This window comes from Streptomyces sp. NPDC096079 (assembly GCF_040303145.1).
Lineage (GTDB): Bacteria > Actinomycetota > Actinomycetes > Streptomycetales > Streptomycetaceae > Streptomyces.
Genome location: NZ_JBEOST010000015.1, coordinates 1 through 57,671, shown reverse-complemented (window position 1 = coordinate 57,671; position 57,671 = coordinate 1). Strand labels below are relative to the sequence as shown.

The window sequence follows — 57,671 nt, the reverse complement described above, 5'->3', positions numbered from 1 at the left end:
GCAGCCGCACCGCCGCTTCGGCGAGCTGCGCCGACTGGTCCCGGGCATCACGGAGAAGGTCCTCGCGTCCCACCTCCGCGAACTGGAGGCGGACGGCGTCGTCGACCGCGTCTCGTACGACGAGGTCCCGCCCCGCGTCGAGTACGCCCTGACGGAGGACGGCCTCCGCCTCAACGAGGCCCTGGAGCCCCTGGCGGCCTGGGGCAGGGTGCGGCAGAGGGCCTCCTAGGAGGCTCCGGTCCGGCCCGCGCCCCACCGGGTGGCGCTAGCCCCTGAGGTCCTCCAGCTGGTCCAGGAACCAGCGCTGCGGGGGGAGTGCCGTGGCGGCGGTCGCCAGGCGCTTCGTGCGGTCCGTGCGCTCCGCCGGGGGCATGGTCAGGGCCGTGTGGAGGGCCTCAGCGGTCTCCGTCACGTCGAAGGGGTTCACCGTGAGGGCGTCCTCGTGGAGTTCCTCGTACGCCCCCGCCTCCCGGGACAGGACCAGGGCGCAGCCGTTCTCCGAGACGACCGGTATCTCCTTGGCCACCAGGTTCATGCCGTCCCGCACCGGGTTCACCAGGGCCACGTCCGCCAGGCGGTAGGCGGCGAGGGAGCGGGGGAAGTCGTCCTCGACCGAGACCAGGACCGGCTGCCAGTCCGCCGTGCCGAACTCGGTGTTGATCTCCGCCGCCAGATCGGAGACGGCCGCGGTGTACGCGCGGTACGACTCCAGGTCCTGGCGCGAGGGGTAGGCCGAGGCCAGGTGGACCACCCGGTCGTGCCATTCCGGGCGGTTCGTGAGGAGTTCGCGGTAGGCCCGGAGACCGCGCAGGATGTTCTTCGAGAGCTCGGTGCGGTCCACGCGGACGATCGTCCGGCGGTCGCCGATCTCGCCGCGCAGTGCCGCCAGGCGGTCGTCCACCTCCGGTCGGTACGCCAGTGCCCGCAGCTCCTCGCCGTCCACGCCCAGGGGGTACGTCGCCACCCGGGTCCGTCCCAGGTCGCCCGCGCAGGCCTCGAACGCCTCGGCCCAGGCGCGCGTGTGGAAGCCGAGGCGGTCCGCGCCGAGCATCCCCCGGAGCAGCTCCTCGCGGACGTCCGCCGGGAGCATCCCCAGGTACCCGGGTGAGGCCCAGGGGGTGTGCGTGAAGTGGGCGATGCGCAGGTCGGGGCGGAGCTCCCGCAGCCGGCCCGGGACGAGGGCCAGGTGGTAGTCCTGGACCAGGACCGCCGCGCCCGGTGCCGCCTCCGCGGCCAGGCTGTCCGCGAAGGCGTGGTTGTACGCGCGGTACGACTCCCAGCGGCGGCGGAACTCCGCGTCGAAGACCGGCTCGCGCGGGACGTCGTACAGATGGTGGTGGAGGAACCACAGCACCGAGTTCGCGATGCCGTTGTACGCGTCGGTGTAGGTCGCCGGGTCGATGTCCAGCATCCGCACGCCCGGCTCGGCCGTCCCGCGTCTCACCGCCTCGCGGTCGCCGTCGCCGAGCGCGGCGCACACCCAGAGGCTCTCCCGGGCGTCGATGGTGCTCAGGGCCGACGCCAGGCCGCCGCCGCCCTTGCGGGCTTCGAGCGAGCCGTCCTCGCCGAGCGCGTACGAGACCGGGCCCCGGTTGGATGCCACGAGCACAGTAGCCATGTGGCGAACCTAGCCCGTCTCGTAAACGCTCAAACGTACGTATACGAGACGGGCTGATCCGGCCACGGGCGGTCACCGCAGGTCAGTCGCGCCGGCCGCGCATCGCCGCCTTCGCCACCAGGCCCGTCGCCGCCAGCGCCACCGCGAGGGCGCCCAGCAGCCAGAGGCGCTCGCCGCTGCTTCCGGTCTCCGCCATGGAGCCGGGGCCCGCGCCCGCGCCGGTGTGGTGGCCGCCCTGGGGGCCCGGGGCCGGGGGTGCCGGGGAGGACGGGCTCACCGGGACCGTGCGGGGCGCGCCGGCTTCCCCGGAGGAGGGTTCCGGTCGCGCCGGGGCCGGTGCGGGCTCCGCCGGGGTGGGCGTGGGGGGCGGGGTCGGCTCCGGGGCCTCCAGCGTCGGGGCCTCCAGCTTCGGGGCCGTCGTGCAGGACGGGTCCGCGCTGCCGTCTCCGCAGGTGGAGCGCGGGGTCTCCACCTCCACGCCGGCGCGGAGCCTTCCGTCGCCCGTCGCCGGGTCCTTGATCGTCACCGAGTAGGTGACGGTCGCCGTCTTCCCGGCCGGGATGGTCCCGACGTACCCGATCCTCCGCTTCTCGTACGAGACCGTGCCCAGGTCGGTGCGCACGTCCCCGTTGTAGTCGGCGTCGTCCAGGTTCGCCGTCAGGTCGTCGCCGAACCGGGCGTTCGGGTAGTCGGTCCCGCTGACGTTCCTCGCGGTGATCGTGTACGTGAGGGTGTCGCCCGGCTTCACCGTGTGCGGGCTCGCCGTCTTGGTGACCTCCAGGTCCGGGACCGGTACGGAGAAGGCGAGCGCGGACGGCACGTAGGTGTCGCCGCTGGTGGAGAAGGTCAGGTCGGCCGAGCCGGCGCCGGGCGGGACGGCGCCGGCCGGGACGTCGAAGGCCTTGGCGTCGATGCCCAGGCTGTCGGTGAGCTTCGGGGAGAGCGCGCCGTCGGCCTCGCCGACGAAGAAGCCGTCCGTGGTGCCGGTGGGGGGCGCGGTGACGTTCCTGCCGTCCACGAGGAACCTGTCGCCCGGCGTGTTCCGGTCGCCCTCGTACGCGGTCACGCTCGCGCGGACCGTCCCGGGGCTCCGGTGGAAGCCGTCCACGGTGATCGTGGTGGCCGGCGAGGTGGAACGCTGGAGGACGTGGCCGCCGTAGACGCGGACGTTCCGCCGCTCGGGGGCCTTCACCGGGTCCGGGCCCGGGAACGCGTGGACGACCGTGAGGGACCAGCCCGCCACGCAGCCCTTGCCGTCGGCCGCCCAGAGGTTGCCGACCGCCACCCGCGCGTCCGTCCCCGAGACGCCCGCGAAGGCGGCGGTCACGTCGGACTCGCCCGTGTAGTAGTGCGGGCCGCCGGTGTCGGCCGGGTCCGCGACCATGCTGTCGATCGAGACCGGGGTCGCCGCCCCCGCCCCCACCGTGATCACGGGGGCCGTCGTCGTCGGGTCGCCGGGGGAGCGCCCGACGTCCGCGCCGGAGATGTCGCAGCGCTTCAGCCGGGCACCGCCCGGGCCCTTGTACGTGCCGTCGTTGCCGCCCCAGAAGAGGCGGGCGTACGCGACCCGGGCGCCCGCGGGGATCCTCACGTGGCCGGTGCTGGAGCCGAAGGCGTCGCTCCCGGTGCCGGCCGCGTCGATCCGCCGCATCACGAAGGTGTTGTTGTCGTCCGCGCCCCGGCCGGACGCCGCCGTCGCGCAGCGCGCCGCCGGCTCGGCCGGGGCGGTGGGGCAGCCCATGACCGTGTTGCCGATCGTGGTGAAGTCGCCGTACAGCGACGCGGCGTACCGCTCGCCGAAGGGCTCGACCACGTCCGCGGCGACCGGGACGGCCGCCGTGAACGCGATCGAGCCCGCGGTGAGCCCGATGACCGCGAGCAGTCTGCTCAGGTGGTGTCGTCTGAAGCGCATAAAAGGGCAATTTATGCAAAACGGATCATCGTGGGGGTTACGCCACGCGGCGCCGCGCGTACTCCGTGATCTCGGCCATCGGCGGCCGCTCCTCGGTGTCCACCGCGTACGTCCGCGGCTCGAAGCCCTTCTCGCCCCGCTCGAACTGCGTCAGCCTCGGCCGCACCAGATGGCCCCGCGAGAGCCGCAGCTGCGCCGTCCGGTAGATCGCCGCCGCCATCCGGCCCAGCGCCTGCCCGTCCTGGTGCCGGTGCTTGCGCACCCCCACGTCCACCTGCGCGAGCGCGTCCAGGCCCACCGTGTGCAGGGCGTCGACGAGCAGGCCCAGCTCCACGCCGTACCCGACGGGGAACGGCAGCCGTTCGAGCAGCGAGCGGCGCGCGGCGTACTCGCCGCCCAGCGGCTGCACGAAGCCCGCCAGCTGCGGCCAGTGGAGGTTGAGCAGCGGGCGCGCCACCAGCTCCGTGACCCGGCCGCCCTGGCCCGGGGTGTCTCCGAACGGGCGGTCGTACATCGCTTTGACGAAGTCCACGTCCGGGTCCGTGAGCAGCGGGCCCACGATCCCCGTCACGAAGTCCGCCGAGAAGTCCCGCAGGTCCGCGTCCACGAAGCACACGACGTCCCCGCCCGTCACCATCAGCGACCGCCAGAGCACCTCGCCCTTGCCGGGCACGGCCGGTATCCGGGGGAGTATCGCGTCCCGCGCGACCACCCGCGCCCCGGCCGCCGCCGCCACCTCCGCCGTGCGGTCCGTGGAGCCCGAGTCGATCACCACCAGCTCGTCGACGAGCGGCACCGCCTCCGTCATCAGCTCGCGGCGGATCACGGCGACGATGTCCCCGACCGTGGCCTCCTCGTTCAGCGCGGGCAGGACGACGCTGACCTTCGTGTTCCGCTTCGCGGCGAGGATCCGCTCCAGCGGCCGGTCCGCCACGGACCAGGACCGCCGGTCCAGCCAGCGCTCCACCTCTTCCAGCACGTGATCTCCATCTCGCGGTTCGGACGGCCGGTTCAAGGTTCCGGGCCTTCGGTTACAGTCTTGAACAACGCGGATGCCCGATGCACGTCGGGGTGCCGACCGCGTCGGAGCGCAGGAACGAAAGTCCACCACGCTTCACAATCGAATACCGCTCATCCAGAGGGGCAGAGGGAAACGGCCCGTTGAAGCCCCGGCAACCCTCCAGTCGGTTCGTCTCGTCCTCCAGCGAGGTCCCCGGCTAGGGAAGGTGCCAAATCCGTCTCATGGCGAAAAATTCGTCATGGGAAAGATGAGGAGAAAGGGCCTCGCCTCCATGGCTGTTCAGACCGTCGCACCCACCACCGTCGACCTCGGTCCCGCGTCCGGACTTTCCTGTCGCGAATGCGGTGAAATCTTCCCGCTCGGACCGATCTTCGCCTGTGAGCTCTGTTTCGGACCGCTCGAAGTCGCGTACGACCTTCCCACCGGCGACCCCGAGGCGCTGCGGAAGCAGATCGAGGCCGGCCCCGCCAACATCTGGCGCTACGCCCCGCTGCTGCCCGTCCCCGCCGACGTCGCGGACAAGCCGAACCTGAACCCCGGCTGGACCCAGCTCGTCCAGGCCGACAACCTCGCCGCCGCGATCGGCGTCGCCCCCGGCAAGCTCTTCGTCAAGGACGACTCCGGCAACCCGACCCACTCCTTCAAGGACCGGGTCGTCGCCCAGGCGCTCGAAGCCGCCCGCGCCTTCGGCTTCACCACCCTCTCCTGCTCCTCCACCGGCAACCTGGCCGGCGCCGTCGGCGCCGCCGCCGCCCGCGCCGGCTTCCGCTCCTGCGTGTTCATCCCGCACGACCTGGAGCAGGGCAAGGTCGTCATGGCCGGTGTCTACGGCGGTGACCTCGTCGCCATCGAGGGCAACTACGACGACGTCAACCGCTTCTGCTCGGAGCTCATCGGCGACCCGCTCGGCGAGGGCTGGGGCTTCGTGAACGTCAACCTCCGCCCGTACTACGGCGAGGGCTCCAAGACGCTCGCGTACGAGATCTGCGAGCAGCTCGGCTGGGTCATCCCCGACCAGCTCGTCATCCCGATCGCCTCCGGCTCCCAGCTCACCAAGATCGACAAGGGTCTGCAGGAGCTCATCAAGCTGGGGCTCGTCGAGGACAAGCCGTACAAGATCTTCGGCGCCCAGGCCGAGGGCTGCTCCCCGGTCTCCGCCGCCTTCAAGGCCGGCCACGACGTCGTCCGCCCGCAGAAGCCGAACACCATCGCCAAGTCCCTGGCGATCGGCAACCCGGCCGACGGCCCGTACGTCCTCGACATCGCCCGTCGCACCGGCGGCGCCGTGGAGGACGTGAACGACGAGCAGGTCGTCGAGGCCATCAAGATCCTCGCCCGCACCGAGGGCATCTTCGCGGAGACCGCGGGCGGCGTGACCGTCGGCGTCACCAAGAAGCTCGTCGAGGCCGGTCTGATCGACCCGGACCTCACCACCGTCGTCCTCAACACGGGCGACGGGCTCAAGACCCTGGACGCGGTGGCCGACACCTCTCAGGCGACCGTCACCATCCGCCCGAGCCTGGACGCGTTCCGCGACGCCGGCCTGGCCGTCTGAGTCCGTCCGCTTCCCCGGCCCCCCGAAAGGTTTCCGAAGACATGGCCGTGAACGTCCGCATCCCCACCATCCTCCGCACCTACACGGGCGGGCAGTCCGAGGTCCAGGCCGAGGGTGCGACCCTCGCCGAGGTCATCGCGGACCTGGAGAAGAACCACACGGGCATCGCCGCCCGCGTCCTGGACGACCAGGGCAAGCTGCGCCGCTTCGTCAACGTCTACGTCAACGACGACGACGTGCGCTTCGAGCAGGGCCTGGAGACGGCCACCCCGGCCGGCGCGGGCGTCTCGATCATCCCCGCCGTGGCCGGCGGCTGCTGACCCCGCTTTACCCGTCGGTACGAATTGCCCCTTCCGCGCGATAAGCGGAAGGGGCAATTCTGCATGGTTGAGCGCGGTAGAGTTGGGGAAGTCCCCTCCGCTGCGCATGCCGGACGCATATGAGAATGCGTCCCCGCACGACAAGAAGCAGCCAAAGTGCCCGCGTGTTGTGTACGTTCTGCGCGTTTTGCCGGGCCCGACTTGCCCCGTAATTCCGGGGATTCTCCCCAATTCCCCTTTCCGGGGCGCCCAGAATTCTCGGTCGAATGACCTGTTGCAGAGGGCAGTTGGGCAGATACATTCAGCGGCGGTCGACGCGTTCCGGCGCAGGGTCTGACCCGGGTCCGCGAGGTGCGGTCCCGCGCAAGGGCCAGTAATAGGGGAGTTAGGCATGGCTCAGGGCACCGTCAAGTGGTTCAACGCGGAGAAGGGCTACGGCTTCATCGCGGTAGACGGTGGTGCGGATGTTTTCGTCCACTACAGCGCGATCCAGATGGATGGCTACCGCAGCCTCGAAGAGGGCCAGCGGGTCGAGTTCGAGATCTCGCAGGGCCAGAAGGGTCCGCAGGCGGACATGGTCAAGCTCGCCGTCTGAGCGCGGCGCGATCGGCCACCGACGCAACGCCGTCGAGGGGTCCGCATCCCTGAGGGGATGCGGACCCCTCGCGCGTTCCCGAACCTCGCGGGAGAGGTGCCCGATCCACGAGAGTCGCTTGCACTCGCATGGGTCGAGTGCTAATCATTGGCGTTAGCACTCGGAAGGTGAGAGTGCTTACGAGGATCGGGCAGACGAGGTCCGCGGCCAGGTGGGGCAAGGAACCATCGGGTACGCAGGCCGTCCGTCGCGGGCGTCGGCGCGGTCCTGGAGCGTTATCCACCCCATGTCCGGGAGGACCACTTCACATGGCCAAGATCATCGCGTTCGACGAGGAGGCCCGGCGCGGTCTCGAGCGCGGCATGAACCAGCTCGCTGACGCCGTCAAGGTCACCCTCGGCCCCAAGGGCCGCAACGTCGTCCTCGAGAAGAAGTGGGGCGCCCCCACGATCACCAACGATGGTGTCTCCATCGCCAAGGAGATCGAGCTCGAGGACCCGTACGAGAAGATCGGCGCCGAGCTGGTCAAGGAAGTCGCCAAGAAGACGGACGACGTCGCCGGCGACGGCACGACCACCGCCACCGTCCTCGCCCAGGCGCTCGTCCGCGAGGGCCTGCGCAACGTGGCCGCCGGTGCCAACCCGATGGCCCTCAAGCGCGGCATCGAGAAGGCCGTCGAGGCCGTCTCCGGCGCCCTGCTCGAGCAGGCGAAGGATGTCGAGACCAAGGAGCAGATCGCTTCCACGGCCTCCATCTCCGCCGCCGACACCCAGATCGGCGAGCTCATCGCCGAGGCGATGGACAAGGTCGGCAAGGAAGGCGTCATCACCGTCGAGGAGTCCCAGACCTTCGGTCTGGAGCTGGAGCTCACCGAGGGCATGCGCTTCGACAAGGGCTACATCTCGGCGTACTTCGCCACCGACATGGAGCGCATGGAGGCGTCGCTCGACGACCCCTACCTCCTGATCGTCAACTCCAAGATCTCCTCCGTGAAGGACCTCCTTCCGCTCCTGGAGAAGGTCATGCAGTCGGGCAAGCCGCTGCTGATCATCGCCGAGGACGTCGAGGGCGAGGCCCTGTCGACCCTGGTCGTCAACAAGATCCGCGGCACCTTCAAGTCCGTCGCGGTCAAGGCCCCGGGCTTCGGCGACCGCCGCAAGGCCATGCTGAACGACATCGCCATCCTCACGGGCGGCACGGTCATCTCCGAGGAGGTCGGCCTCAAGCTCGAGAACGCGGGCCTCGACCTGCTCGGCCGCGCCCGCAAGGTCGTCATCACCAAGGACGAGACCACCATCGTCGACGGTGCCGGTGACAGCGAGCAGGTCGCCGGTCGCGTGAACCAGATCCGCGCCGAGATCGAGAACTCCGACTCGGACTACGACCGCGAGAAGCTCCAGGAGCGCCTCGCGAAGCTGGCCGGCGGCGTGGCCGTCATCAAGGCCGGTGCCGCGACCGAGGTCGAGCTCAAGGAGCGCAAGCACCGCATCGAGGACGCCGTTCGCAACGCGAAGGCGGCCGTCGAGGAGGGCATCGTCGCCGGCGGTGGCGTGGCCCTGCTCCAGGCGTCGAACGTCTTCGAGAAGCTCGAGGCCGACCTGGCGGGCGACGAGGCCACCGGTGCCAACATCGTCAAGCTGGCCCTTGAGGCCCCGCTGAAGCAGATCGCGGTCAACGCCGGTCTCGAGGGCGGCGTCGTGGCGGAGAAGGTCCGCAACCTGCCCGTCGGCCACGGCCTGAACGCCGCGACCAACGAGTACGTCGACCTCATCGCCGAGGGCATCATCGACCCGGCGAAGGTCACGCGCTCCGCTCTGCAGAACGCCGCGTCGATCGCCGCGCTGTTCCTCACCACCGAGGCCGTCATCGCCGACAAGCCGGAGAAGGCCGCCGCGCCGGCCGGCGGCGGCATGCCGGGCGGTGACATGGACTTCTGATCCTGACGGATCGGCAGTTCATCGCTGAACGCGAACGAGGGCGGCACCCCCTGGTGGGGGTGCCGCCCTCGGGCGTTTCGCGGAACGGTCGACGGATCAGCGCACGTCAACGCACGTCGACGTAGTCCCCGCCCGCCGAGGCCGGCGAGTGGAAGTGCCGGTAGTCGGCGGAGTAGTGGCGGATCCGCCAGGTGCCGTCGGCGCTCGCCTTGGCCCTCAGGGAGACGCTGCCGTTGGCGCCGGACCGGCCCGTCGCCATCTGCTTCCAGGTGGTGGTGCCGCGCGGCAGGAACTGCAGGACGACCGGCGCGTTCCCGTAGGCCCGCCAGGCGCCGTCCCAGTAGTGCTGGAGCCCGCCGGTGACGGTCACGTACCCACCCTTGGAGACCGGCTCGGGACCGGCGTTCAGGGAGACGATCCGGGTGTCGCTGCGGACGAGCCGGAAGGAGTACGTGGCGGACTCGGCGAGTTCGTCACTCGTCAGGTGCCGGACCCGGTACCAGCCGCCGCGGCCGCCCGCGGTGAGGGTGACGTTCGTCCCCGAGTAGACGGTCTCGCGGGGCGGGACCCGCTTCCAGCCGCCGGCCACGGACTGCTCCAGCTGCACGTCCAGTTGCGAGACGTACGCGTCCGGCGCGTACCGGGCGCGGAGGGAGGCCGTCACCGAGACGGTGCCGTCGGCGGAGAGCGAGGCGGCCAGCAGGTCGGTGCGGGACTCCAGGGGAACGGCGAGCCGGCCCGAGAGCCGGTCGAAGCTCAGGAACGGGTCGCCCGAGGTGACCTCCCACTCGTACTGGCCGGACCCGGCCGAGGCGAGGAGCTTCGCGGAGAACCGGCCGGTCGCGTCGGTGAGCACGGTGCTGCTCCGCGGGCCGAAGGCCACTCGGACGGGCTGCTCGGCGAGCGGCGCTCCCGCGGCGGCGGGGTCGGTCAGACGGCCGCTGACCGTGACGGTCTCGCCGTCGAACGCCCGCTTCCGGTCGGCGGCGGCGGTGGCCGTGACCCGGCGGGGCTTGTACTCCCACACGTTGCGGGAGCCGCTCACGGTGCCGTGCACCTCGGCGCTGTCCTCGGCGAACGAGGCCGTGAAGGTGTCGCCGGGTCCGGTGACGGCGTACGGCTCGCCGGTGAAGTCGCCGGTGGCGGAGGTGACGAGGGTCCGCGGGGCCTCGCCGGCGGCGCCGTCGCGTCCGACGGAGACATGGCGCTCGGGCAGCGGCACCACGTCGCCCGAGCCGGGCTGGACACCGGTGAGGGTGCCCTGCGGGCGGGCGTTGCGGTCGTCCCAGGCGGGGACGCCGACGCCGAAGGTGAGTTCGGGCCGCAGCCGGAAGTCGAGCCGTCCGGCGTCGGCGCGGGTCAGCTTGTTGCCGAGCGAGTCGGTGGCCGTGACGTCGATGGCGTACGTGCCCAGGTCGGGGATGCTGCCGCCGTCCTCGACGAGCTTCAGGGTGGCCTCGGCGGGCAGCCGGAAGGTGTTCGGGTCCCAGGCGGACACCGGGGCGAGCGCCGGGATGTCGGCGAGGACGGTGTCGCCCTGCCGGATCCGGGCGGAGACGGCGGTGATGGCGGCCTGCGGGGCGTCGGACCAGGCGGTCACCGTGAAGGAGCCGCGCTGGGCGTCGTCGGTGACCGCTCGGCCGATGCCGACCGTCGGGGTGCCGTCGGCGAGGGCGGGGGCGGTGGACGCGGCCAGGGCCACGGCCGCGACGGCCGCCGTCAGGGAGAGGCGGAGGTCAGCGCGCATCGATGTACTTCGCATTCGTCTCGCTGTAGAAGTAGGTGCCCGTCGTGTTGAGGTACAGCGCCCAGGAGCCGTCGCCGTAGGCGGTGGCGGGGTAGCTGAAGTTGCCGCTGCCGTTGGTGGTGATGCTCTTGGTCACCCAGTACCACTGGTTCTCGCCCTTGGGCTTGAAGACCAGGGTCAGCTTGGCGCCGCCGAAGGGCTTCCAGACGCCGCCGATCTTGCGCTGGACGGTGCCGGAGACGGTCATCCTGCCGTTCACCACGGGCCGGGTGGGGCTGATGGTGAAGGCGGAGAAACGGGTGTAGGCGCGGGCCCGCTTGAGGGCCGGCCCGTTCTTCGCGACCAGACCGTTCGTGACCGGGTGGGACACGCGGTAGTAGGCGGACTCGTAGCCGCGGAGGTCGAAGCTGTACTGGCAGTAGCTGTCGGTCCAGCCGGAGCGGAGGGTGCGCCAGGTGCGTCCGTTGTCCAGGGACGCCTGGAGCGACACCGGCTCGCCGTTGCCGCAGAGCCCGGAGCTGATGCTGCCCCGGGCGGAGAGGGTCCCGTGCTCGTCGAGCCCGATCGTGTAGCCGGAGTACGTGAACTGCTGCGGGACGGCGACGTCGTACTTGTCGTAGGGCCGCGTGCTGTCCATGAAGTACGGGGACGGCCGCAGCGAGGTGTAGACCTGGTCGGTGGCGTACTGGACGCGTGCCGGGAAGTCGAAGGTGCCGGTCGCCGACGAGGTGGTCGAGCCGAGGACGTTCACCGCGGCCGTCTCGTACGCGTACGGCTGGGTCCCGGTGGCGACGACGGGCGCGCCCGGGAAGGGCTTCCAGCCCTCGTCCGTGAGCCGTTCGACGCGGCCGGTGACCCGGAGGTCGGTGCCGGCGAGGACGCGGTACTTGTCGCCGTCGGCGGTGATCCGGTACCTCAGCTGCTCCATCTGCACGTCCGGCAGCGACGCCGGCGCGTCCGGGTCGATGCCGGCGGCCTGGACGACGGTGGCCGTACCGCCGGTGAGCCGGCCGTTCGGGGTGAACGGCACGGAGAAGGTGCCGTCGGCGCCGACGGTCGCGGTGCCCGTGCGGTCGGTGTACCCGCTGTCGGCGTAGACCTGGAACCAGAACTGCACGCGGGTGCCCGCGGGAGCGGTGGAGCGCTCGCCGGTGGCCGGGTTCCAGCTGGTCGTGGTGCCGGAGAGGACGATCTGACGGTGGTCCCAGTCGGTGGTCGCGCGGTCGGCGGTCACCTTCGAGACGCCGACGTGCAGCCGGTGGCTGTACAGCGCGCCCGCACGGTACGTGGTGGTGCGGCCGGGGACGCGGTAGTCGACGCGCACGGGGTAGTCGCCGAGGGCGGTGCCCGCGGGCAGGGCGAGGGGCGCGTCGGTGGTCCAGTAGCCGTTGAGGCGGGTGAGTTCCTCGGTGGACGCGAGTACCGGGGCGTCCGGGGCGGTGGAGGCCAGCACGGTGACCTTCATCCAGAGCGCGTCGCCGAGGAGCCCGACGCGGTAGCGCCCGTCGTCGAGCGTGGTGTCGTAGGCGGAGCCCGTGTCCGCGTGCGCGGCCGGGGCGTGGATGACGGCGGGTACGGCGGTACCCGCGGTGAGAGCGAGAACGGCGGCCGCACGGACGAAGGCGTGCGGAAGCCGGCGCGTCGAGCGCGGCAAAGGGACCCCCCACAGGTCTGAGATCGCGGCGGCGTCCTCATCCGGGCGGCCGCGTGCCAGCACTGTAGCGCTCACCTGTTGAACATGTTCATTCGCTTTACGGGAGTGCCGGGGTGATCCTGGAATGGGCCCTTCGTGAAGGGATCGGAGCCATGGTCACCCTGCTCACGACGCCGGCCGACGGCGAACTGGTCATCACCCGCACCTTCGGCGCCCCGCCGGCGCGCGTCTGGGAGGCCTGGACGCGGCCCGAGCACGTGCGGGAGTGGTACGGGGTGGCCGGGCTGACGACGTCCGTCGTCGACATCGACCTGAGGGCGGGCGGGGCCTGGCGCTGGGGCCAGACCGGACCGGAGGGTCAGGAGATCGTCTTCTCCGGCACGTACGAGGACGTCGTCCCGGTGGAGCGGCTCGACTACACGGAGGTCTTCGAGCAGATGCCGGACGCCGAGCCGGTCCGTGTGGTCCTCACGTTCGACGCGACGCCCGACGGCGGTACGGCCCTGACCAGCACGTCGTTCTGGCCGTCGAACGAGAGCAGGGACCAGGCGCTGGCGGCGGGCATGGAGGCGGGCGTACGGGAGCAGTACGACCGCCTCGCGGAGCACCTGAGGACGATGTGAGGGCTACCTGCGGCGGAAGAGGGCGGTCCAGAGGAAGGACTCGCCGAAGGCGGGGGAGTCGGGGGACTGGGCGCGCATGCGGCGGAGTTCGATCTCCGTCAGGTCGGGGTCCGTCCCGTCGCCGAAGAGGGCCCGGAGCGAGGTGTCGGTGTAGGCGAGTCCGCCCTCCAGGCGTCCCTTGCGGTAGAAGTCGGCGTCCGGGAGTTCGGAGCCCATGCCGCCCTCTCCGGCCGCGAACGTGGTGAGCGCGAAGTGGCCGCCGGGTGCGAGGACGCGGTCGAGCAGGGCGAGGTAGCTGATCCGGCGGTGCGGGGGCAGGTGGTGGAAGCAGCCGGAGTCGTAGACGAGGTCGTAGGGTCCGTCGAGGACGGCGGTGAAGGCGTCGCCGCACACGAACCGGATGTGCTCGGCTCCGGCGTCCCGGGCCCGTTCCTCGGCCCAGGCGATCGCGGTGGGCGAGAGGTCGACGGCGGTCACGTCGAAGCCGGCCGAGGCGAGGTGCAGGGCGTTGCGGCCGGGTCCGCAGCCGAGGTCGAGGGCCTTGCCGCCGGCCGGGAGCAGGCCGCGGTCGAGGTAGGTCAGCAGGTTCTCGTCGGGCCGGGCGACGAAGAACGGCACGGGCCTGTCCCGGTCGGCGTAGAAGCCGTCCCACCACGCGGCGCCGTCCTCCGTCCACCGGTCGGCGCCGGGTGAGAAAAGGCCGTCGAGCAGGTGGAGCACGTCGTCGATGGTGCGGATGTCGCGGTGCGTGGCGTCCAAGTGGATCTCCCCTCCGAGTGCCCCAAGAATACCGGGAGTTGAGGGAAAGTCCCAGGTCAGGGGTGGTGTGCGGATGCTCTGTACGGGGGCTGGGGGCGCTTGCGGCGGGGGTGCGGACACCCCGGGTCGGGGGTGGTGCGCGGGGGTCCGGAGGGAGGCCCACAGGCCCGGGAAGGGGCACTTCAGGCGGTCGCCGGGCGGCTTTTCCCGGCGACTCCGGGAAGGAGAGTTGAACGGGTTCGAAATTATTCCCGCGCGGGTCTCCGGCTCTGTTAGGGTCGGCCTGCTCGCGCGGGGGACGAGAGGCGTGACCACGAGGCCCCTTCCCCGCGCCACATGTCCTGGGGAGGGACTTCCACGTGATCAATCCGTTGGATCGACGGCCGCGCCGGCGTGTGCTCGGCCGCATCGCACTCACCGTCACCCTCGCGGTGACGGCCGGGGCCGGCGCCACCGTGGGGGCGGTGGCGGCACCCGCGACGACGACGGCCGGCGAAGCCGTCGTGGTCAGCCCGGGCGACCGCTTCGTGCCGCGCGCCACGATCGTCCTGAACGCCGGCGAGACCGGCTTCCTCACCGCGCAGGAGGGCGACGACCGGCTCCGCTGGATCGACTACGCGACCGGTGCGACCACGGTCCTCGACCACCGTCTGCCGAAGCCGCTCGCGTACGACGTCGACGAGTTCCGCTTCGCCGAGTACCCGGCGGACTTCGGGCACGGCTCCGACACCGTCGCCGTGTACGAGGAGACCCCGGCCCCGCACGTGACGCTCCAGCAGCGGGCCGGCGGCGGGCAGACGGTCACCGTCCCGATCCCGGAGGGCCAGACGTACGTCGCGACCTACGGCGACACCGTCATCACCCGCACCGGCACCGAGAGCGACGTCACCAGCCTGCACCTCCTGCGGGCGTCCGGCGGCGGCGTCCAGGACCGGCCTCTGGAAGGTCTTCCCGAGGGCTGGAACCTCTCCGTCAGCGAGGGGGACGCGCGGTCGATCGCCGTCCGCGGCATCGACTGGGTGGACACCACGATGCACCAGGGGTGGTGGGTCGTCGACCTGGCCACCGGAAAGATCAAGACGCTCTCCACGCACGGCGAGAGCGTCTCCTTCGACCGGGACACCGTCCTCCACGTCGGCGCCCCGGAGAGCAACGGCGACGCCCAGGTGTACCGCCGCGACGACCTGGACGCGGCCCCGGTCACCGTCGACATGCGGGACATCGCCTCGTGGGGCGACGTCGTCCGGCGCTTCGGCGACAAGTTCGTCACCGTGACCCCGCCCAACCCCGGCGACAACGAGTACCGGGGCAACCATCTCGTCCTGCGTGACGCGGCCGGATCCTGGACCTCCCTCCTCGCCGTGGCCTCGCCCTCGGTGCACCGCACGCCCGACGGCTCGCTCCTGGTGGCCGGCGCCGAGCAGGACACCGACCGCGGAGCCCTCGACTGGGGGTACTACCTCTTCACCGAGGCGGCCGACGGCACGATCACCCGCAAGCGGCTCGCGGACATCGCCGACATGGAGGCCAAGCCGGCCGGCATCTCCCTCGGCAGCGGCATCCTCACCACGGCCGACGACTCCGGTCTCTACAGCCCCGGCACCATCATCGGCGGCTACCGGAGCACCTGGCTGAAGACCTCCGGGAAGCCCGAGGAAGTGCGCTCGACGGCCGACGCCCTCACGAGCGGCAGGGACGCCGACTGCGGCAGCTCCGACGTCTCCTGCGTCTCCCTGTTCGCCAGCGGCGACGGCCACCACGGCCGCAAGGCCGGCACCGAGCAGGAGGTGACCATGCTCTACCGGAACGGCTCCGCCGAGTGGGGCCCCCGGCTGACGACCGGTCTCGGCAGCCCCCGGCTCGTCGACCTCTCCGGCCGGTTCGGCGTCGTGAACCAGGGCTGGGACGGCAGCCAGGCCGTCGTCGAGTTCCGCGGCACCGACTCCGGCGCCGTCCTCCAGCAGCGCAACCCGGTCGCCTCCGCGGTCTGGGGCAACACGCTGTGGAGCGCCCTCGGCCGCTCGGACGGCGCCACCCCGTCGACCACCGTGGTCGCCAAGACCCTCCCGTCCGGCACCGCCACCGTGCGGTCCTTCGACGCGGGCTGCGTCCCCGGCGAACTCCAGGCCGTGGGCCGCCTCGTGTACTGGAAGTGCACGAACTTCTGGGGCGACGACTTCAAGGGCGCGGGCCTGTACGACCAGGCGACCGGGCGCAAAATGGGCCTCGGCAAGGACGACGTCCTCCTCGGCGACGGCTACTTCGTCACGCGCTCGGACGCCGAGGGCCTCACGCTCCACGACGTCCACAACGGCCTTCCCGCGAGCGGGAACCCCGCCGACGCGCCGCACCGCGTCGTCGCCACGCCCGCGGACCTCGGCCAGAACACCACCCGCCGGGCCGGCTGGACCGTGGACCGCTTCGGCGGGCACGTCGCCTACACCGGCGACGACCGCCGGGTGCGGATCGTCCCGTCCGGCGTCCCCACCTCCCGGATCGCCGTCATCGACACGGACGCGGCGGCCGCGGCGAACCTGCGGACGGGCACCTGGAAGCCCCGCTGGTGGCTCTCCAAGCCCGCCGCGTCCTGGACGCTGACGCTCACGCACAAGGCGACCGGCAAGGCCGTCCGGACCCTCACCGGGGGCGAGGCCCGCGGTCTCGTCGCGCCCGCGTGGGACGGCAAGGACGCCGCCGGGCGGCTCGTCGCGAACGGCGCCTACACGTGGACGCTCACCGCGAAGGCCGCCGACGGCGTCCAGGCGGACCTGTCCGCGTCCGGGACGGTGTCGGTCTCCGGAGGCTCCGCCGTGTGGCGGGACCTCGCCGGGGACGACGGCTTCGGCGACCTGCTGGTGACGGACGGCGCCGGACTCGTGTCCCTCTACCGGGGGACCGGTACGGGCGGGGTGTCCGCGCGGATCGCCGGCACGGGCGCCGCGTTCCCCGCGAACGCGACGCTCGTGCCGACCGGTGACCTGGACGGCGACCGGTGCGCCGACGTCTACGCGCGCGTGGGCGACCAGCTGCGCGCCTACCGGCCCGGGTGCGGGAAGGTCGTCTCGGCGTCCTCGCCGTACACCCTGGTGGGCTCCGGCTGGGGACAGTACGACGTGATCACGTCCCCGGGCGACGCGAACGGCGACGGATACGCCGACCTGATCGTGCGCCAGACGGCCACCGGTGACCTGTACTTCTACGCCGGCACCGCCGACCACCGGCTGAAGACCCGGGTCCGGACCGGCACCAACTGGAAGGCGTACAAGAAGATCGTCGGCGCCGGCGACCTCAACGGCGACGGGCGCGGCGACCTGCTCGCCACGGACGCCTCCGGTGCGCTCTGGCGGTACTCCTCCACCGCGACCGGCGGCGTCACCCCGCGCGTGAAGGTCGGCACCGGCTGGGGCGGCTACTCCTCGCTCGTGGGCGTCGGCGACCTGTCCGGTGACGGCCGCGCCGACCTCCTGGCCCGCGACACCGCCGGACGGCTGTGGCGCTACGGCTCCACCGGCACCGGGGCGTACGGCACCCGGGTGCTGATCGGCACCGGTGGGTGGAACGCCTTCAAGGGCCTCTTCTGATCCACCGCCCCACCCCCGAGGACCCGGCCGTCACGGCCGGGTCCTCGGGCGTTCACGCCGGCGGGGCCAGCAGCGCGGCGTCCTGGCCCGAGCGGCGCAGCGACTCCGCGACGAAACCGTTCGCCTTCAGCTCCTCCACCGTGGCGCGGAGGAACGCGACGGTCTCCGGGCGGCGGCCCACCGTCGTCCCGACCGCCTGCCGGATCTCCATGAACCGGCCCTCGATCAGCCGGACGTCCGGGTGCGCGGCGGCGTACGCGGTGAGCGGCTGCCGGATCCCCGCGCCCACCTCCAGGCCCTCGGCCCGGAACGTGTCGACACCCTCGTCGCCGCGCACCACGGTCGCGTGAGCGAGGCTCCGGGACAGGAACAGGTCGTACGCGGAGCCCTTCTTGACCCCGATCCGCACGCCCGGCGCGTCCACCTCCTCGACGGTGGTGAGCGCCGAACCGCGCGGCACGGCGTACACCCCCTCGATGACGACGTACGGGGCGGTGAACGCGACCTCCGTCTCGCGCGCCGGGTCCACGGCGAGGAAACAGAGGTCCGCCCGCCCGTCCGCCATCGCGTCGAACGACTTCCGCGCCGCGTCGAAGCAGAGCAGCTCCACGGGGAGCCCGAGCCGCGCCCCGATCTCCCGCGCGAGATCCACGGTGACCCCGCCCGGCACCTCGGGCGTCCCCTGAGCGAGCACCGGGTTCCCGAGATTGACGGAGGCCCGGAGAACCCCGGCGGGGGCGAGATCGGCGGCGACGGCGGGGTGCGGGGTGATGGTCATGGGCGGAGTCTAGGCAGGGCGGCGCGCGAGGGGAGCCCGGCCAGGAGGCTCGGGACCCGCCGGGTGCGGCCGCCGGCCTCGGGCAACGCGCTCGCGGCGCTCCCGAATGCCCCCTTCGCCTACGGGGGTTGGCCCCACCTCGGATGGGCCCGGTTGCCGGATGGGAGGTGGAGGGTCGGTCCGCGAGGCTGTGCGCATGACAACGAATCGTGGACGCAAGGCCCTGATGCTCGCTCTCTCCGTCGCCGCCGTCGCGGGGGCCGGAGTCGTGGGTGGGGGTGTCGCCCCCGCCGTCGCCGCCGCCGGGGCCTCCGGTGGGCTCGCCTGGCACGACTGTGAGATGGCGGTGAAGCCGCTGCCGGGGCAGCAGTGCGCCACGCTCTCCGTGCCCCTCGACTACGCCGACCCGGCCGGTGAGCAGATCGGGCTCGCCGTCGCCCGGCTGCCCAGCTCCCGGCCCGAGGTCCGGCGCGGGACGCTCATGGTCATCCCGGGCGGTCCGGGGAGCTCCGGTGTGCAGCGGCTCGGGCAGAAGGGGGCCGCGCTGGCGAAGGAGATGAACGGCGCCTACGACCTGGTCGCCTTCGACCCGCGCGGGGTCGGCGGCTCCGCGAAGGCCCGGTGCGGTTTCGAGGAGGACGACCGGCGGCTGGTGACCCTGCGGTCCTGGCCCGCCGCCGACGGCGGCATCGGCGTGAACGCGGCCCGCTCGCGCCGCATGGCCGAGGCCTGCGCGCGCAACGGCGGGGCGATGCTCCGCGGGCTGACGACCGCCAACCAGGTGCGGGACCTCGACCGGCTGCGGCAGGCGCTCGGCGAGCGGAAGCTGTCGGCGTGGAGCGTCTCGTACGGGACGTACGTGGCCGCCGTGTACGCCCAGAAGTTCCCGGAGCGCACCGACCGCTGGGTCCTCGACAGCAGCGCCGACCCCGACCCGCGGCGCGTCGCCCGGGGCTGGCTCGCGGACATGGCGCGCGGCGCCGAGGACCGCTTCCCGGACTTCGCGGCCTGGGCCGCCCACCCGGACCGTGCTCCGGAGGGGCTGCGGCTCGCCGAACGCCCCGAGGACGTACGGGAGGTGTTCCTCGGTCTCGCCGCCCGGCTCGACCGTGAGCCCAGGGCGACGGCCACGCCCGGTGTGCCGCTGGACGGCACCGCGCTGCGGCAGGCGCTGCAGCAGACCCTGTACTCCGACGCCGCCTTCCCGGCCTTCGCCCGGCTGATGACCCAGGCCCTCGACCCGGCGGGCGTGCCCGTGCTGCCGCCGGAGCTGACCGGGCCGATGCCCGACGAGGCGGCCACCGTGAGCGTGGGCGTGATCTGCAACGACGTCGACTGGCCCCGTTCCGTGCCGGCGTACGAGAGGGCCGTCGCGGCGGACCGGGCGCGGTACCCGCTGACGGGCGGGATGCCCGCGAACATCACGCCCTGCTCGTTCTGGAAGGGCGGCGCGGTGGAGCGGCCGACCCGCATCACCGACCGGGGGCCGTCCAACGTCCTCATGATCCAGAACCTGCGCGACCCGGCCACCCCGCACACCTCCGGCCTGAAGATGCGGCAGGCCTTCGGCGACCGGGCGCGCCTGGTGTCGGTCGACAAGGGCGGCCACTCCGTCTACCTCGGGGCCGGGAACGCCTGCGGCGACGCCGCGGTGACCCGCTTCCTCACGGAGGGCGTGCGTCCTGCGCAGGACGTGCTCTGCTGAGGAGGGACAGGGAAGGGCCCGCGCGGATCGTTCCGGGCGGGCCCTTCCGTACGGCTCTCAGACCTTCACCGGCTCCGGCCGCGGCTCCGGGGCGGGGGACTGCGTCCGTACCGCTTCCTCCTCGGTCTCCACGTCGAACTCCTCCAGGAGTTCCTTGCTGAAGCCGAAGAAGTACGTCGCCACGAACCCGGCCAGGTAGCCGACGAGCAGACCGCCCGCGTAGATCGCGATCGTCTCGCCGAGGCCCTTGTTGCCGTCGAGGAGCGGGAACAGCGCCCAGCCGGAGGGGCCGATCGCGGTCGATCCGACCTTGTCGCCCAGCATGCTGAAGAGGCCGACGAAGCCGCCGCCGAACGCGCCGCCGACGCACGCCGTGACGAACGGGCGGCCCAGGGGCAGCGAGACGCCGTAGATCAGGGGCTCGCCGACGCCCAGGAAGCCGGCCGGGAGGGCGGACTTGATGGTGCGGCGGAGGGAGCCGTTGCGGGGCAGCTTCAGGTAGACCGCCATCGCCGCGCCGACCTGGCCGGCGCCCGCCATCGCGAGGATGGGGAGCAGGACCGTGTAGCCCTGCTGCTCGATGAGCGTGGTGTGGATCGGGATCAGCGCCTGGTGCAGGCCCAGCATCACGAGGGGGAGGAACAGGCCGCCGAGGAGGAGGCCCGCGCCCGCGCCCGCGTTCGCGAGGAGCCAGTCGGCGGCCTCGCCGATGGCCCGGGAGATCTCGCCCGCCACGAACATCAGGCCGAAGATCGTGACCAGGCCGGAGATCAGGACGGTCAGGGTCGGGGTGACCAGGACGTCCAGGGACTCCGGGACCCAGCGGCGGCACCACTTCTCCACGTACACGGCGAGGACCGCCGCGCCCAGCGCGCCGAGCACACCGCCCTGGCCGGGGGAGAGCGTCTGGCCGAAGGCGTCGATCTTGGCGACGCCGGGGAAGACGATGATCGCGGCGACCGCGCCGCCGAGGATCGCCGTGCCGCCGAACTCCTTGGCCGTGTTGTAGCCGACGAAGACCGCGATGAGGGCCATGAAGCCGCTCGCCATCGCCGCGAGGGCGGGGGTGACGCCGGGCAGCCAGCCGAGGTTGATCAGGAGGCCGTTGAGGCCGGCGATGATGCCGCAGCCGATGAGGGCGGGGATCAGCGGGACGAAGATGTTCGCGATCCGGCGGAGGAAGAGCTTGAACGGGGTCGCGTTCCTGGCCTTCCGCGCGGCCTTGAGGGCCGCGCCCCGGTCCGCGAGCTCCTCCGCGGTGTGCGCCGGTGCGGGTGCCTCGGCCACCAGGGCCTCGAACTCCGGGGTCACGCGGGCGACGGTGCCGGGGCCGAGGACGATCTGGTACGTGTCGTCCTCCACCACCCCCAGCACGGAGGGCAGGGCCTTGAGGGCTTCGTCCCGGACGAGCGAGCGGTCCCGCAGACCCAGCCGGAGGCGGGTCATGCAGTGGGCCACGGAGCTGATGTTCCCGGGGCCGCCGACGAGGGGGAGGATCGCGGCGGCGATGGCGCGGTTCTTGTCGTCTGTGCTCATGGTGCGGTGGTGCCTTGCTGTGAGGGGGAGGCGTTACGCGTGCAGGGCCGTGCGCAGGTGACCCTCGGACGCGGTCAGCCGCTGCTCGGCGGTCGTGGCATCGATGTCGGCGAGGATCATCAGGATCGCGGTCTTCACCTCCCCGTCGGCGGCGGCGAGCGCCGTCTCGATCTGCTCGTCCGGCGCGCCGGTGGCCAGGGCGACGATCCGCCGCGAGCGGGCCTGGAGCTTCTCGTTGGAGGCGCGGACGTCGACCATCAGGTTTCCGTAGGTCTTGCCGAGGCGGATCATCGTGATGGTCGAGATCATGTTGAGGACGAGCTTCTGGGCGGTGCCGGCCTTGAGGCGGGTGGAGCCGGTGAGTAGCTCGGGCCCGGTGACGACCTCGATGCCGTGCTCGGCCGCGGCGGCGAGCGCGCTGTCCGCGTTGCAGGAGAGTCCGATGGTGAGCGCGCCCCGGGCACGGGCGTGCTCGACGGCGCCGACGGCGTACGGCGTGCGGCCGGAGGCGGAGACGCCGACGACGGTGTCGTCGGAGGTGAGCCCGAGGGCGTCCAGGTCGGCGGCGGCCAGCTCGCGCGAGTCCTCCGCGCCCTCGACGGCCTTGACCATGGCGGACGGGCCGCCGGCGATGAGGCCGACGACCCGTGCGGGGTCGGTGTTGAAGGTGGGCGGGCACTCGCTGGCGTCGAGGACGCCGAGCCGTCCGGCGGTGCCGGCGCCCAGGTAGATCAGCCGTCCGCCGCGGCCCATGCGGGCGGCGGTGGCGTCGATGGCGGCGGCGATCGCGGGGAGCTGCCGGGCGACGGCCTCGGGGACGGTCCGGTCCTCGCCGTTCATGAGGCGGGCGATGTCCAGCGTGGGGAGCCGGTCGACGTCGGCGAGTTCGGGGCGGAAGGCCTCGGTGGTGAGGGTGGCCAGCTGGGCGCGGAGTTCGGAGTACGTGGTGGGCACGGGCGCTCTTTCGGTACGGCGGCGTCGTCGGCGCCGGGTGAACGAGGGGTCAGCGGTTGCGGGGGGAGTGACGGTGGGCGAGGGCCTCGTACGAGGCGGCGAGGGCGGGGGCCGCCGTCTCGTACGTGCGCTGGGTGACGCAGGTGAACAGGCAGTCCACGACCAGGAGCTGGCTGGTGCGGGACGACATGGCGGCGGGGCGCAGTTCGCTCTCGCGGGCGGTCGAGGTGGTCAGGACGTGGTCGGCGTACTGGGTGACGGGGCCGTCCGGGCGGCCGGTGACGGCGACCGTGGTGGCGCCGTGGTCGAAGGCCACGCGCAGGGGTTCTATGACGTCGCCGGTGGAGCCCGAGTGGGTGATGGCGAGGGCGACGTCGCCGGAGCGGAGCTGCACGGCGTTGGTGACGGCGAGGTGCGGGTCGCTGTGGGCGTGCGCGATCAGGCCGATCCGGAGCAGCTTCTGGGCGAGGTCCTGGGCGACGAGGCCGGAGGCGCCGACGCCGTAGATGTCGACGCGGCGGGCGACGGCCAGGGCGGCGACGGCGGCGCCGAGCTGGACGGTGTCGAGGCCGGCGGCGGTGTCGGCGAGGGTCTGCTGCTCGTCGTAGGCGAGTTTGGCGACGACGTCCGCGATCGGGTCGTCGACGGCGATGTCGGCGGTGACGGCCGGGGCGCGGCCGGACTGCTGCTGGGCGGCCAGACCGGCGAGGGCGAGGCGCAGGTCGCGGTAGCCGGGGTAGCCGAGGAGCCGGGCGGTGCGGACGACGGTCGCCTCGCTGGTGCCGGTGAGCTCGGCGAGGCCGGTGACCGTGAGGGCGGCGCAGCCGGCCGGGTCTCCGGCGACGGCCTCGGCGACCCGCTGCATGGAGCGGGTCATGGACGGTGCGAGGGTGCGCACCTTGGCGGCGAGGGCGGCGGGTGCGGGGGGCGCGTCGCTGGTGAAACTTTCCTTCACGTCATTGGTCACACCTGAAAGATACTTTCGAGGGGGTGGGGCGACAAGACCCCGTCGGTCCCGGATCCGGACGGGACCTTCGCCCTTTCCCGCGCACGGGTGACAATGAGTGCATGGACGACATCGACCCCGTGGAGCAGGCGCTGCACACGGCTCGCGCGCTGGTGCTGGCCGACCTGGTGGCCCGGGAGGTGGCCGCCGCAGAGGTCGTGTCGATGGTGGAGGACGCGGTGACCCACCGGCGCTGGTGGGTCGAGCAGTGGCCCGAGGGGGTGTCGTACGTCGCCGGGCTCGTCGCCCAGGACGTGCAGGACGCCCTGCTCGAACGGTACGGACGCTGGCCGCTCTGCCCCGTCTGCGCCTCGGGCGACCCGCACGCCCTCGACGTGGAGCCGGAGCTCGGCCCCGACCCGCACTGGGTCTGCGGCAAGCAGGGCGTGGTGGTGGCCCCGGTGGGCGGCCTGACATGACGGGAGCCCGGCGTCAGGGGCTCGGAGCGACGGGAGCCGGCGCGTGAGCCTCTACATCGACCCGCCGACCTGGCCGGGGCACGGCCGCATGTGGTCGCACCTGGTCAGCGACGTCTCCTTCGAGGAGCTGCACGCCTTCGCCGCCTCGATCGGCGCCCCGCCGCGCGCCTTCGAGCGGGACCACTACGACATCCCCTCCGACCGGTACGCGGACGCGGTGGCGGCGGGCGCGATCGAGGTCGGCTCGAAGGAGCTGCTCCGCCACCTCACCGGGGCGGGCCTCAGACGCCCGAAGGGCCGGGCCGCGTCCTGACGGGCGGGGAGCGCCGCTCACCGCGGCGGTCCCGCGGGGTCGTCAGGTCAGCGCCGCGGCGATCGCGCGGGCGCACTCCAGGGACTCGGTGTGCGTCGTGTCGACCTCCAGGTCGTACGTGACGCCCTCGTGCACGAGCCGCGCCTGCCGCGCGGCCATTCCGGCGGTCCGGTCGCCTCGGGCGATCTCGCGGCCCTCGGCGACCTCGCTCGCGCAGCGGACGCCGACCCACAGGACCGGCAGGTCTCCGAGGGCCTCGCGCCAGCGCCGCTGGGAGGCGGCCCCGCCGAGGAACACGTCGTCGACGACGATCCGGGCGCCGGCCCGGGCCATCGTCACGAGCCCGCCGGCCCAGGCGGCCTCCAGGGCCCGGAAGTCTCCTCCGACGCTGACGCCGCCGTCCGCGTCGAAGGCGATCCCGCCCTCGGAGTCCTGCATCCTCGCGGGCAGGGCGTCGACGAAGGAGTCGACTCCGAACGCCAGCCACGGATCCGGCAGTACGGCCTGCAGGCACCGCACGATCCCGGTCTTCCCGGAGCTGGACCCGCCGTTGAGGATGATCATCCGTGTCGTCACCGCGTCACCCTAGTGCTGTGACCGGAAAGGCCACAGCACTAGGCGGCCCGCAGGGGCCCCGCACCTCGTTCCCTCAGCGGGAGGCCCCGGTCGTGAGGTCCTGCTCGTGCTGCTGCCGGGCCGTGCCCGACGTGACCACGCGTGAGGTGGACTTGTGGAGCTTCAGCGCCACCGCCGCCGTGGCCAGGCCCAGGGCGGTCATGGCGGCGCCCGCCCAGGCGGTGGAGGCGTAGCCGAGGTCCGCGTCGATGACGGTGCCGCCGAGCCAGGGGCCGCCGGTGTTGCCGAGGTTGAACGCGGCGGTGGTGGTGGCGCCCGCGAGGGTGGGGGCGGCGCCGGCGACGTTGAACATGCGGGCGTTGAGCGCCGGGGCGGTGTAGAAGGCCGAGACGCCGAGGAGGAAGGTCAGCAGGATCGTGGCGACCGGGCTGGGCGCGAGGAGGGCCAGGGCCACCAGGAAGACGGTCGAGGCGGTGATGCCGGTGAGCAGCACCCCGAAGAGGTGGGCGTCGGCGACGCGCCCGCCGATCGTCGTACCGACCAGGGCGCCGATGCCGAAGAGCCCGAGGACGGCGGAGACCCAGCTCGCGTCGAGGCCGGAGACGTCGGTGAGGAGCGGGGCGAGGTAGGAGAAGGCGCAGAAGACGCCGCCCGCCGCGAGCGCGGTCATGGTGACGGCGAGGAGGACCTGGCGGTCGCGGTAGATGCCCAGTTCCCGCCGGAGGCGGGGCCTGGTCGCGGGGAGCGGGATGTGCGGGATGCGGGTGACGACGCCGACGAGGGCGATCGCGGAGGCCGCGCCGACCGCCCAGAACGCGGAGCGCCAGCCGAGGTGCTCGCCGAGGAACGCGCCGGCGGGGACGCCCAGGACGTTGGCGATGGACAGGCCGCCGATCATGACGGCCATGGCCTTGGCGCGGGAGCCGACGGGGACCATCGCGATGGCGACGGCCGCGCCGACCGCCCAGAAGCCGGCGCAGGCGAGGGCGCTGACGACGCGGGAGGCGAACAGGACGGCGTAGCCGGGGGCGAGCGCGCCGGCTATCTGTCCGAGGCCGAAGACGGTGATGAGGGTGACGAGGGTCGTCTTGCGGGGCAGCCGGAGCGTCGCCGCGGCGAGCAGCGGGGCGCCGACGACCATGCCGATCGCGAAGGCGGAGATGAGCAGCCCGGCGCGGGGGATGGAGACGTGCATGTCCTCCGCGATGGGCGGCAGGAGTCCGGAGAGCATGAACTCGCTGGTGCCGAGTGCGAAGACGGAGAGCCCGAGGATGTAGACGGCCAGGGGCATGCGGCCGGCGGGCGGGGCGGTGGGGACGGGGGTCGGCGGATCGGCTGAGGAAGGCGGCATGACATGGGTCAACGGGCGGTTTGTGCCTGTCATTCCTCGGTGACGGGAACGTCTTGGGATGCGAGACGGACGGGCCTCGGCCGGGGTTCCTTACGCCGGGTAACAAGATGATCAACTGTGCGGTCGGTTTGCCCGGCCCTGGGGTGCCGCGTGCCCTTGGCCCGAAATATTGGATCTTCACGGGCGGGGCGGGGCGTGGCATCGTCACGCTGTAAGCGGCAGTGCCGGTTCATGGGGAAGAGCCGAGTGCCGGTACGCGCCGCGACCTGGGGGAATGCCGGCCTGCGGCGGGCCGCCCTCTGTCATGCTCATGGAATAAGCGCTGCCTCCGATCGAGAGATTGCCAGGCAACCATGTCCATGTTCAGAGACGTCGGCAGACGCCGGCGTCGTCTGCGGCACGCCCTCACCAGGGGCACCAGCGCCGTCGCGCTGGTCACCGCCACCGCCGTACTCACCGGCCTCGTCCAGGCCTCGCCCGCCGCGGCCGACACCCCGCCCGAGACGGACACCGGATACTTCCGGAACACCATCGGCCAGGACCGGCGGCTCGACCGCTGCCTCGCCGGTGTCGCGCTGCACGTCGGCGGCCCCTTCATGAAGGCCAAGGCCGTCGAGGGGCTCACCGGCACCGAGGAGCAGCTCCGCGAGGCCATCGGCGACCGCGGCTGGATCGGCTACGGCCCCCTGGGCCAGGCCTCCGACGCCGACAAGGAGGCGCGAGACGCCCGGTTCGCCGCGGGGACGGCCCGCACCACGGCCCTCGACGAGGCCAACAAGCCCTACCGCGAGTCGGCCTGGGCCAGCGACCAGATGGAGTGGCACGCACCGAGCTTCGCCAACGAGATCACCCGGCACGCCGTCACCGCCCAGACCGAGCTGGCCTGGCGCCTCGGCAAGGACGAGCACAGCAAGGCGAGCCCCGAGGCCGTCGCCCGTGCCAAGGCCGTCACCGAGGAGAACCGCGGCAAGGACGACTGGGACGACTGGGCCGCGAATGACATGCTGCGGGACAGCGAGGTCGCCTGGGACTACTTCGGCGGCACCACGTCCAGCGACGTCGCCGCCTACCTGAAGCGGGGCGGCTACGCCTCCGAGGCCCCCGCCAAGGACTCCGCCGCCTACCGCATCGAGGTCGAGGACCTCAAGCAGGCCTGGGCCGCCTGCGACTGGCAGAACCCCGTCGACCCGCGACGCCGGCTCAACGAGCCCGTCATGAACGCGATGGTCGAGTGGGAGCAGGAGTACGCCGGACAGGCCACCCAGCGCGCCGCGATCATCAAGGCCGAGGTCGAGGGCTCGGTGGCCGCCCGCGAGGCCACCGACCTCATGATCCGGTCCATCGAGCAGGCCTGGTTCGCCGACCAGATCCTGACCTGGCGCAAGTACTGGACGGACAAGCTCGCCCAGGACCCGAACACCATCCTGGACAAGCCCGACCAGGCCTTCTACGCCAAGGCCGATGCCGACCTGGCCAAGGTCAGGACCGACGTCACCGCCCTCGTCGCCTCCGCCAAGGCGCAGGCCGCGACGGCCGCGACCGCCGCGCAGAAGGCCGCGACGGCGCAGCAGGAGGCCTGGGGCGTCGCCGACGCGAACCACGTGCCGCGCGGCCGGGGTCTGATGTACGCCCAGCAGTCCGTGCAGGTCGCCCGCGCGTCCTCGGCGGTCGCCGCGGCCGCCGCGAAGGCCGCCGAGACCGCGCTGAACGCCGCCACCGCGACGATCGCCACCAGTGACACGCTGCTCGCCAAGGCGCAGACCGAGTCGCACGCGATCGACACCGAGTTCCGCCGCGTCGCCGCGCAGGAGGCCGCCGCCCAGGCGAAGGCCGCCGCCGACAGCGCCGAGGCCAACGCCACGGCCGCCGCCGAGAGCGCGAACACCGCCAAGGCCGCCCGTACGACGGCCGAGGACAAGCGCGACAGCGCCAAGGCCGCCGCCGGCACCGCCGCCTCCGAGCGGGCCAAGGCCCAGACGGAGCAGGCCACCGCCGTCGCCTCCCGCGCCAAGGCCGCCGCCGAGCGCGCCAAGGCCGCGACGGCCGAGCAGCGCGCCGCCGCCCAGCAGACGACGGCGACCACCGCCGACACGGCCGCCGGGACCGCGAGCAGTGACGCCAAGGCCAAGCGGACGCTGGCCGACGCCAAGGCCAAGGCGGCACAGACCGCCCGCGAGAAGGCCGTCGTCGCCCTCCAGGCGAAGAAGGCCACCGCCGCCCGCGCCGCCGCCCTCGAAGCCGCGGCCACCGCCGCCGAGGGCACCGCGGCCGCCGCGGAGACCCGTACGGCCGCGACCGCCGCCCGTACGGCCGCCACCGAGGCCGCACAGGCCGCCACCGCCGCGCAGACCGCCGCCGACCAGGCCACCACGGCCGCCGTCAGCGCCCGCACGGCCGCCACCACGGCCGAAGGTGCCGCCGCGCGCGCCCGCGCGAGCGCGAGCACCGCGTGGTCCGCGTACAACACCTCCCTCGGCGAGGCGTCCACCGCGCACGCCGCCGCCGCCACCGCGCTCGAAGCGTCGAAGGACGCGGCGATCCGCGCGGACAACGCCGCCACGGCGTCGGAGAACGCCACCGGGCTCGCCAAGAAGGCCGAGCAGGAGGCGATCGCCGCCGGAACCGGCGCCGCCGAGGCCGTGAAGTCCGCCGGCACCGCCGCGGGCCGCGCCTACGCCGCCGGTCAGGCCGCACTCGCCGCCCGCGACAGCGCCACGGCAGCGGCCTCCGCCGCCGGCGACGCCGTCTCGTACGGCGCGCCGTACCAGGAGAAGGACAGCGCCGCCGCGTTCGCCGTGCTCGTCGGCCAGTCGGCCAAGACGGTCGCCGAGCAGCAGGCCGCGGCCGCCGAGGCCAAGGCCGCGCAGGCCGAGCAGGCCGCGACGTCCGCGCAGCAGACGGCCGCGCAGGCCACCGGGGACGCGAAGATCGCCGCCCAGGTCGCCGCCGCTGCCGCCGCCGACTCGGCCCGCGCCGCCGAGGCCGTCACCCGCGCCCAGGCGTCCGCGGCCGAGGCCGCCGCCGCCCAGCAGGGCGCGAAGACCGCCTCCGACACCGCAGCCGGGCACGCCGAACAGGCCGGGAACGACGCGGCGTCCGCCCGTCTCACCGCGGACGGCGCGAGCGACGCGGCCACCGAGGCCGAGCGCGAGGCCACCGACGCCGAGCGGCACGCCGCCGAGGCGAACGGTCGGGCCGGCCGGTCCGCCGACGCGGCCAAGGAGGCCGCGGAGAAGGCGGCCAAGGCCGAGCAGGACGCCAAGGACGCCGAGAGCAAGGCCGGCGACGCGACGGGCGACAGCACCGCCGCCGAGGAGGCCGCGAAGAAGGCCGAGCAGGAGCAGCGGGAGAAGAACGAGGCCGCGCACAAGACCGCGCTCGCCGAGGGCACCACGCCCATCGCGGGCGGCGCGGACAACTGGCCGGCGCTCGGCGCGCGCGAGGAGAAGATCCTCCTCGACGCCTGTGGCCAGACCTGTGTCGACGACTACCGCAAGGGCCTCGCGGCCGTCTCCGTGAACGTCGTCGAGTGGGCCGACGCCCACGGCGGACGGATCCTCTTCGAGCAGCTCGACCCCGCCAAGGTGAAGACCTGCCTCGCCGGGTCCGACGTCGACGACTGCCTCTGGGCGCTGGTGGACGTCCCGTCGTCCTCCGTGATCGTGGGGCGCATCCCCGCGCTCGCGCAGGCGATCGAGAAGGTCTCCGACGGCATGCGGACGATCTTCCGCGACGCCGACGACGCCCTGCGCCGGCTCAACGAGCTGGCCGCCGTCATCAGCGACGTCCGCTCCACCCCGCGCCTCAACCGGTGCCTCGCGGGTGTCGCCCTGCACGCGGGCGGCGCCAAGACGAAGGCCCTGGCCATCCAGGGTCTGACCGGCGGCAACACCGAGCTCGAAGCCGTCATCGGCGAGCGCGGCTGGATCGGCTTCATGCCCCTGGGGCAGGCCAACGACCAGGACCGCCAGGCCGGTTACGCCTACCTGGACGCCTTCGCGGCCCAGAAGGCGATCCTGGAGGACGCCAACAAGCCGTACGCGATGAGCTCGTTCGACGAGGGCATCACGCTGCACGCGCCGGAGTTCGGCGCGGACATCAGCGCGTACACCGCCGCCACCCAGGCGAAGCTCGCGGAGCGCATCGGCTGGGACGCGCACGCCAACGCGAGCCCCGAGGCGGTCGCCAAGGCCCGGCAGATCACCGAGCAGAACCGCGGCAAGGACAGCTGGCACGACTTCGCGGCGGACTTCATGCTGCGGGACTCCAACGTCAACAACACCCGGTTCTTCGGCGGCACCACGTCCTCCGACATCGCCACCTACCTGCGGCACGGCGGCTTCCCCGCCGGCAAGGTCAGGGAGGGCACGCCCGAGTTCCGCGTCGAGGTCGAGAACCTCAAGCAGTCCTGGGCCTCCTGCAACCACGCCGACCCGGTGGACCCGCGCAACGCCCTGAGCGAGGCCGTCTCCCAGGCCTCGTACGAGTGGGAGCTGGAGTACGCCGGCCAGGCCGCGCCGCGCGCGGTCATCATGCAGGCGGAGGCCGACGCCGCCGCCGCGACCCGGTCCGCCACCGCCGCCATGATCGAGGCCATCGGCCAGGCGTGGCGCGCGGACCAGATCCTGCGCTGGCAGAAGTACTGGCACGACCAGCTGGAGGCAGACCCGCACCACATCCTCAAGCCGAAGCAGGCCCTCTTCGACAAGGCGAAGGTCGACCTGGCGAACGCCCGGGGCAAGGTCCAGGCGCTGGTGACCACCGCCAAGGACCAGGCCACCGCGGCCAACGCCGCCGCCCAGCGCGCGGTGACCGGCCAGCAGCAGGCGTGGACCATCGCGGACGCCTCCGAGGTGCCGCGCGGCCGGGGTCTGATGTACGCCCGGCAGTCGGTGCAGGTCGCCCGCGCGTCCGGTGCGGCCGCGACGGCCGCCGCGAAGGCGACCGAGACGGCTCTGAACGCGGCGAACGCCACCGTGTCGACGTCCGAGGCGCTGCTCGCCCTGGCGAAGACCGAAGCGCACGCCGTGAACACCGAGTTCCGGCGGATCGCCGCGCAGGAGGCCGCCGCCCAGGCGAAGGCCGCCGCCGACAGCGCGGACGCCTACGCGGCTTCGGCCGCGGCGAACGCGGAGACCGCGAAGAAGGCCAAGGAGAAGGCCCTCGCGGAGGAGCAGGACGCGAAGAACGCTGCGGCGAACGCGCACGCGCAGCGTGCCGTGGCGGAGCTGGAGCGTGCGAACGCGGCGGCCTACCGGGCCACCGCCGAGCGTGAGCGGGACAAGGCCGCCGGCCACGAGGCGGACGCCGTCGCGCAGGGCCGGATCGCGAGCGACGCCCGCGCCTCGGCCGAGGCGTCGGGTGCGGTGGCCTCCGACAAGCGGAAGGTCGCCGAGCAGGCGGAACGCGACGCCGTCGCCGCCCGTGACAACGCCCTGGAGGCCGAGCAGCGCCGGGACTCGGCGAACGCGAAGGCGGCGGCGTACGAGGCCAAGGCCGCGGCTGACGAGGGCACGGACGCGGCCGGGGACTCCCGTGCCGCCGCGACGAGCGCCCGTTCCGCCGCCGACGAGGCCACGACGGCCGCCACCAACGCCCGCGCGTCGGCGAACGCGGCCACGGCCGCCGCCACCAACGCCCGTGAGGCGGCCACCAAGGCGCAGGGCGCCGCGTCCCGCGCCAAGGCGGCGTCGGACAGTGCCTGGGCGTCGTACTGGGTCGCGGCGGGTTCCGCAGCCGCGGCGCACGCGGCGGCTGCCGAGGCCATCGACGCCTCCCAGGCGGCGGCGGCCGATGCCAAGGGCGCCAAGGAGCAGTCGGAGAAGGCCTCCGCGGCGGCCAAGGTCGCCAAGACGGAGGCGGCTGCCGCCCGTTCCGAGGCGGCGCAGACCGCTGCCTGGGCGGCGACGACGGCGGGCAAGGCGCTCGCCGCGGTGCAGTCCTCGCTCGCGGCCCGTGACTCGGCCGCCGCGGTGACCAAGCCGGCGAACGAGGCGATCGCCCTCGGCGGTCCGTTCCAGGAGGTCGACAGCTCCGCGGCGTTCGCGGTGCTGACCGGCCAGCAGTCGCTGACGATCGCCCAGCAGCAGGCCGCCGTCGCGGCGGCCACGGCGAACCAGGCCCAGGCGATGTCGGCCGAGGCGAAGGCGCTGGCCGATCAGGCCGCGGCGGACATGAAGCTCGCGGCGCAGGCCTCGGCCGCGGCCGCGGCGGACGCGTCCCGTGCGGCCAAGGCCTACCAGCGGGCCCAGGAGTCGGCGGCCCAGGCCGCGAAGGACGCCAAGGAGGCCCAGGCGGCCGCCGGCCGTGCCGACGGCTACGCCATGGCGGCCGGAAACGACGCCATGGCGGCCTGGTCGGCGGCGACGGACGCGCAGTCGGACGCCAACGCGGCGGACGCGGCGGCGACCGAGGCGGAGAAGGACGCCGCCAACGCCCGTGCCGTGGCCACCAAGGCCGAGGAGGACGCCGCCAGCGCCCGTGCCACCGCCACCAAGGCGGAGGAGGACGCGACGGCGGCCGAGACGGCCGCGGCCGGTGCCCGGGAAGCGGCGGAGGAGGCGCAGGACGCCGCCGACCGCACCGAGAGGAGCGGCAGCGCCGAGCAGATCTCCGAGGGCGTCACCACCGGCATCGGCGACGTGTGGGCGGTCCTCGACCACATCGAGTACATCGGTGAGCCGAAGAACGTCGTCAAGGACAACTGCAACCCGATCATCCACTTCGGGGACTGCAAGATCACGGCGACCGTCACGTACAAGTCGCACACCGACGTGTACATGTGCGCGGCCAAGTGGCAGGACTACGCGACGACCACGGGCAGCTGCCCGAAGGACGACACGATCTACCTCGGTCCTGACGTCTCGCCTGAGCCCGAGACCGAGCGGCTCACCATCACGCTGACGATGACCGAGTTCAACTCGGGCATCGACCCGGTCGACATCCTGCTGGGCGACTTCATCGGCTGCGCGAAGCTGATCACCCCGGGTCTGTCGGGCGGCAGCTGGGGCGACTGCGCCTGGGCGGCCAGCTGGTTCCTCGCGGGCCCGCTCTTCCGGGCCGGCAAGGCCGCGGTGCAGGCGCTCGACGCCTCCCTCAGGCTGGGCGTCGGGTTCATGGACGCCTACCGGGCGCTCCGGACGGTCGGTCTGACCGAGGCGGCCATCCAGGGCATCCTCAGCCGGATCTTCCGGAAGGCCGGCGAGGCGTGCGAGGTGGCGAGCCCCGCCACCTTCAAGGTCGCGAGTTTCAAGGTCGCGTCGTTCGCGGCGGCCTCGGGAGTCGACGACGTCATCAAGAAGTGCCAGGCGATCCTCAAGGACCTGGTGAAGGACGGCGACCACATCGTCCTCGGCGTCAACCCCCCGAATGCGCCCGGCTCGGACGCGCTGGCCAAGTCCCTCGGCGGGCGCACGTTCAACAACGGCGACTACGGCACCGTGCTGCCGGAGAGCCTGGGGATGGGTGAACGTGCCATCTGGACGGTGGGAGTGGAGCGATCCGTCACCAATCCCAACGTGACCCTCTCCGTGTCCCTGGAGGGTGTCGAAGGCGCCAAGACCGCCGATGAGGCGCTGGGCATGCTGCTGGCGCGCGGGGAGACGATCGAGAAGAGCTCGTGGAAGGTCATCCAGGCGAGCGGCAACGGCACCGCCTGGGAGATGATCAAGCTCCGTTCGGCCCTTCGGCTGGAGTACCGCAAGTGGAACTCCATCAAGTGGTACATGTTCAAGCGCGACGCGGCGGGCAAGCAGATGTTCGACGCGAACGGCAAGCCGCTGTGGAAGGAGGTCGAGCCGACGCGCCTGACCTACGCCAACGGTACGCCGGTCGAGTAACGGGTCCGGGTTCGGACTGAGAGCGAGAAAAGGGGCCTTCCCCGGTGCGGACGCACCGGGGAAGGCCCCTCCCTCTTTTCCGCTTCGGCGCCGTCAGCCCCGCGCGTCCGCGATCTTCTCCAGCTGGGCCTTGACGACCGGTTCCGGGATCGCCGCGTGGTTCGCGTCCAGCATGTTCACGCCGTAGAAGGCCGCGACGACGCCGCCGCTGCGGACCACGGTGTACGTCATGGGGACCTTCTGCTTGCCGATGTCGCCGGTGATCCGGTAGGCGACGGTGTCGTCGGCGCCGAGCTTGGGGGCGGGCAGGTTCTCGACCTTGCCGTAGGTGAGGCCGAGGGTCTTGAAGCCCTTGGGGCAGGCGGTGACGGCGGCGCGGAGCTCGGTCATGACGCGGGTGGCGTCGGCCTCGGAGTGGGAGGCGAGCCACATGGAGCCGACGGTGGCGTTCTTGGCGTCGGTGGGCTGGAGCGAGCGGTGGGCGGTGGCCACCGCGGGGAGGTGGGTGAAGCCGCCGATCAGGCTCGCGAGCGGCTGGCAGGCCTTGGCGTCGGCCTTCATGTCCCGGCCGGCCTCGACCTCGGCCTTGGCGATCTTCTTGGCGTCGAACCCGGCGGTCTTCCCGGTGAGGGCGGCCTTTTCGAGCTGCTCGCCGTCGAGTGCGCCGAGGCGCTTCGCCTCGGCGGAATTCTTCTCGTCGGCGCTCGGTGCGGTGGCCTTCGGCTTTTTGTCGCCGGATTCCGCGGATTCTCCGCTGCAGGCGGAAGCCAGGAGCAGGGCCGGAATGACGGCGACGATCGGAAGGGCCCTGTGCAGTCTCATTTTCTTTTGCTTTCCTGGCGTCTCTCGCGGGCGAAGAACAAACGAAATGATCTTACCGGCGGTAGGAGAGCCTCCCCATTACGTTTTGGCTTCGGCGGGGTGGACGCTCAGCCCTTGCCGGACATGTCGGTCAGTTCCGCGAGTTCCCGCTCCATGTTCTCCCGGGCCCTCTCCTCCCAGACGGCCGCTCCGTACGGGGTGCGGAAGAGGCGGGGGAGGTCGAGGAGGTGGCGGAGGACGGCGGCGCGGCCCGCGCGGAAGTCGGGTTCCGGGACGAAGGCGTACTCCTCGCGGACCGCCTCCGTATACCCCCGGTACGTATCGGAGGCGGTGGCGAGGATCGCCAGGTCGGCATCGCAGAGGGTCTCGCCGTTGAGGTCGCCCGTGGCGGGGTCGTGGCTGGTCGTGAGGCGGACCAGGCGGGCGACCTCGGCCACCTCGTGCGGGGTGAGGCCCGCTTCGGTGAGGGCCTTCTCGGCGAGGAGGGCCGAGCGTTCCTCGTTCTCGGAGCGGTCCGGGCGGTAGACGGCGTCGTGGAACCAGGCGGCGAGGCGTACGAGTTCCAGTTCGCCGCCCTCCCCGCCCTGGTCGGCGAGCTCGTCGATGCGGTCGAGGACCGCCCGGAGGTGGGTGACCGTGTGGTAGCGGCGCTGCGGTTCGGCCCAGCGGGACAGCAGGTTCCGGCCGTACGGGGCGGGGTCGGGGCCCTCGCGGCCGGCGCGGGCGGCGAGCAGCGTGGTGTTCCAGCGCCGGAGCAGCGTGGGGTCCTGGTCTGCGGTCGGCGCGGGGTCCTGGTCTGCGGTCATGGGGGCATTCTGCCCGCCCGGGGGTGCGGAAGGGGTGCTTCCCACGCGCCCTCCTCTCACCCTTACATACCCCCCATGGGTATGCTACGGTGCTCCGCACAGGTACCCCCTAGGGGTATGCAGCAGCGAGTGAAGGGTCAGGGCAATGTCAACCGTCAACCCCCGGCGCTGGTGGGCACTTGTCGTGCTCGCCGCCGCGCAGTTCATGGTCATCATGGACACCTCGATCATCGGCGTCGCGCTCCCCGAGATGCAGAAGGACCTGGGCTTCTCGCAGAGCGAGCTCCAGTGGATCTTCAACGCCTACGTGATCGTCTTCGGCGGACTGCTGCTCCTCGGCGGACGCCTCTCCGACCTCGTCGGCGCCCGGAAGATCTTCGTCACCGGCTGGGCGGTCATGATCGCCGGTTCGGTCGTGGCGGCCGCCGCGCAGACCGCCTGGGTCGAGATCGCCGGCCGTGCCGTCCAGGGCGTCGGCGGCGCGCTCATCGCGCCCTCCGCCATGACCCTGCTCATGATGCTGTTCATGCACGACCCGAAGGAGCTCGGCAAGGCGATGGCGCTCTACGGCGCCGCGGCCCCCGCCGGCGGTACCGCGGGCGTCTTCCTCGGCGGCGTCTTCACCGAGTGGATGAGCTGGCAGTGGGTGTTCATCATCTACATCCCGATCGGGCTCGCGACCCTCGCCGCGACCAAGCTCCTGCCGAACGTCGAGTCCCGCCGCGGCTCCGTCGACGTCCTCGGCGCCGTCGCCGTCACCGCCGGTCTCGCGCTCGCCGTCTTCGCCGTCGTCCGCGCCCCCGAGGTCGGCTGGGGGGCCACCGCCACCGTCCTGGAGCTGGCCGGCGCGGCCGTCCTGCTCGTCCTGTTCTTCGTGATCCAGAAGAGCGTCCGCGAGCCCCTGATGCCGCTCAGCGTCTGGCGCGTCCCGCGCCTCGGCTCGGCGAACCTGGCGATGACGCTGCTCGGCGCGGCCTGGATCCCGATGTGGTACTTCCTCAACCTGTACCTCCAGCAGGTCCTGGGCTTCGGCGCCTTCGAGTCCGGTGCCGCGCTGCTCCCGATGACCGTCCTCCTCATGATCTTCATGACCGCCATCACGGCCCGGCTCATGATGAGGTTCGGCGCCAAGCCGCTCATCGCCGGCGGTCTGCTGGTGCTCGCCGCCGGTCTGGTCTGGCTCGCGGCCGTCCCGCCCACCGGCTCCTTCCTGGTCGACGTCCTGCCGGCCTCGCTCGTCGCCGCCCTGGGCATGTCCCTCGCCTACATCCCGGCGATGATCGCGGCCATGTCGGGCGCCCCGCAGGAGCAGGCCGGCCTCGCCTCCGGCATCGTCAACACCACCTACAACGTCGGCTCCGCGCTCGGTCTCGCCGCCCTGACGGCCGTCGCCATGTCCCAGGGCGCCGACCAGCTCGGCAACCTCCCGAAGCTGACCGACGGCTTCTCGGCCGCCTTCATCGGCGCCGCGATCGTCGCGGCCGTCGGCGGTGTCGTCACGCTCCTCGTCATGAAGGGCGACAAGGCGGTCGCGGCCGAGGCCGCCGCCCCCGCGCCGCAGGGCGAGAAGGTCTCCGCCTGACCTCCGCCCCGAAGGGGCCGCCCGATGTCCGAGCCCGGACGTCGGGCGGCCCCTTTTCCGCATCCGGAAAGGACAGAACGCCGTGGAACTGAACACCCGTGCCGTGCACGTCTCCAACCAGCGCTTCCCCGAAGGGAGCTGGCCGCTCTCCGTACCGCTCGTGCAGTCCTCCGCCTTCGCCTTCGAGTCCGCCGCCGAGCTCGCCGACGCGATGGCGGGACCCGACGGGCGGTACGTCTACAGCCGCCGCGGCAACCCGACCGTGCGCGCCCTCGAACAGACCCTGGCGGGCCTGGAGAAGGGCGAGGGGGCCCTCGCCTTCGCCTCCGGCATGGGGGCGATCAGCGGCGTGCTCCTCGCCCTGCTGCGGCCCGGCGACCGGGTGGTCGCGCAGCGATGCCTGTACGGCGGGACGCACGCCGTCCTGTCGGACCTGGCCGAGCGGTACGGCATCGAGGTCGTACGGATATCCGGCGACGACCCGGCCGAACTGGAGGCGGCCGCGGTCCACCCCGCCACCCGGCTCCTCGTCCTGGAGACCATCGCCAACCCCACGGGCCAGGTCCCCGACCTCCCCGGCCTGCTCGCCGCCGCCCGTGCCCTCGGGGTCACGAGCCTGGTCGACAACTCGCTCGCCTCGCCCGTGCTGTGCCGGCCCCTGGAGCTGGGCGCCGACATCGTCGTCCACTCCACCACCAAGTACCTCTCCGGGCACTCGGACGTCCTCGGCGGGGCCGCCGTCTTCGCGGACGAGGCGCTGCGCCGCCGGGTGTGGCCCCGCACGGTCGAACTCGGTGCCTGCGCCGACCCGTTCGCGGCCTGGCTCACCCTGCGCGGGATCCCCACGCTGCCCCTGCGGATGCGCGAGCACTGCGCCAACGCCGCCGCCCTGGCCGAGCTGCTCGCCGCCCGCGCCGACGTGCGGGCCGTGCACTACCCGTGGCGCCCGGACCATCCCTCGTACGGCATCGCGCGGAAGGTCCTGGCGGGCGGCGGCGGGCTGCTCTCGTTCCGGCTGGCCGGGGGCCGGGAGGCGGGCCGGGCGTTCATCGAGCGCGTACGGCTGGCGAAGCTCGCGCTCTCGCTCGGCGGCGTGGAGACGCTCGTCGCGCACCCGGCCTCCACCTCCCACCGCGAGCTGGACGAGGAGGAGTTGACGGCCGCGGGCATCGCTCCCGGGCTGGTGCGGATGTCCGTCGGCATCGAGGACGTCGAGGACCTCTGGTCCGACGTCGAACAGGCCCTCGCGTGAGCCTTCTTTTGGGTTGACAAAATAAAGGAGTAATTCGTAGATTTGGAGGTGCCAGGGAAAGACCACTCCTAGGTCAAGGGGGGCGCGCGATGCGCTACTTCGAGGACTTCCGGCCCGGCGACGTCCACGAGCTGGGCACCGTCACCGTCACGGCGGAGGAGGTGCTGGAGTTCGGCAGGCGCTTCGACCCGCAGCCCTTCCACACGGACCCCGAGCGCGCGAAGGACTCCCCGTTCGGCGGTCTGATCGCGAGCGGGTTCCACACCCAGGCGCTGTTCATGCGGCGCTACGTCGACGGACTGCTCGCCTACAGCGCCTGTACGGGCTCGCCCGGCATCGACGAGGTCCGCTATCTGCGGCCCGTCCGCCCGGGTGACGTCCTCACCGCCCGCGTCGAGATCCTCGGTTCCACCCCGTCGCCGTTCAACCCCGCCACCGGCACCGTCAAGCCGCGGTGCACGCTCGTGGCCCCCGACGGGACGGCCGTGTTCAGCATGATCCTGCACAGCATCTTCCGCCGGCGCCCCGCCGACGCCGAGGCCGGCCATCTGTCGTCGATGCCCGCGGCCGAGGACCCCGTCGCCTGCGCGCGACCGGCCAAGAGCTGTGTCCCGGTCATGAGCGCCTGACGAACCGTTCTTCGTCGGGCCCCTGAGCACGGCCGTCCGTGTCACCCCCCCCCGCATCCCGTATCCCGAGTGAAGGGAGACCTCCTGTGGAGGCCGTATCCCGCACCGCCCAGTGGACCGCCGCCGCGCGCGCCCTGGAGACCGAGCGCGAGGACCGGCTGTTCGCCGATCCCTACGCGCGCACCGTCGCCGACGAGATCGGCTTCGAACTGCTCGCGCGCTACGACGGCGGCGGCATCGTGCCGTTCCTCGCCATCCGCACCACCTACCTCGACCGGGCCGTCGTGAAGGCGGTGGAGGAGCGCGGCATCCGTCAGGTCGTCTTCCTCGCCGCCGGCATGGACACCCGCTTCTTCCGGCTGCCCTGGCCCGACGGCGTCACCGTCTACGAGCTCGACCGCCCGGCCCTCCTGGAGGCCAAGGCCGAGATGCTCAAGGACGAGCCGCAGCCCGCGGGACGCACCCGGATCACCGTGCCCGTCGACCTCACCCAGGACTGGACCGGCCCCCTGAAGGAGGCCGGCTGGAAGAGCGAGGAGCCCGTCCTGTGGGTGGTCGAGGGCCTGCTGTTCTTCCTGCCCGAGCAGGCCGTACGGACCCTGATCTCGACGCTCTCCGCGCACGCGGCGCCCGGCTCCGTGCTGCTCGGCGACGTCATCTCGAAGTCCGCCCTGGAGAACCCGCTGGCCCGCACCTTCATGAGCGCGCTCAAGGAGGACGGCAACCCGTGGCTCTTCGGCACCGAGGAGCCCGAGGCGCTGCTCGCCGACTGCGGCTGGGCCGTACGGGAGGTCAGGCAGCCCGGTGAGGAGGGCGCCGCCTTCGACCGCTGGCCCTACCCGGTGCCGGCCCGCTCGGTGCCGCGCGTCCCCCGCTCCTTCCTGTTCACCTGTGACCTGCCGACGTACGAGGAGGAGACGGCCGGATGAGCGCCCACGACTTCCACCAGAGGGTCATCACCGACGCCGGCGCCGCCGTCCGCGGTCTCACCGTCGCGCTCGGCGAGCGCCTCGGCCTCTACCGTGCGCTGGCCGCCGACGGCCCGCTGACCGCCGGACAGCTCGCCGAGCGGACCGGCACGGACGAGCGGTACGTCGAGGAGTGGCTGCACGCGCAGCTCTCCGCCGGGTACGTCGAGCGGCACCCCAGCTCCCTCACGTACACGCTCCCCGCCGACCACGTCGAGGTCCTCGCCGACCCCAAGGCCGTCACGTACGCCGCCGGGTTCTTCACCGCCCTCAAGGCGCTGTACGCCACCGAGGACCTGCTCGTCGACGCGTACCGCACCGGCGACGGCGTCGGCTGGGCCGAGCACGACGCGGCCCTCGACACCGGCATGGGCTCCTTCTTCCAGCCCACGTACGAGCACAAGCTCGTGCCGGACTGGCTGCCGTCGCTCCACCAGGTCACGGACAAGCTGGCGGACGGCGGCACCGTCGCGGACGTCGGCTGCGGCGTCGGCCACACCACCCTCCTCATCGCCGAGGCCTTCCCGAACGCCACCGTCCACGGCTTCGACTACTCCGAGGAGGCCATCTCGATCGCGCGGGAGCTCGCCGAGGAGGCCGGTCTCTCCGATCGCGTCGTCTTCGAGGTCGCCTCCGCCGACGACTACCCCGGCTCCGGCTACGACCTGGTGTGCTTCTTCAACGCCCTGCACGACATGGGCGACCCGGTCGCCGCCGCCCAGCACGTCCACAAGTCCCTCGACGCGGACGGCACCTGGATGCTCGTCGAGTCCAACGTCTCCCCGCAGGACATCGACACCCAGACCCCCGCGGCCCGCATGTTCATGGCCCTGTCCGCCGTGATGTGCCTGCCGGTCGCGGTCGCCCAGCGCGGCCCGCACGCCCTCGGCAACCACTCGGGCGAGAAGGCCTTCCGGGCCATCGCCGAGGAGGCCGGCTTCACCCGCTGGCGGCGTGCCACCGAGACCCCGGTCAACGCGGTCTACGAAGTGCGCCCGTAACCCCGACTCCGAAGGAGCGAGATCATGGGCGTTGCCGCCCTGCCCGTCACCGACCGCTTCATGGAAGTCCTCGCACGCCTCAGCGAGCGTTCCGTCGAGGACTACTACAACCCGTACCAGACCTTCCAGTGGCCCGAGACGCTGGAGGAGGACCGCCTCTGGATGACGCCGGAGCTGCTCACCGTCTACGGCACCGAGCACTACGACACCCTCGGCGAGGAAACGCTTCAGCGCCTGTCGAAGTGGGAGTCCGTCAACTTCTACAGCCTCAATGTGCACGGCATCCGCGAGCTCCTCATCGAGGTCGTCGGCCGCATCCACATGCCCGGCTTCGAGGTCCCCTCGGACTTCTTCCACCACTTCATCGGCGAGGAGAACGAACACATGTGGTTCTTCTCCGAGTTCTGCCGGCGCTACGGCCACAAGATCTACGGCTCCACCGCCATGCGCGCCGACGCCGCCTGGGAGCCCGAGGTCGAGAACTTCCTCGTCTTCACCCGCATCCTCTTCTTCGAGGAGCTCGTCGACCACTACAACTCCCGGATGGCGAAGGACACCTCCCTCTGCCACACCATCCGCGAGGTCAACCGCATCCACCACCAGGACGAGTCCCGCCACATCGCCTTCGGGCGCGAGCTGGTCTCCCTGCTGTACCAGCGGATGTGCCAGGCCGTGAGCGCCGAGCGGGTCCGCGAGGTCGAGGCGTACCTCAAGCGCTACGTCGTCTACAGCATCAACTCGCTGTACAACCCGCACGTGTACAAGGACGCCGGCATCGCCGACCCGCTCGGCCTGCGCAACGCCCTGATCGCCGACGGCTCCCGCCGCGCCCACGAGCGCAAGGCGATCCGCAAGCCGCTCGGCTTCTTCCTGAAGACCGGGATCTTCGCGGACGACACCCTGCCCGTCCTCTGAGCGACCCCCTCACCCGAGAGCCCTCACCTGAGAGGTGCACCGACCATGACCTTGACGACCCCCGAGACCGTCGGGGAGACCAGGGGCCTGCCCACCCTCGGCCCGGAGGCGACCCGCCTGCTCCGGCTCCTCGACGACACCTTCGAGGGCTGGGGGGTGGCCGCGGGCGCCCGCCCCATGACCATGCCCCCGCTCCTCCCGGCCGCCGACCTGGCCAGGCTCGACTACTACGACAACTTCCCCCACCAGGCCGTCGTCGCGGCCCCGCTCGACCTGGAGCGCCGCGCGACCACGCCCTTCTCCGCCGACACCGGCTGCTTCCCGAGCGAGGCGCTCGAACCCGCCGCGCTCGGCCTGCCCTCGGCGTCCTGCTACGCCGTCTACCTGACCCACCAGGGCACCCGGGTCGCCGACGACACCCTCGTCACGATCTGCTCCTGGTGCTTCCGCAAGGAGACCCACTACGAGGGCATGCGGCGCCAGCTCGGCTTCCGCATGCGGGAGATCGTCGCCCTCGGCGGCCGTGAGCACGCGGAGAACCACCTCGCCGAGTTCACCACCCGCATCCAGTCCTTCGCGAAGGCGCTCGACCTGCCGCTGAGCCGGGAGGCCGCCTGCGACCCCTTCTTCGACAAGGGCAGCTCCAAGGCGGTCCTCCAGCGCCTCACCCCGGTGAAGCACGAGTTCCTGTACGAGGACCTGGCGATCGCCTCGGTCAACACGCACCGGAACTTCTTCGGCGAGCGCTGCGACATCACCCTGGAGTCGACCGGCGGCCCCGCCTTCACCAGCTGCGTCGCCTTCGGCCTGGAGCGGTGGCTGTCGGCGCTCACCCGCCGCCACGGCGGCTGGGAGGCCGCCACCCGGGCGGTGCTCGACGTCACCCGCGGGGCGTCGGCCGGTGCGAGCGGCGCGGCCGGGCCGGTGATCTGACGTGCCGGCCCGTCCCGCCGCCCCGCCGGCGGGCGGCCTGGGGTGGGCGAACCTCGGCATGGACATCGTGTCCGTCAACCGTGTCCGCAGGCTCCTCGCCCAGTACGGGGAGCGTTTCTTCGAGCGGATGCTCACTCCCGGCGAGCTCGCCGACTGCCGTACCTCCTCCGGGCTCGACGTACTGAGCCTGTGCGGGCGGATCGCGGCCAAGGAAGCGGCGTTCAAGACCTTACGGGTCCGCGGCAGGTTCCTGCCCTGGCCGGACATCGTCGTGCGGCGCTCCGAGGGCGGCTGGCCGCTCGTGGAGCTGCACCGGACGGCCGCCGAGATGGCGGCGGAGTCCGGCATCACCGAGATCACCGTGTCCATCAGCCACGACGTGGACTACGCGGTCGCGGTCGCCGCGCCGATCATCGCCCCCACCCCCTACGTATCCAGCAGCAGCTAACAAGGAGAGCAACCATGGCCGACGGCCTGCAGACGGTGAAGAACTGGATCCTGGAGCGTCACCCCGAGCGCGACGACATCGCGTCCGACCTGGACCTGATCGAGAACCGCCTCATCGACTCGCTGTCCTTCGTCGAGTTCGTCTTCCTCCTGGAGCAGGAGAGCGGCACCGCCATCCAGATGGAGACCCTGGAGGTCGACTCCATCCGCACCCTCGGCGCCATCGAGCAGCACTTCTTCAAGACCCCGGCGGAGGCCCAGGCATGAGCCGCCGCCTGTTCACCTCGGAGTCCGTCACCGAGGGGCACCCCGACAAGATCGCCGACCGGATCAGCGACACGATCCTCGACGCCCTGCTCGCCGAGGACCCGCACTCCCGGGTCGCCGTGGAGACGCTGATCACCACCGGTCAGGTCCACATCGCCGGCGAGGTCACCACCTCCGCGTACGCGCCGATAGCCCAGCTGGTGCGCGACGCCGTCCTCGACATCGGCTACGACTCCTCCGCGAAGGGCTTCGACGGCGCCTCCTGCGGCGTCTCGGTGTCCATCGGCGCCCAGTCGCCGGACATCGCGCAGGGCGTCGACACCGCGCACGAGGCCCGTGTGGACGGCGTGGACGACGAGCTGGCGGCCCAGGGCGCCGGCGACCAGGGCCTGATGTTCGGGTACGCCTGCGACGACACCGCCGAGCTGATGCCGCTGCCGATCGCGCTCGCCCACCGCCTGTCGCGGCGGCTCACCGAGGTCCGCAAGGACGGCACCGTGCCGTACCTGCGGCCGGACGGCAAGACGCAGGTCACCATCGAGTACGACGGGGACCGCCCGGTCCGCCTCGACACCGTCGTCGTCTCCTCGCAGCACGCGGCCGACATCTCCGTCGACGGCCTGCTCACCCCGGACGTCCGCGAGTACGTCGTGGAGCACGTCCTGAAGCAGCTCGTCGAGGAGGGCGTCAGCCTGGAGTCCGACGGCTACCGGCTCCTGGTCAACCCGACCGGGCGCTTCGAGGTCGGCGGCCCGATGGGCGACGCCGGACTCACCGGCCGGAAGATCATCATCGACACGTATGGCGGGATGGCCCGGCACGGCGGCGGAGCCTTCTCCGGCAAGGACCCGTCGAAGGTCGACCGCTCGGCGGCGTACGCCATGCGCTGGGTCGCGAAGAACGTCGTCGCGGCCGGGCTCGCCCGCCGCTGCGAGGTGCAGGTCGCGTACGCGATCGGCAAGGCGGAGCCGGTCGGCCTCTTCGTGGAGACCTTCGGCACCGGCACCCTGCCGGACGAGCGGATCCAGCAGGCCGTGAGCGAGGTCTTCGACCTGCGGCCGGCGGCGATCATCCGCGACCTGGACCTCAAGCGGCCGGTCTACGCGGCGACCGCGGCGTACGGCCACTTCGGCCGCGAGCTCCCCGAGTTCACCTGGGAGCGCACGGACCGGGTGGAGGCCCTGAAGAAGGCAGCGGGGGTCTGACCCATGCGCATCGCTGTCACGGGATCCATCGCGACCGACCATCTGATGACCTTCCCCGGCCGGTTCAGCGAGCAGCTCATCGCCGACCGGCTCGACCGGGTCTCCCTGTCGTTCCTCGCCGACAACCTTGAGGTCAGGCGCGGCGGAGTGGCAGCGAACATCGCCTTCGGACTCGGCGTCCTCGGCCTGCGGCCCGTCCTCGTCGGCGCTGTCGGCGCGGACTTCGAGCCGTACCGGGTCTGGCTCAAGGACCACGGGGTGGACACCGACTCGGTGCGCGTCAGCGCGTCGCTCCACACCGCCCGCTTCGTCTGTACCACCGACCGGGACCAGAACCAGATCGCCACCTTCTACGCGGGGGCGATGGCCGAGGCGCGGGAGATCGACCTCCGCGAGGTCGCCGCGCGCACCGGCCGCCTGGAACTGGTCCTGGTCTCCCCGGACGACCCCCAGGCCATGCTCCGGCACACCCGCACCTGCCGTGACCTGGGGATCCCCTTCGCCGCCGATCCGTCGCAGCAGCTGGCGCGGCTCGACGGGGCCGAGGTGCGGGAGCTGGTGGACGGGGCCCGGTTCCTGTTCACCAACGAGTACGAGACGGCCCTCCTCCTGGAGAAGTCCGGCTGGACGGATGCGGAGGTGCTGGGCCGCGTCGGCACCTGGATCACCACCCACGGCGAGGCCGGCGTCCGCGTCCGCGGCGCGGGCCGCGACCCGCTGGCCGTGCCCGCCGTGGAGGTCCCCGCCGTCGTCGACCCGACCGGCGTCGGCGACGCCTTCCGGTCCGGGTTCCTCGCCGGGACGCTGTGGGGCGTGCCCGAGAGGTGCGCGGCGCAGCTGGGCTGCGCGCTCGCGGCGGCCGTCCTCGACTCGGTGGGGACGCAGGAGTACCGGCCGGACCGGGACTCCCTCCTGGACCGGATCAGGACGACGTACGGGGTGGGCTGCACGGCCGCCCTCGTCACCCGTCTGAGGGGACTGACATGAGGCCGTCGCTACGGGAGGAGTTCACGCGGAGGGTCGTCGTCGCCGACGGCGCCATGGGCACCATGCTCCAGGCCGCCGACCCGTCGATGGACGACTTCCGGAACCTGGAGGGCTGCAACGAGATCCTCAACCTCACGCGTCCCGACATCGTCGCCTCCGTCCACGACGCCTACTTCTCGGTGGGCGTGGACTGCGTCGAGACCAACACCTTCGGGGCGAACCTGGCCGCGCTCGCCGAGTACGGCATCGAGAACCAGGTGTACGAGCTGTCCGAGGCCGGCGCCAGGATCGCCCGCGCCTCCGCCGACGCCCACACGGCCCTCGACGGCCGCCCCCGCTGGGTCCTCGGCTCCATGGGCCCCGGCACGAAACTGCCGACCCTCGGCCACGTCACGTACGAGCCCCTGCGCGAGGCCTTCCGGCAGAACGCGGAGGGCCTGATCCGGGGCGGCGCCGACGCCCTGCTCATCGAGACCTCGCAGGACCTGCTCCAGACGAAGGCGGCCGTCATCGGCGCCCGCCGGGCCCTGGACTGGGTCGGCGTGGACCTGCCGGTCATCGTGCAGGTCACGGTGGAGACGACCGGCACGATGCTGCTCGGCTCCGAGATCGGCGCGGCCCTGACGGCCCTGGAGCCGCTCGGCGTCGACATGATCGGCCTGAACTGCGCGACGGGGCCGGTCGAGATGGCCGAGCACCTGCGGCACCTGTCCCGGCACGCCCGGATCCCGATCTCGGTCATGCCGAACGCGGGCCTGCCCGTCCTCACCAAGGACGGCGCGCACTACCCGCTGTCGCCGTCCGAACTCGCCGACGCACAGGAGCAGTTCGTCCGGGAGTACGGTCCCGCGCTGGTCGGCGGCTGCTGCGGCACGACCCCGGAGCACCTGCGGGAGATCGTGGAGCGCGTCCGGGGCGCGGCCGTCCTCCAACGGCAGCCGGTGGCGGAGCCGGGCGCTTCCTCCCTGTACAGCCACGTGCCGTTCCGGCAGGACACCGCGTACCTGGCGATCGGCGAGCGGACCAACGCCAACGGCTCGAAGAAGTTCCGCGAGGCCATGCTCGAAGGCCGCTGGGACGACTGCGTCGAGATGGCCCGCGACCAGATCCGCGAGGGCGCGCACCTGCTCGACCTGTGCGTGGACTACGTGGGCCGGGACGGCGTCGCCGACATGGCGGAGCTGGCGGGCCGGTTCGCGACCGCCTCCACCCTGCCGATCGTCCTGGACTCCACCGAGGTCGGGGTGCTCCGCGCCGGCCTGGAGAAGCTGGGCGGCCGGGCCGTCGTCAACTCCGTCAACTACGAGGACGGCGACGGACCCGAGTCACGCTTCGCGCAGGTCACGGCCCTCGCGAAGGAGCACGGCGCGGCGCTGATGGCGCTGACCATCGACGAGGAGGGCCAGGCGCGGACGGCCGGGGCGAAGGTCGCGATCGCCGAACGGCTCATCGCGGACCTCACCGGCAACTGGGGGATCAGGGAGTCGGACATCCTCATCGACACCCTGACCTTCACGATCTGCACCGGCCAGGAGGAGTCCCGGAAGGACGGCATCGCGACGATCGAGGCGATCCGCGAGCTGAAGCGCCGCCACCCGGACGTCCAGACGACCCTGGGCCTGTCCAACATCTCCTTCGGCCTCAACCCGGCCGCCCGGATCGTCCTCAACTCGGTCTTCCTCGACGAGTGCGTGAAGGCCGGCCTGGACTCGGCGATCGTGCACGCCTCGAAGATCCTGCCGATCGCCCGCCTGGAACCGGAGCAGGTCGAGGTCGCCCTCGACCTCATCCACGACCGGCGCCGGGAGGGCTACGACCCGCTGCAACGCCTGCTGGAACTGTTCGAGGGAGCGACGGCGAAGTCCCTGAAGGCGGGGAAGGCGGAGGAACTCCTCGCCCTCCCGCTGGACGAGCGCCTCAAGCGGCGGATCGTCGACGGGGAGAAGAACGGCCTGGAGGCCGACCTCGACACGGCGCTCGGCGAGCGCCCGGCCCTGGAGATCGTCAACGACGTGCTGCTCGACGGCATGAAGACGGTCGGCGAGCTGTTCGGCTCCGGTCAGATGCAGCTGCCGTTCGTGCTCCAGTCCGCCGAGGTCATGAAGACCGCGGTGGCCCACCTGGAGCCGCACATGGAGAAGTCGGACGCCGAGGGCAAGGGCACGATCGTCCTCGCCACCGTCCGGGGCGACGTCCACGACATCGGCAAGAACCTCGTCGACATCATCCTGTCCAACAACGGCTACAACGTCGTCAACATCGGCATCAAGCAGCCGGTCTCCGCGATCCTCGAAGCCGCCGAGGAGCACGACGCCGACGTCATCGGGATGTCCGGCCTCCTCGTGAAGTCCACCGTGATCATGAAGGAGAACCTGGAGGAGCTGAACGGCCGGGGGCTCGCCTCCCGCTTCCCCGTCATCCTCGGCGGCGCCGCCCTGACCAGGGCGTACGTCGAGCAGGACCTCCACGAGATCTACCAGGGCGAGGTCCGCTACGCCCGCGACGCCTTCGAGGGCCTGCGCCTCATGGACGCCCTGATGGGCGTCAAGCGCGGCGTCCCCGGAGCCGCACTGCCCCCGCTCAAGCAGCGCCGGGTGGCACGGCGGCAACAGGCCGTGGAGGTGCGCGAGCCCGAGCCCGCCGGCCGCTCCGACGTCGCCGCCGACAACCCCGTACCCGAGCCCCCCTTCCTCGGGACGAGGGTCACCACCGGCATCCCGCTCGCCGCGTACGCCCCCTGGCTCGACGAGACCGCCCTCTTCAAGGGCCAGTGGGGACTGAAGGACGCCTCGACCATCGAGACGGAGGGCCGCCCGCGGCTGCGCGCGCTGCTCGACCGGATCGAACGCGAGGGCCTCGTCGAAGCAGCCGTCGTCCACGGCTGGTTCCCCTGTGTGTCCAAGGGCGACGACCTGATCGTCCTGGACGAGGACGGAGGCGAGCGGACCCGCTTCTCCTTCCCCCGCCAGCAGCGGGGCCGCCGCCTCTGCCTGGCCGACTTCCACCGTGCCGAGGACTCCGGTGAAGTGGACGCGGTCGCCCTCCAGGTCGTCACCGTCGGCTCCCGGATCGGCGAGGAGACGGCCCGGCTCTTCGCCGCCGACGCCTACCGCGACTACCTCGAACTCCACGGCCTCTCCGTCCAGCTCGCGGAGGCCCTCGCCGAGTACTGGCACGCCAGGGTCCGCGAGGACTGGGGCATCGGCGGCGCCGACCCCGCCGGTCTCGACGGCATGCTGCGCACCGAGTACCAGGGCTGCCGCTACTCCCTCGGCTATCCGGCCTGCCCCGACCTGGAGGACCGCGCGAAGATCGCGGACCTGCTGCGCCCGGAGCGGATCGGCGTCCACCTCTCCGAGGAGTTCCAGCTGCACCCCGAGCAGTCCACCGACGCGATCGTCGTCCACCACCCCGAGGCGAGCTACTTCAACGCGGGAGGCCGCAGGTGAGCCCCACGTACTCCTTCGAGTTCTTCCCGCCGAAGACCGACAAGGGCGAGCAGACGCTCTGGGACGCGATCCGCCGCGTGGAGGCGCTCGGGCCGGACTTCGTCTCCGTGACGTACGGGGCGGGCGGCTCGTCCCGCGACCGGACCGTCGACGTGACGAAGCGGATCGTGACGGAGACGACGCTGCGGCCGGTCGCGCACCTCACGGCCGTCGGACACTCCGTCGCCGAACTGCGCGCCATCATCGGCGCCTACGCGGACGTCGGCGTCCGGGACGTCCTCGTCCTGCGCGGCGACCCGCCGGGCGATCCCCGGGGGGCGTGGACCCCGCATCCGGACGGCTTCCGGCACGCGTACGAACTCGTCGAACTGGTCCGCTCGCTAGGTGAGTTCAGGATCGGTGTGGCGGCCTTCCCGGAAGGTCATCCCCGCTCGGAGAGCGCCGCCGCCGACCTCGCGCACTTCGTCGCCAAGTGCCGGGCGGGCGCCGACTACGCCATCACGCAGATGTTCTTCGACCCCGAGGACTACCTGCGGCTGCGCGACCGGGTCGCCGCCGCCGGCTGCGACACCCCGATCATCCCGGAGATCATGCCGGCCACCGACGTGCGCCAGATCCGGCGCTTCGCCGAGCTGTCCGACGCGGCCTTCCCCGAGGACCTGGCGCACCGCCTGGAGGCGGCCAAGGACGACCCGGCGGCCTCCTACCGGATCGGCGTCGAGCACGCGACCGCGATGGGCCTGCGGCTGCTCGACGAGGGTGCGCCGGGCCTGCACTACATCACGCTCAACAAGTCGACGGCGGCTCTGGAAATCCACCGGACCGTCCTCAGCGCAAGGAGAGTTGCCGCACATGTCTGAGTTCACCGACTTCAAGGTCGCCGACCTCTCGCTGGCCGCCTTCGGCCGCAAGGAGATCACCCTGGCCGAGCACGAGATGCCGGGCCTGATGGCGATCCGCCGCGAGTACGCCGAGACCCGGCCGCTCACCGGCGCCCGGATCACCGGCTCCCTGCACATGACGGTGCAGACCGCCGTCCTCATCGAGACGCTGGTCGCCCTCGGCGCCGAGGTCCGCTGGGTGTCCTGCAACATCTACTCCACCCAGGACCACGCGGCCGCCGCGGTCGCCGCCGCCGGGATCCCCGTCTTCGCCTGGAAGGGCGAGACCCTGGAGGAGTACTGGTGGTGCACCGAGCAGGCCCTGACCTGGCCGGACGCCGACGGACCCAACATGATCCTGGACGACGGCGGTGACGCGACGCTCCTCGTCCACAAGGGTGTGGAGTACCAGAAGACGGGCGTGCTGCCGGAGGCGTCCAACGAGGAGCTGGCCGTCGTCCGCGCCCTCCTGGAGACCACGGCCCTGGACTGGTCGGCGATCGCCGGGGGCATCCGAGGTGTCACGGAGGAGACGACGACGGGCGTCCACCGCCTGTACGAGATGCACCGCGAGGGCGCGCTCCTCTTCCCGGCGATCAACGTGAACGACGCCGTGACGAAGTCGAAGTTCGACAACAAGTACGGCTGCCGGCACTCCCTCATCGACGGCATCAACCGCGCCACCGACGTCCTCATCGGCGGCAAGACGGCCGTCGTCTGCGGCTACGGCGACGTCGGCAAGGGCTCGGCGGAGTCGCTGCGCGGCCAGGGCGCCCGCGTCATCGTCACCGAGATCGACCCGATCTGCGCGCTCCAGGCCGTGATGGACGGCTACCAGGTCGCCACCCTGGAGGACGTGGTGGAGACGGCCGACCTCTTCATCACCACCACCGGCAACAAGGACATCATCATGGCGTCCGACATCGCCCGCATGAAGCACCAGGCGATCGTCGGGAACATCGGCCACTTCGACAACGAGATCGACATGGCCGGCCTCGCGCGGATCCCCGGGATCGTCAAGGACGAGGTGAAGCCGCAGGTCCACACGTGGACGTTCGAGGACGGCAAGGTCGTCATCGTGCTGTCCGAGGGCCGCCTGCTGAACCTCGGCAACGCGACCGGGCACCCCTCCTTCGTGATGTCGAACTCCTTCGCGGACCAGACCCTGGCCCAGATCGAGCTCTTCACGAAGACGGCGGAGTACCCGGTGGGCGTGTACACCCTCCCCAAGCACCTGGACGAGAAGGTCGCCCGCCTCCACCTCGACGCCCTCGGCGTCCGCCTGACGACCCTCCGCCCCGAGCAGGCCGCCTACATCGGCGTCGAGGTCGAGGGCCCCTTCAAGCCGGACCACTACCGCTACTGAGATGTGTACCGACGACACCCGTGACCCCTGGCTCCCGGACCGTCTCCTCCGCACGGAGCGGGACCTGCTGATGCCGCTCCTGCGGCGCACACCGGAGGAGGCGTACGAGCTCCGCACCGCGTGCCCCGGCTGGACCGCACGGCAGGTCCTCGCCCACTGCGGCGCGGCGCTCGTCCGGATCGTCGAGGACCGCCTGGAGGAAGGCGTCTTCCTGCCCGAGGCCAACGCCTGCGACGTCGCCGAACGCGAGGACTGGCCCATCGGCCGGATCCTCGACGAACTCGAACGCGGTCTCACCGAGGCCGGCCCCGTCATCGCGTCCCGCGAGGACGGCCGGCTCGACGCGGTGGCCCTGGGCGAGTGGGTCCACGCCGGGGACGTACGGGAGGCCTTCGGGGAGCCCGGCGCGTACTGCGGCGCGGCGCTCGACCTGGCCCTCCCGCTCCTCTCGGTGACCAGCCGCCGCCGGGAGACCCCGCGCCTCATCGGGGAGCTGTCCGGCCGGGACGGCCCGGTGGCCCTCGGCAACCCGGTCGAGGGCCGTCCGGCCGCGCGCTTCCACGGCGACGCGGCGACGCTGATCCGGATCTACGCGGGACGGCCCCTGGTCCGGACGCGCTACGAACTGACGGGCGCGACGGAACACGAACTCCTCATCTACCGCTGACCCGAGCCCTGCGGTGCTGCCCACGACGGCGGGGCGCAGGCCCGCGACCGGGCGCGGTCTCACCGACCCGAAGGGACCCCCCATGGCCACGCTCGACCGCCTGCTCCGCGCGTGCGCGGACACACACCCCCACACCCCGGCCGTCGTCTTCGGCGACGAGTCGCTCACCTTCCGGGAGCTGTACGACACCGCCGCCGCCCTCGGCGCACGCCTGCGCGAGCTCGGTGTCCGGCCCGACGACCGGGTCGGGGTGTTCGTCGAGCCGTCGCTCGGCCTGATGACCGGGGTCTGGGGCGTCGTGCTCTCCGGCGGGGCGTACGTGCCGCTCTCCCCGGAGTACCCCGAGGAGCGTCTCCGCTACATGATCGAGGACAGCGGGTCCCGGGTCGTCGTGACCCAGGACCGCTTCCGGGACCGGGTGACGGCCCTCGCCCCGCCGGGTACGACCGTCGTCGTCCCCGGGGAGGGGGAGCCGGCCGGGACCGGGCCGGGCGCGCCCGCCGGCCACCACCTCGCCTATGTCATCTACACCTCCGGCTCCACGGGGAAGCCGAAGGGCGTGATGGTCGAGCACCGTTCGATCGTCTCCCAGATGCGCTGGATGGCGGCGGAGCACCGCCTCGGCCCGGGGGCCGTCGTCGTCCAGAAGACCCCGATGAGCTTCGACGCGGCGCAGTGGGAGATCCTCGCCCCGGCGGTCGGGGCCAGGGTGGCCGTCGGCCCGCCGGGGGTCTACCGGGACCCCGAGGGCCTGATCGACACGGTCCGCGCGCACGGCGCGACGATGCTCCAGGGCGTGCCGACCCTCCTGCAGGCGCTGGTCGACACCGAGCGGCTCGGCACCTGCGCCAGCCTCCAGCGGGTGTACTCGGGCGGCGAGATCCTCTCCAGGAACCTCGCGGTGCAGCTCCTCGCCGAGCTCCCGGCGGCCGAGCTGGTCAACCTCTACGGTCCGACGGAGTGCACCATCAACGCCTCCTCGCACACGGTGGACCGCGCGACGGTCGCCGAAGGCCCGGCGGCGATACCGATCGGCAGACCGGCGTACGACACGACGTTCCACATACGCGACGGCGAGCTGTGCGTCGGCGGGGTCCAGGTGGCGCGGGGGTACCTGGACCGTCCCGAGCTGACCGCCGAGCGGTTCGTCACGAGCGGGACCGGCGAGCGGCTGTACCGCACGGGGGACCTCGCCGAGGTCGACGCCGACGGCACGGTCCGGTTCGCCGGCCGGGCGGACAACCAGATCAAGCTGCGCGGCTTCCGGGTGGAGCTGGACGAGATCGCGCTGGCGATCGAGGACCACGACTGGGTGAAGAACGCGGCGGTCATCGTCAAGGACGAGCCCCGCACCGGCTTCCAGAACCTCGTCGCGTGTGTGGAGCTGTCGCCGAAGGAGGCGGCCCTGATGGACCAGGGCAACCACGGCGCCCACCACCAGTCGAAGGAGTCGAAGCTCCAGGTGAAGGCCCAACTGTCGAACGCCGGCACCCGCGAGGACGCCGAGCTCGCGGGCTGCCCGGTGGTGGAGCTGCCGGGCGCGACGCCGACCGCGCGGATGCGCCGTACGGTCTTCGCCCGCAAGACGTACCGCTTCTACGAGGGCGGCGAGGTCACCCGCGCCGATGTCCTCGCGGCGCTGGCCCGCCGCCCGGAGGGCGTCGGATCCCGGCGGGTCGGCAGTCTCACGGTGGCGGACCTCGGTGAACTCCTCCGCTGGTTCGGCCGGTTCACGAGCGAGGAGCGGCTCCTCCCGAAGTACGGGTACGCCTCACCGGGCGCGCTGTACGCGACGCAGCTGTCCGTGGAGGCGCGCGGGATCGCGGGGCTCGAACCGGGCGCGTACTACTACCACCCGGTCCGGCACCGCCTGTACCGGACGGCGCCGCTCCCGGCCGGGGGCGAGGCGCTGCTGCGGTTCCGCTTCCCGGGGAAGCGGGCCGCGATCGAGCCGGTCTACCGGAACAACATCCAGGAGGTCCTGGAGATCGAGACGGGTCACATGGTGGGCCTCTTCGAGGAGGTCCTGCCGGGGTACGGCCTCGACATCAGGGCGTGCGGGGACGGGGCGTGGGAGGTCGTCCCGTACGACGAGGGGGCCCGGCCCGACCCCGAGGTGGACGTCTACGTCCAGGCCCACGGGGACGGCGTCCGGGACCTTCCGCAGGCCCAGTACCTCTACGCGGACGGCCGCCTGACCCCGGTCTCGTCCGGCCTCGTGGAGCGGAGGCACGTCATCGCGATCAACCAGGCGGTGTACGAGCGGGCCTCGCTCGGCGTCACCGTCGTGAGCCGGACGGCGGACGCGGACCGCGCCTACGTCGATCTCGGCCGGACGCTCCAGCGCCTCCAGCTCGGGGGCCACGGGCTCGGGTTCATGTCCTCCGGTTACAGCTCGAAGAGCGGTCACCCGCTCCCCGCCGCGCGCCGCGTGGACGAGGTCCTGGCGGCGGCGGGGCGGGCCACCGGGCCCTCGTACTTCTCCGTCGGCGGCCGGGTGAGCGAGGAGCAGAGGCTGAGCGAGGGGATGCACGAGGACACGGTCCACATGAAGGGCCCGGCGGAGATGATCCGCGACGACCTCGCGCGGCACCTGCCGGACTACATGCTCCCGAACCGGGTGGTGGTCCTCGACCGGCTGCCGCTGTCGGCGAACGGCAAGGTCGACGCGAAGGCCCTCGCCGATCTGGCCGTGGTCAACGCGGGTCTGCACGGCCGTCCGCACGTGCCGCCCCGTACGCGCACGGAGGGCAGGCTCGCGGAGGTCTGGGCGGCGGCCCTCAAGTACGAGGACGTCGAGGCGGTCTCGGTCCTGGACGACTTCTTCGAGTCCGGTGGCAACTCGCTGATCGCGGTCGCGCTGGTCACCCGGATCAACCGGGAGTTCGACGCCTCGCTGCCGCTCCAGGTCCTCTTCGAGCGTCCGACGATCGAGAAGCTCGCCCACCGGCTGGACGGCGCCGCCGCCACCCCGGCCTCGCGTCTCGTACGGCTCCACGCGGCGGGCGCGCGGTCGCCCGTGTTCTGCTGGCCGGGGCTCGGCGGGTACACCATGAACCTGCGGCACCTGGCCGAGGAGATCGGCATCGACCGGCCCTTCTACGGGGTGCAGGCGCACGGGATCAACCGGGGTGAGGAGCCGTACGCCACGATCCGGGAGACGGCCGCGGCCGACGTGGCCGCGATCCGCCGCCGGCAGCCCACCGGCCCGTACACGCTGTGGGGTTACTCCTTCGGCGCCCGCGTCGCCTTCGAGTCGGCGCACCTCCTGGAGGCGGCGGGGGAGCAGGTGGAGAACCTCTTCCTGATCGCACCCGGTTCCCCGAGGGTCCGGTCCTCGGAGACGGGCGGGGCGACGTACGGCAATCCGGGGTTCGTGACGATCCTGTACTCGGTCTTCGCGGGCGCGATCGACCCGGGCGTACGGGCCCCGGACCGGCGCAGCTTCGTGGCGCGCGTGGCGGCGGACTTCCCGGCCCTGGACCCGGACCTGATCGGCCGGATCGTCGCGATCGTCGAGGAGACCTTCGAGTTCACGTACACCTTCCGCGAGCTGACGGAGCGGCAGGTGAGCTGCCCGGTGACGCTCTTCAAGGCGGCGGGCGACGACTACTCGTTCCTGGAGGGCGCCACGGGCTGGTCCACCCGGCCGCCGACGGTCGTGGAGCTCGACGCGGACCATTACGGCCTGCTCCGCCGGCCGGATCTGGCGGAGCTCGTCAAGAAGATCCGCTACCGCCTGGGGCTGTAGGGGTCTCCTCCGTGACCGGAGGCTTGGTGTGGAGGACGGCCCGGGCCTGTTCGGCGGCCCGGGACGTCGTCTCGGAGACGAAGTCGAGGAAGCGGGCGACGTTCTCCAGGCGGTGGCCGGCCGGGGTGTCGGAACCGAGGACGCCGACGCCCTGCCGCGCGGTGTCCACGATCTGCGCGATGGCCCGGGCGGAGGCCATCATCGACTGGTACCAGACGTCGTCGTCGACGGTGTAGCGCTCGCGGCGGCGGTCGTCGCGCTCCCGGCGGATGAGGTCCTGGCTGTCGAGGAACGCGACGGCCTTGGAGATGGACGCCGGACTGACCTGGAGGCGGTCGGCGAGTTCGGACGCGGTGAGGCTGCCCGAGTCCGCGAGGGTGAGACAGGCCATGACGCGGGCCATCATCTTGGGCATGCCCGAGGCCATCATGACGGTGGTGAACGTCTCCTCGAAGGCGCGCACGGCCTCGGGGTCACGCCCGTGGGCCTGGGGGACGCCGGCCGTTCCCCGGGGAGCGGCCGGCTTCCGGCGGTGGGCGCGGTGCTCGGTGGCGCGGTGGGCGAGGTCGGCGCGGTAGGCGGTGGGGCCGCCGTTGCGCATGACCTCCCGGGTGATGGTGGAGGTCGGGCGGTCGAGGCGTCGGGCGATCTCCGCGTAGGCGAGTCCATCGGCCAACCCCGTGGCGATCTGCTGGCGTTCGGGCTGGGTGAGCCTGCCTCCGGGCATCGCGGTCTCCTTCGTCGTCTGGTGCCGCCAGCATAGCGTTCACCACCAATCCATTGCAACGAAGGGGTGGAGTGTTGTTGCGTTAGGTTCAGAACCATTGCAATGAAATCCTGTAACTGACCTGCGAATACATGGTTTTCACGCAATGACATGCTTGCTGGAACCTCGAACGCAACGTAGCTTTTCCTTCATCGGAAACAGCGAGGCGAACAACCGCCCGCTACGAAGAAGGAGAAGCACCATGCAGAAGTTCGACACCGCCGCCGCCATCGTCACCACCCTCGCCGTCCCCGCCGGACGCATCCGGATCGTCGCCGCCGACCGCGCCGACACCACCGTCGACATCCGGCCCGCGGACGCCTCCAAGAGCCGCGACGTGAAGACGGCCGAGCGGACCGAAGTCGCCTACGCCGACGGCGTCCTGCGCATCGAGGTCCCCAAGACGAAGAACGGCGTCCTCGGCGACACCGGCTCCATCGAGGTGACCGTCCAGCTCCCCGCCGGCTCCCGCGTCGAGGCCTCGGCCGCCGCCGCCGAACTGACCACCGCCGGACGCCTCGGCGACGTCACCTTCGAGGGCGCCTACCGGCGGATCACGATCGACGAGGCCGCGAGCCTGCGCCTCACCGCCACCGACGGAGACGTCGAGGTCGGCCGGCTGACCGGCTCCGCGGAGATCACCACCGCCCGCGGCGACATCCGCGTCGCCGAAGCCGTCCGCGGCACCCTCACCCTGACCACGCAGAAGGGCGACATCGTGGTCGCCGCCGCGACCGGCGTCTCCGCCACCCTCGACGCCGGCACCGCCTACGGCCGCGTCGTCAACTCCCTCAAGAACGACGGCACTCCCGGCCTGGCCGTCCACGCCACCACCGCGTACGGCGACATCGCCGCCCGCAGCCTGTAACCCGCCCCGCACCGCAGCCCTTCAGGAGAACGCACCATGACCACCCCGGCCATCGCAGCGAGCGGGCTGCGCAAGTCCTACGGCGACAAGACCGTCCTGGACGGCATCGACCTGACCGTCCCGGAGGGCTCCGTCTTCGCCCTGCTGGGCCCGAACGGCGCGGGCAAGACCACCGCCGTGAAGATCCTGTCCACGCTGATCACCGCCGACGGCGGCCGGGTCACGGTGGCGGGCCACCCGCTCGCCACCGCCCCGCAGGCCGTGCGCGCCGCGATCGGTGTCACGGGGCAGTTCTCCGCCGTCGACGGTCT

44 protein-coding genes and 1 riboswitch (1 of these 45 running past the window's edge) are annotated in these 57,671 nt (G+C 72.3%); of the genes, 29 read left to right on the top strand and 15 right to left on the bottom strand.

Features of this window, described 5'->3' with window-relative positions:
* Nucleotides 1-229, top strand: partial view of a winged helix-turn-helix transcriptional regulator gene (locus tag ABTY59_RS26515; protein ID WP_352021546.1) — the 3' portion only. Its footprint begins 113 nt before the window's first position; only the last 229 of its 342 coding nucleotides appear in the window; its start codon lies beyond the left edge, outside the window; the stop codon is at nt 227-229.
* Between the two features lie 36 nt (nt 230-265).
* Here ABTY59_RS26515 and ABTY59_RS26510 read toward each other — a convergent pair whose 3' ends face one another.
* The 3 genes from ABTY59_RS26510 to ABTY59_RS26500 form a co-directional block, all read right to left on the bottom strand.
* The gene (locus ABTY59_RS26510) at nt 266-1,618 is read right to left on the bottom strand and encodes an alpha,alpha-trehalose-phosphate synthase (UDP-forming) (protein WP_352021545.1); all 1,353 of its coding nucleotides are present in this window, start codon (nt 1,616-1,618) and stop codon (nt 266-268) included.
* A gap of 82 nt (nt 1,619-1,700) precedes the next feature.
* Nucleotides 1,701-3,530, bottom strand: a complete 1,830-nt coding sequence (locus ABTY59_RS26505; RefSeq protein ID WP_352021544.1) for a DUF7927 domain-containing protein — start codon at nt 3,528-3,530, stop codon at nt 1,701-1,703.
* 37 nt (nt 3,531-3,567) lie between these two features.
* Nucleotides 3,568-4,509 (bottom strand): glucosyl-3-phosphoglycerate synthase, encoded by a 942-nt coding sequence (locus tag ABTY59_RS26500; RefSeq protein WP_352021543.1) that lies wholly within the window; start codon nt 4,507-4,509, stop codon nt 3,568-3,570.
* Nucleotides 4,510-4,658: 149 nt separating this feature from the next.
* Nucleotides 4,659-4,805: riboswitch (SAM riboswitch) on the top strand.
* On the opposite strand from ABTY59_RS26500, the gene thrC reads away from it, so the two are divergent.
* From thrC to groL, 4 genes are all read left to right on the top strand, one after another.
* Nucleotides 4,799-6,106, top strand: a complete 1,308-nt coding sequence (thrC, locus tag ABTY59_RS26495; protein ID WP_352021663.1) for a threonine synthase — start codon at nt 4,799-4,801, stop codon at nt 6,104-6,106. Its footprint overlaps the riboswitch before it by 7 nt.
* Nucleotides 6,107-6,147: 41 nt before the next feature.
* Nucleotides 6,148-6,426, top strand: a complete 279-nt coding sequence (locus tag ABTY59_RS26490) for a MoaD/ThiS family protein (RefSeq protein WP_017238235.1) — start codon at nt 6,148-6,150, stop codon at nt 6,424-6,426.
* A gap of 391 nt (nt 6,427-6,817) precedes the next feature.
* Nucleotides 6,818-7,021: a cold-shock protein gene (locus ABTY59_RS26485; RefSeq protein ID WP_015035246.1), complete on the top strand. Its 204-nt coding sequence runs from the start codon at nt 6,818-6,820 to the stop codon at nt 7,019-7,021.
* Nucleotides 7,022-7,329: 308 nt separating this feature from the next.
* Nucleotides 7,330-8,958: a chaperonin GroEL gene (gene groL / locus ABTY59_RS26480; protein ID WP_352021542.1), complete on the top strand. Its 1,629-nt coding sequence runs from the start codon at nt 7,330-7,332 to the stop codon at nt 8,956-8,958.
* 106 nt (nt 8,959-9,064) lie between these two features.
* On the opposite strand, the gene ABTY59_RS26475 is transcribed toward groL, so the two are convergent.
* Both ABTY59_RS26475 and ABTY59_RS26470 read right to left on the bottom strand, forming a co-directional pair.
* Nucleotides 9,065-10,705 (bottom strand): hypothetical protein, encoded by a 1,641-nt coding sequence (locus ABTY59_RS26475; RefSeq protein WP_352021541.1) that lies wholly within the window; start codon nt 10,703-10,705, stop codon nt 9,065-9,067.
* Nucleotides 10,695-12,359, bottom strand: a complete 1,665-nt coding sequence (locus tag ABTY59_RS26470; protein WP_352021540.1) for a hypothetical protein — start codon at nt 12,357-12,359, stop codon at nt 10,695-10,697. Before ABTY59_RS26470 ends, ABTY59_RS26475 begins: the two co-directional genes overlap by 11 nt.
* 152 nt (nt 12,360-12,511) lie before the next feature.
* Here ABTY59_RS26470 and ABTY59_RS26465 point away from each other — a divergent pair, with 152 nt between their 5' ends.
* The gene (locus ABTY59_RS26465; protein ID WP_352021539.1) at nt 12,512-12,982 is read left to right on the top strand and encodes an SRPBCC domain-containing protein; all 471 of its coding nucleotides are present in this window, start codon (nt 12,512-12,514) and stop codon (nt 12,980-12,982) included.
* A gap of 3 nt (nt 12,983-12,985) precedes the next feature.
* Here the strand turns inward: ABTY59_RS26465 and ABTY59_RS26460 are convergent, their stop codons facing one another.
* Complete coding sequence (locus tag ABTY59_RS26460; RefSeq protein WP_352021538.1) at nt 12,986-13,741, bottom strand: class I SAM-dependent methyltransferase; 756 nt, start codon at nt 13,739-13,741, stop codon at nt 12,986-12,988.
* Nucleotides 13,742-14,100: 359 nt separating this feature from the next.
* Between ABTY59_RS26460 and ABTY59_RS26455 the strand changes: the two genes are divergently transcribed.
* Nucleotides 14,101-17,322, top strand: a complete 3,222-nt coding sequence (locus ABTY59_RS26455) for an FG-GAP-like repeat-containing protein (protein ID WP_352021537.1) — start codon at nt 14,101-14,103, stop codon at nt 17,320-17,322.
* Nucleotides 17,323-17,374: 52 nt separating this feature from the next.
* Here ABTY59_RS26455 and ABTY59_RS26450 read toward each other — a convergent pair whose 3' ends face one another.
* Nucleotides 17,375-18,100 carry a transporter substrate-binding domain-containing protein gene (locus ABTY59_RS26450; protein ID WP_352021536.1) on the bottom strand — a complete coding sequence of 242 codons (726 nt, stop codon included), beginning with the start codon at nt 18,098-18,100 and terminating at the stop codon, nt 17,375-17,377.
* A 196-nt stretch (nt 18,101-18,296) separates the two neighbouring features.
* On the opposite strand from ABTY59_RS26450, the gene ABTY59_RS26445 reads away from it, so the two are divergent.
* Nucleotides 18,297-19,805 carry an alpha/beta hydrolase gene (locus tag ABTY59_RS26445; protein WP_352021535.1) on the top strand — a complete coding sequence of 503 codons (1,509 nt, stop codon included), beginning with the start codon at nt 18,297-18,299 and terminating at the stop codon, nt 19,803-19,805.
* 57 nt (nt 19,806-19,862) lie between these two features.
* Here the strand turns inward: ABTY59_RS26445 and ABTY59_RS26440 are convergent, their stop codons facing one another.
* From ABTY59_RS26440 to ABTY59_RS26430, 3 genes are read right to left on the bottom strand one after another with little or no spacing between them, the layout of a single operon-like run.
* Nucleotides 19,863-21,341, bottom strand: coding sequence for a PTS transporter subunit EIIC (locus ABTY59_RS26440; protein ID WP_352021534.1), 1,479 nt, complete (start codon nt 21,339-21,341; stop codon nt 19,863-19,865).
* Between the two features lie 33 nt (nt 21,342-21,374).
* Nucleotides 21,375-22,295: an N-acetylmuramic acid 6-phosphate etherase gene (gene murQ, locus ABTY59_RS26435; RefSeq protein ID WP_352021533.1), complete on the bottom strand. Its 921-nt coding sequence runs from the start codon at nt 22,293-22,295 to the stop codon at nt 21,375-21,377.
* A gap of 49 nt (nt 22,296-22,344) precedes the next feature.
* Nucleotides 22,345-23,262 carry a MurR/RpiR family transcriptional regulator gene (locus ABTY59_RS26430; protein WP_352021532.1) on the bottom strand — a complete coding sequence of 306 codons (918 nt, stop codon included), beginning with the start codon at nt 23,260-23,262 and terminating at the stop codon, nt 22,345-22,347.
* A gap of 101 nt (nt 23,263-23,363) precedes the next feature.
* On the opposite strand from ABTY59_RS26430, the gene ABTY59_RS26425 reads away from it, so the two are divergent.
* Both ABTY59_RS26425 and ABTY59_RS26420 read left to right on the top strand, forming a co-directional pair.
* Nucleotides 23,364-23,720 carry a DUF8819 family protein gene (locus ABTY59_RS26425; protein ID WP_116159656.1) on the top strand — a complete coding sequence of 119 codons (357 nt, stop codon included), beginning with the start codon at nt 23,364-23,366 and terminating at the stop codon, nt 23,718-23,720.
* 43 nt (nt 23,721-23,763) lie between these two features.
* Nucleotides 23,764-24,033 (top strand): DUF4031 domain-containing protein, encoded by a 270-nt coding sequence (locus tag ABTY59_RS26420; protein WP_352021531.1) that lies wholly within the window; start codon nt 23,764-23,766, stop codon nt 24,031-24,033.
* A gap of 42 nt (nt 24,034-24,075) precedes the next feature.
* Here ABTY59_RS26420 and cpt read toward each other — a convergent pair whose 3' ends face one another.
* Nucleotides 24,076-24,597 (bottom strand): chloramphenicol phosphotransferase CPT, encoded by a 522-nt coding sequence (gene cpt, locus ABTY59_RS26415; protein WP_352021662.1) that lies wholly within the window; start codon nt 24,595-24,597, stop codon nt 24,076-24,078.
* 85 nt (nt 24,598-24,682) lie between these two features.
* Entirely contained in the window at nt 24,683-25,900 is a 1,218-nt protein-coding gene (locus tag ABTY59_RS26410) for a Cmx/CmrA family chloramphenicol efflux MFS transporter (RefSeq protein WP_352021661.1), read from the bottom strand.
* Nucleotides 25,901-26,313: 413 nt separating this feature from the next.
* On the opposite strand from ABTY59_RS26410, the gene ABTY59_RS26405 reads away from it, so the two are divergent.
* Nucleotides 26,314-33,798, top strand: a complete 7,485-nt coding sequence (locus ABTY59_RS26405) for a polymorphic toxin type 27 domain-containing protein (protein WP_352021530.1) — start codon at nt 26,314-26,316, stop codon at nt 33,796-33,798.
* A 93-nt stretch (nt 33,799-33,891) separates the two neighbouring features.
* Here the strand turns inward: ABTY59_RS26405 and ABTY59_RS26400 are convergent, their stop codons facing one another.
* The gene (locus ABTY59_RS26400) at nt 33,892-34,620 is read right to left on the bottom strand and encodes a hypothetical protein (protein WP_352021529.1); all 729 of its coding nucleotides are present in this window, start codon (nt 34,618-34,620) and stop codon (nt 33,892-33,894) included.
* 107 nt (nt 34,621-34,727) lie between these two features.
* Entirely contained in the window at nt 34,728-35,426 is a 699-nt protein-coding gene (locus ABTY59_RS26395) for an HD domain-containing protein (protein WP_352021528.1), read from the bottom strand.
* 145 nt (nt 35,427-35,571) lie between these two features.
* On the opposite strand from ABTY59_RS26395, the gene ABTY59_RS26390 reads away from it, so the two are divergent.
* The 16 genes from ABTY59_RS26390 (at nt 35,572) to ABTY59_RS26315 (ending at nt 55,726) form a co-directional block, all read left to right on the top strand.
* Nucleotides 35,572-37,008 carry an MFS transporter gene (locus ABTY59_RS26390; protein ID WP_352021527.1) on the top strand — a complete coding sequence of 479 codons (1,437 nt, stop codon included), beginning with the start codon at nt 35,572-35,574 and terminating at the stop codon, nt 37,006-37,008.
* 82 nt (nt 37,009-37,090) lie between these two features.
* Entirely contained in the window at nt 37,091-38,260 is a 1,170-nt protein-coding gene (locus ABTY59_RS26385; RefSeq protein WP_352021526.1) for a trans-sulfuration enzyme family protein, read from the top strand.
* An 89-nt stretch (nt 38,261-38,349) separates the two neighbouring features.
* A complete protein-coding gene (locus ABTY59_RS26380) occupies nt 38,350-38,889 on the top strand; it encodes a MaoC family dehydratase (protein ID WP_352021525.1) in 540 nt (179 codons plus the stop codon).
* A gap of 86 nt (nt 38,890-38,975) precedes the next feature.
* Nucleotides 38,976-39,818, top strand: coding sequence for a class I SAM-dependent methyltransferase (locus tag ABTY59_RS26375; RefSeq protein WP_352021524.1), 843 nt, complete (start codon nt 38,976-38,978; stop codon nt 39,816-39,818).
* Nucleotides 39,815-40,858: a methyltransferase domain-containing protein gene (locus ABTY59_RS26370; RefSeq protein WP_352021523.1), complete on the top strand. Its 1,044-nt coding sequence runs from the start codon at nt 39,815-39,817 to the stop codon at nt 40,856-40,858. Before ABTY59_RS26375 ends, ABTY59_RS26370 begins: the two co-directional genes overlap by 4 nt.
* Nucleotides 40,859-40,882: 24 nt before the next feature.
* Nucleotides 40,883-41,773, top strand: a complete 891-nt coding sequence (locus ABTY59_RS26365; RefSeq protein WP_352021522.1) for a diiron oxygenase — start codon at nt 40,883-40,885, stop codon at nt 41,771-41,773.
* Nucleotides 41,774-41,818: 45 nt separating this feature from the next.
* Complete coding sequence (locus tag ABTY59_RS26360; RefSeq protein ID WP_352021521.1) at nt 41,819-42,706, top strand: class-II aminoacyl-tRNA synthetase family protein; 888 nt, start codon at nt 41,819-41,821, stop codon at nt 42,704-42,706.
* 1 nt (nt 42,707) lies between these two features.
* Nucleotides 42,708-43,154, top strand: a complete 447-nt coding sequence (gene acpS / locus ABTY59_RS26355) for a holo-ACP synthase (protein WP_352021520.1) — start codon at nt 42,708-42,710, stop codon at nt 43,152-43,154.
* A gap of 14 nt (nt 43,155-43,168) precedes the next feature.
* Entirely contained in the window at nt 43,169-43,420 is a 252-nt protein-coding gene (locus ABTY59_RS26350) for a phosphopantetheine-binding protein (protein WP_093874787.1), read from the top strand.
* Nucleotides 43,417-44,625: a methionine adenosyltransferase gene (gene metK, locus ABTY59_RS26345; protein WP_352021519.1), complete on the top strand. Its 1,209-nt coding sequence runs from the start codon at nt 43,417-43,419 to the stop codon at nt 44,623-44,625. The genes ABTY59_RS26350 and metK overlap by 4 nt, the downstream gene beginning before the upstream one ends.
* Nucleotides 44,626-44,628: 3 nt before the next feature.
* Complete coding sequence (locus tag ABTY59_RS26340; RefSeq protein WP_352021518.1) at nt 44,629-45,612, top strand: carbohydrate kinase family protein; 984 nt, start codon at nt 44,629-44,631, stop codon at nt 45,610-45,612.
* Nucleotides 45,609-49,061, top strand: coding sequence for a methionine synthase (metH, locus tag ABTY59_RS26335; RefSeq protein ID WP_352021517.1), 3,453 nt, complete (start codon nt 45,609-45,611; stop codon nt 49,059-49,061). Before ABTY59_RS26340 ends, metH begins: the two co-directional genes overlap by 4 nt.
* Nucleotides 49,058-49,921, top strand: a complete 864-nt coding sequence (gene metF / locus ABTY59_RS26330; protein ID WP_352021516.1) for a methylenetetrahydrofolate reductase [NAD(P)H] — start codon at nt 49,058-49,060, stop codon at nt 49,919-49,921. Before metH ends, metF begins: the two co-directional genes overlap by 4 nt.
* Complete coding sequence (gene ahcY, locus ABTY59_RS26325) at nt 49,914-51,308, top strand: adenosylhomocysteinase (protein WP_352021515.1); 1,395 nt, start codon at nt 49,914-49,916, stop codon at nt 51,306-51,308. Before metF ends, ahcY begins: the two co-directional genes overlap by 8 nt.
* 1 nt (nt 51,309) lies before the next feature.
* Nucleotides 51,310-51,975 (top strand): maleylpyruvate isomerase family mycothiol-dependent enzyme, encoded by a 666-nt coding sequence (locus ABTY59_RS26320; protein ID WP_352021514.1) that lies wholly within the window; start codon nt 51,310-51,312, stop codon nt 51,973-51,975.
* 82 nt (nt 51,976-52,057) lie between these two features.
* Nucleotides 52,058-55,726 (top strand): non-ribosomal peptide synthetase family protein, encoded by a 3,669-nt coding sequence (locus ABTY59_RS26315; RefSeq protein WP_352021513.1) that lies wholly within the window; start codon nt 52,058-52,060, stop codon nt 55,724-55,726.
* On the opposite strand, the gene ABTY59_RS26310 is transcribed toward ABTY59_RS26315, so the two are convergent.
* Nucleotides 55,695-56,453 carry a GbsR/MarR family transcriptional regulator gene (locus tag ABTY59_RS26310; RefSeq protein WP_352021512.1) on the bottom strand — a complete coding sequence of 253 codons (759 nt, stop codon included), beginning with the start codon at nt 56,451-56,453 and terminating at the stop codon, nt 55,695-55,697. The two genes, ABTY59_RS26315 and ABTY59_RS26310, sit on opposite strands and share 32 nt — an antisense overlap.
* Before the next feature lie 241 nt (nt 56,454-56,694).
* Here ABTY59_RS26310 and ABTY59_RS26305 point away from each other — a divergent pair, with 241 nt between their 5' ends.
* Together ABTY59_RS26305 and ABTY59_RS26300 are read left to right on the top strand one after the other, a co-directional pair.
* Nucleotides 56,695-57,360, top strand: coding sequence for a DUF4097 family beta strand repeat-containing protein (locus ABTY59_RS26305; protein ID WP_352021511.1), 666 nt, complete (start codon nt 56,695-56,697; stop codon nt 57,358-57,360).
* 36 nt (nt 57,361-57,396) lie between these two features.
* On the top strand, nt 57,397-57,671 hold a 275-nt coding region (locus tag ABTY59_RS26300), incomplete at its 3' end, for an ATP-binding cassette domain-containing protein (RefSeq protein ID WP_352021510.1).

What these genes read in the sequence shown, in the direction of transcription:
- ABTY59_RS26310 (WP_352021512.1), bottom strand. Translation starts at nt 56,453, where the DNA reads ATGCCCGGAGGCAGGCTCACCCAGCCCGAACGCCAGCAGATCGCCACG.
- ABTY59_RS26425 (WP_116159656.1), top strand. Translation starts at nt 23,364, where the DNA reads ATGGACGACATCGACCCCGTGGAGCAGGCGCTGCACACGGCTCGCGCG.
- ABTY59_RS26395 (WP_352021528.1), bottom strand. Translation starts at nt 35,426, where the DNA reads ATGACCGCAGACCAGGACCCCGCGCCGACCGCAGACCAGGACCCCACG.
- ABTY59_RS26510 (WP_352021545.1), bottom strand. Translation starts at nt 1,618, where the DNA reads ATGGCTACTGTGCTCGTGGCATCCAACCGGGGCCCGGTCTCGTACGCG.
- ABTY59_RS26505 (WP_352021544.1), bottom strand. Translation starts at nt 3,530, where the DNA reads ATGCGCTTCAGACGACACCACCTGAGCAGACTGCTCGCGGTCATCGGG.
- ABTY59_RS26450 (WP_352021536.1), bottom strand. Translation starts at nt 18,100, where the DNA reads ATGACCATCACCCCGCACCCCGCCGTCGCCGCCGATCTCGCCCCCGCC.
- thrC (WP_352021663.1), top strand. Translation starts at nt 4,799, where the DNA reads ATGAGGAGAAAGGGCCTCGCCTCCATGGCTGTTCAGACCGTCGCACCC.
- ABTY59_RS26485 (WP_015035246.1), top strand. Translation starts at nt 6,818, where the DNA reads ATGGCTCAGGGCACCGTCAAGTGGTTCAACGCGGAGAAGGGCTACGGC.
- ABTY59_RS26315 (WP_352021513.1), top strand. Translation starts at nt 52,058, where the DNA reads ATGGCCACGCTCGACCGCCTGCTCCGCGCGTGCGCGGACACACACCCC.
- ABTY59_RS26370 (WP_352021523.1), top strand. Translation starts at nt 39,815, where the DNA reads ATGAGCGCCCACGACTTCCACCAGAGGGTCATCACCGACGCCGGCGCC.
- ABTY59_RS26445 (WP_352021535.1), top strand. Translation starts at nt 18,297, where the DNA reads ATGACAACGAATCGTGGACGCAAGGCCCTGATGCTCGCTCTCTCCGTC.
- ABTY59_RS26365 (WP_352021522.1), top strand. Translation starts at nt 40,883, where the DNA reads ATGGGCGTTGCCGCCCTGCCCGTCACCGACCGCTTCATGGAAGTCCTC.
- ABTY59_RS26350 (WP_093874787.1), top strand. Translation starts at nt 43,169, where the DNA reads ATGGCCGACGGCCTGCAGACGGTGAAGAACTGGATCCTGGAGCGTCAC.
- cpt (WP_352021662.1), bottom strand. Translation starts at nt 24,597, where the DNA reads ATGATCATCCTCAACGGCGGGTCCAGCTCCGGGAAGACCGGGATCGTG.
- ABTY59_RS26400 (WP_352021529.1), bottom strand. Translation starts at nt 34,620, where the DNA reads ATGAGACTGCACAGGGCCCTTCCGATCGTCGCCGTCATTCCGGCCCTG.
- ABTY59_RS26305 (WP_352021511.1), top strand. Translation starts at nt 56,695, where the DNA reads ATGCAGAAGTTCGACACCGCCGCCGCCATCGTCACCACCCTCGCCGTC.
- ABTY59_RS26465 (WP_352021539.1), top strand. Translation starts at nt 12,512, where the DNA reads ATGGTCACCCTGCTCACGACGCCGGCCGACGGCGAACTGGTCATCACC.
- ABTY59_RS26490 (WP_017238235.1), top strand. Translation starts at nt 6,148, where the DNA reads ATGGCCGTGAACGTCCGCATCCCCACCATCCTCCGCACCTACACGGGC.
- ABTY59_RS26440 (WP_352021534.1), bottom strand. Translation starts at nt 21,341, where the DNA reads ATGAGCACAGACGACAAGAACCGCGCCATCGCCGCCGCGATCCTCCCC.
- groL (WP_352021542.1), top strand. Translation starts at nt 7,330, where the DNA reads ATGGCCAAGATCATCGCGTTCGACGAGGAGGCCCGGCGCGGTCTCGAG.
- ABTY59_RS26405 (WP_352021530.1), top strand. Translation starts at nt 26,314, where the DNA reads ATGTCCATGTTCAGAGACGTCGGCAGACGCCGGCGTCGTCTGCGGCAC.
- ABTY59_RS26340 (WP_352021518.1), top strand. Translation starts at nt 44,629, where the DNA reads ATGCGCATCGCTGTCACGGGATCCATCGCGACCGACCATCTGATGACC.
- ABTY59_RS26390 (WP_352021527.1), top strand. Translation starts at nt 35,572, where the DNA reads ATGTCAACCGTCAACCCCCGGCGCTGGTGGGCACTTGTCGTGCTCGCC.
- ABTY59_RS26410 (WP_352021661.1), bottom strand. Translation starts at nt 25,900, where the DNA reads ATGCCCCTGGCCGTCTACATCCTCGGGCTCTCCGTCTTCGCACTCGGC.
- ahcY (WP_352021515.1), top strand. Translation starts at nt 49,914, where the DNA reads ATGTCTGAGTTCACCGACTTCAAGGTCGCCGACCTCTCGCTGGCCGCC.
- ABTY59_RS26475 (WP_352021541.1), bottom strand. Translation starts at nt 10,705, where the DNA reads ATGCGCGCTGACCTCCGCCTCTCCCTGACGGCGGCCGTCGCGGCCGTG.
- ABTY59_RS26360 (WP_352021521.1), top strand. Translation starts at nt 41,819, where the DNA reads ATGACCTTGACGACCCCCGAGACCGTCGGGGAGACCAGGGGCCTGCCC.
- metK (WP_352021519.1), top strand. Translation starts at nt 43,417, where the DNA reads ATGAGCCGCCGCCTGTTCACCTCGGAGTCCGTCACCGAGGGGCACCCC.
- metH (WP_352021517.1), top strand. Translation starts at nt 45,609, where the DNA reads ATGAGGCCGTCGCTACGGGAGGAGTTCACGCGGAGGGTCGTCGTCGCC.
- ABTY59_RS26380 (WP_352021525.1), top strand. Translation starts at nt 38,350, where the DNA reads ATGCGCTACTTCGAGGACTTCCGGCCCGGCGACGTCCACGAGCTGGGC.
- ABTY59_RS26320 (WP_352021514.1), top strand. Translation starts at nt 51,310, where the DNA reads ATGTGTACCGACGACACCCGTGACCCCTGGCTCCCGGACCGTCTCCTC.